This is a genomic window from Pantoea sp. FN0307 (assembly GCF_050113815.1).
In the GTDB taxonomy this organism is placed as follows: Bacteria; Pseudomonadota; Gammaproteobacteria; order Enterobacterales; family Enterobacteriaceae; genus Mixta; species Mixta alhagi.
This window is the reverse complement of record NZ_JBNJSO010000001.1, coordinates 1-55377: the sequence shown is the minus strand read 5'-3', so window position 1 is coordinate 55377 and position 55377 is coordinate 1. Positions and strand designations below refer to the sequence as shown.

57 protein-coding genes, 1 rRNA gene and 1 pseudogene (1 of these 59 only partly in view) are annotated in these 55377 nt (G+C 51.8%); 34 read left to right on the top strand and 25 right to left on the bottom strand.

Features of this window, described 5'->3' with window-relative positions; genetic code table 11:
- The 7 genes in view from arnB to arnF are tightly spaced (at most 19 nt apart) and all read left to right on the top strand, a layout consistent with a single transcriptional unit that may run on beyond the window.
- Positions 1-521: the 3' end of a UDP-4-amino-4-deoxy-L-arabinose aminotransferase gene (gene arnB, locus ACQE3Z_RS00295; protein ID WP_426971564.1), read on the top strand. 616 nt of this gene lie to the left of the window's left edge; 521 of the gene's 1137 nt are visible here — the last part of the coding sequence; the start codon falls outside the window, past its left edge; it ends in the stop codon at positions 519-521.
- Position 522: 1 nt separating this feature from the next.
- On the top strand, positions 523-1509 hold the full coding sequence (gene arnC, locus ACQE3Z_RS00290; RefSeq protein WP_426971563.1) for an undecaprenyl-phosphate 4-deoxy-4-formamido-L-arabinose transferase: 987 nt from the start codon (positions 523-525) through the stop codon (positions 1507-1509).
- Positions 1506-3485 (top strand): bifunctional UDP-4-amino-4-deoxy-L-arabinose formyltransferase/UDP-glucuronic acid oxidase ArnA, encoded by a 1980-nt coding sequence (gene arnA, locus ACQE3Z_RS00285; protein WP_426971561.1) that lies wholly within the window; start codon positions 1506-1508, stop codon positions 3483-3485. Before arnC ends, arnA begins: the two co-directional genes overlap by 4 nt.
- A complete protein-coding gene (gene arnD, locus ACQE3Z_RS00280) occupies positions 3482-4366 on the top strand; it encodes a 4-deoxy-4-formamido-L-arabinose-phosphoundecaprenol deformylase (protein ID WP_426971559.1) in 885 nt (294 codons plus the stop codon). Before arnA ends, arnD begins: the two co-directional genes overlap by 4 nt.
- A gap of 19 nt (positions 4367-4385) precedes the next feature.
- Positions 4386-6056: a lipid IV(A) 4-amino-4-deoxy-L-arabinosyltransferase gene (gene arnT, locus ACQE3Z_RS00275; protein WP_426971557.1), complete on the top strand. Its 1671-nt coding sequence runs from the start codon at positions 4386-4388 to the stop codon at positions 6054-6056.
- Positions 6053-6385, top strand: coding sequence for a 4-amino-4-deoxy-L-arabinose-phosphoundecaprenol flippase subunit ArnE (arnE, locus tag ACQE3Z_RS00270; RefSeq protein ID WP_426971555.1), 333 nt, complete (start codon positions 6053-6055; stop codon positions 6383-6385). Before arnT ends, arnE begins: the two co-directional genes overlap by 4 nt.
- Positions 6382-6762, top strand: coding sequence for a 4-amino-4-deoxy-L-arabinose-phosphoundecaprenol flippase subunit ArnF (gene arnF / locus ACQE3Z_RS00265; RefSeq protein ID WP_426971554.1), 381 nt, complete (start codon positions 6382-6384; stop codon positions 6760-6762). Before arnE ends, arnF begins: the two co-directional genes overlap by 4 nt.
- Before the next feature lie 107 nt (positions 6763-6869).
- Here the strand turns inward: arnF and ACQE3Z_RS00260 are convergent, their stop codons facing one another.
- From ACQE3Z_RS00260 to ACQE3Z_RS00250, 3 genes are all read right to left on the bottom strand, one after another.
- Positions 6870-7448, bottom strand: a complete 579-nt coding sequence (locus ACQE3Z_RS00260; RefSeq protein WP_426971553.1) for a GNAT family N-acetyltransferase — start codon at positions 7446-7448, stop codon at positions 6870-6872.
- A 319-nt stretch (positions 7449-7767) separates the two neighbouring features.
- Positions 7768-8778: an AI-2E family transporter gene (locus ACQE3Z_RS00255; RefSeq protein ID WP_426971552.1), complete on the bottom strand. Its 1011-nt coding sequence runs from the start codon at positions 8776-8778 to the stop codon at positions 7768-7770.
- A gap of 612 nt (positions 8779-9390) precedes the next feature.
- A complete protein-coding gene (locus ACQE3Z_RS00250) occupies positions 9391-10554 on the bottom strand; it encodes an MFS transporter (protein ID WP_426971551.1) in 1164 nt (387 codons plus the stop codon).
- A gap of 147 nt (positions 10555-10701) precedes the next feature.
- Between ACQE3Z_RS00250 and ACQE3Z_RS00245 the strand changes: the two genes are divergently transcribed.
- Entirely contained in the window at positions 10702-11211 is a 510-nt protein-coding gene (locus ACQE3Z_RS00245; RefSeq protein WP_426971550.1) for a MarR family winged helix-turn-helix transcriptional regulator, read from the top strand.
- 168 nt (positions 11212-11379) lie between these two features.
- Positions 11380-11736, top strand: a complete 357-nt coding sequence (locus tag ACQE3Z_RS00240; protein ID WP_426971548.1) for a hypothetical protein — start codon at positions 11380-11382, stop codon at positions 11734-11736.
- A gap of 120 nt (positions 11737-11856) precedes the next feature.
- Here ACQE3Z_RS00240 and ACQE3Z_RS00235 read toward each other — a convergent pair whose 3' ends face one another.
- The 5 genes and pseudogenes from ACQE3Z_RS00235 to ACQE3Z_RS00215 form a co-directional block, all read right to left on the bottom strand.
- Positions 11857-12264 (bottom strand): DUF2000 family protein, encoded by a 408-nt coding sequence (locus ACQE3Z_RS00235; protein ID WP_426971547.1) that lies wholly within the window; start codon positions 12262-12264, stop codon positions 11857-11859.
- A 38-nt stretch (positions 12265-12302) separates the two neighbouring features.
- Positions 12303-12768: pseudogene (locus tag ACQE3Z_RS00230) on the bottom strand (AraC family transcriptional regulator).
- A gap of 185 nt (positions 12769-12953) precedes the next feature.
- Complete coding sequence (locus ACQE3Z_RS00225) at positions 12954-13265, bottom strand: hypothetical protein (RefSeq protein ID WP_426971546.1); 312 nt, start codon at positions 13263-13265, stop codon at positions 12954-12956.
- A gap of 198 nt (positions 13266-13463) precedes the next feature.
- Positions 13464-13712 (bottom strand): regulatory protein YcgZ, encoded by a 249-nt coding sequence (gene ycgZ / locus ACQE3Z_RS00220; RefSeq protein ID WP_426971544.1) that lies wholly within the window; start codon positions 13710-13712, stop codon positions 13464-13466.
- 100 nt (positions 13713-13812) lie between these two features.
- Positions 13813-14052, bottom strand: coding sequence for a hypothetical protein (locus tag ACQE3Z_RS00215; RefSeq protein ID WP_426971542.1), 240 nt, complete (start codon positions 14050-14052; stop codon positions 13813-13815).
- 365 nt (positions 14053-14417) lie between these two features.
- Between ACQE3Z_RS00215 and ACQE3Z_RS00210 the strand changes: the two genes are divergently transcribed.
- Positions 14418-15239: an alpha/beta fold hydrolase gene (locus ACQE3Z_RS00210; RefSeq protein ID WP_426971541.1), complete on the top strand. Its 822-nt coding sequence runs from the start codon at positions 14418-14420 to the stop codon at positions 15237-15239.
- A gap of 168 nt (positions 15240-15407) precedes the next feature.
- Here the strand turns inward: ACQE3Z_RS00210 and ACQE3Z_RS00205 are convergent, their stop codons facing one another.
- Positions 15408-15770 (bottom strand): NUDIX hydrolase, encoded by a 363-nt coding sequence (locus tag ACQE3Z_RS00205; RefSeq protein ID WP_426971540.1) that lies wholly within the window; start codon positions 15768-15770, stop codon positions 15408-15410.
- Between the two features lie 7 nt (positions 15771-15777).
- The gene (locus tag ACQE3Z_RS00200) at positions 15778-16362 is read right to left on the bottom strand and encodes an NUDIX domain-containing protein (protein ID WP_426971539.1); all 585 of its coding nucleotides are present in this window, start codon (positions 16360-16362) and stop codon (positions 15778-15780) included.
- A gap of 87 nt (positions 16363-16449) precedes the next feature.
- Between ACQE3Z_RS00200 and ACQE3Z_RS00195 the strand changes: the two genes are divergently transcribed.
- The 3 genes from ACQE3Z_RS00195 to ACQE3Z_RS00185 all read left to right on the top strand — a co-directional run bounded on the left by ACQE3Z_RS00195 (position 16450) and on the right by ACQE3Z_RS00185 (position 19036).
- A complete protein-coding gene (locus tag ACQE3Z_RS00195; RefSeq protein ID WP_426971538.1) occupies positions 16450-17205 on the top strand; it encodes a DeoR/GlpR family DNA-binding transcription regulator in 756 nt (251 codons plus the stop codon).
- A gap of 114 nt (positions 17206-17319) precedes the next feature.
- Complete coding sequence (locus ACQE3Z_RS00190; protein ID WP_426971537.1) at positions 17320-17925, top strand: TetR/AcrR family transcriptional regulator; 606 nt, start codon at positions 17320-17322, stop codon at positions 17923-17925.
- 373 nt (positions 17926-18298) lie between these two features.
- Positions 18299-19036 (top strand): CDP-diacylglycerol diphosphatase, encoded by a 738-nt coding sequence (locus ACQE3Z_RS00185; RefSeq protein WP_426971536.1) that lies wholly within the window; start codon positions 18299-18301, stop codon positions 19034-19036.
- A gap of 40 nt (positions 19037-19076) precedes the next feature.
- Here the strand turns inward: ACQE3Z_RS00185 and ACQE3Z_RS00180 are convergent, their stop codons facing one another.
- The 6 genes from ACQE3Z_RS00180 to ACQE3Z_RS00155 form a co-directional block, all read right to left on the bottom strand.
- On the bottom strand, positions 19077-19793 hold the full coding sequence (locus ACQE3Z_RS00180; RefSeq protein ID WP_426971535.1) for an ArsR/SmtB family transcription factor: 717 nt from the start codon (positions 19791-19793) through the stop codon (positions 19077-19079).
- A 43-nt stretch (positions 19794-19836) separates the two neighbouring features.
- Positions 19837-20580, bottom strand: a complete 744-nt coding sequence (locus tag ACQE3Z_RS00175; protein ID WP_426971534.1) for a sulfite exporter TauE/SafE family protein — start codon at positions 20578-20580, stop codon at positions 19837-19839.
- Complete coding sequence (locus tag ACQE3Z_RS00170) at positions 20570-20920, bottom strand: antibiotic biosynthesis monooxygenase family protein (protein WP_426971532.1); 351 nt, start codon at positions 20918-20920, stop codon at positions 20570-20572. The genes ACQE3Z_RS00175 and ACQE3Z_RS00170 overlap by 11 nt, the downstream gene beginning before the upstream one ends.
- 204 nt (positions 20921-21124) lie before the next feature.
- Positions 21125-23287 (bottom strand): ferric-rhodotorulic acid/ferric-coprogen receptor FhuE, encoded by a 2163-nt coding sequence (gene fhuE / locus ACQE3Z_RS00165; RefSeq protein ID WP_426973018.1) that lies wholly within the window; start codon positions 23285-23287, stop codon positions 21125-21127.
- A gap of 399 nt (positions 23288-23686) precedes the next feature.
- The gene (locus ACQE3Z_RS00160; RefSeq protein WP_426971531.1) at positions 23687-24163 is read right to left on the bottom strand and encodes a DUF1456 family protein; all 477 of its coding nucleotides are present in this window, start codon (positions 24161-24163) and stop codon (positions 23687-23689) included.
- 177 nt (positions 24164-24340) lie between these two features.
- On the bottom strand, positions 24341-24772 hold the full coding sequence (locus ACQE3Z_RS00155) for an OsmC family protein (RefSeq protein WP_250650686.1): 432 nt from the start codon (positions 24770-24772) through the stop codon (positions 24341-24343).
- Positions 24773-24936: 164 nt separating this feature from the next.
- On the opposite strand from ACQE3Z_RS00155, the gene ACQE3Z_RS00150 reads away from it, so the two are divergent.
- Positions 24937-25116, top strand: coding sequence for a DUF2158 domain-containing protein (locus ACQE3Z_RS00150; protein WP_426971530.1), 180 nt, complete (start codon positions 24937-24939; stop codon positions 25114-25116).
- A gap of 89 nt (positions 25117-25205) precedes the next feature.
- Complete coding sequence (gene speG / locus ACQE3Z_RS00145; RefSeq protein WP_085070574.1) at positions 25206-25754, top strand: spermidine N1-acetyltransferase; 549 nt, start codon at positions 25206-25208, stop codon at positions 25752-25754.
- 52 nt (positions 25755-25806) lie between these two features.
- On the opposite strand, the gene ACQE3Z_RS00140 is transcribed toward speG, so the two are convergent.
- From ACQE3Z_RS00140 to ACQE3Z_RS00125, 4 genes are all read right to left on the bottom strand, one after another.
- Positions 25807-26229, bottom strand: a complete 423-nt coding sequence (locus ACQE3Z_RS00140; RefSeq protein ID WP_426971529.1) for a hypothetical protein — start codon at positions 26227-26229, stop codon at positions 25807-25809.
- A gap of 103 nt (positions 26230-26332) precedes the next feature.
- Positions 26333-27268, bottom strand: a complete 936-nt coding sequence (gene mmuM, locus ACQE3Z_RS00135; RefSeq protein ID WP_426971528.1) for a homocysteine S-methyltransferase — start codon at positions 27266-27268, stop codon at positions 26333-26335.
- On the bottom strand, positions 27258-28667 hold the full coding sequence (mmuP, locus tag ACQE3Z_RS00130) for an S-methylmethionine permease (protein ID WP_085070568.1): 1410 nt from the start codon (positions 28665-28667) through the stop codon (positions 27258-27260). The genes mmuM and mmuP overlap by 11 nt, the downstream gene beginning before the upstream one ends.
- A gap of 114 nt (positions 28668-28781) precedes the next feature.
- Positions 28782-29117: a DUF2002 family protein gene (locus ACQE3Z_RS00125; protein WP_085070567.1), complete on the bottom strand. Its 336-nt coding sequence runs from the start codon at positions 29115-29117 to the stop codon at positions 28782-28784.
- A 164-nt stretch (positions 29118-29281) separates the two neighbouring features.
- Here ACQE3Z_RS00125 and ACQE3Z_RS00120 point away from each other — a divergent pair, with 164 nt between their 5' ends.
- The 12 genes from ACQE3Z_RS00120 to emrB all read left to right on the top strand — a co-directional run bounded on the left by ACQE3Z_RS00120 (position 29282) and on the right by emrB (position 42650).
- Positions 29282-29596: a DUF883 family protein gene (locus ACQE3Z_RS00120; RefSeq protein ID WP_085070566.1), complete on the top strand. Its 315-nt coding sequence runs from the start codon at positions 29282-29284 to the stop codon at positions 29594-29596.
- Positions 29597-29848: 252 nt separating this feature from the next.
- A complete protein-coding gene (gene nrdH, locus ACQE3Z_RS00115) occupies positions 29849-30091 on the top strand; it encodes a glutaredoxin-like protein NrdH (RefSeq protein ID WP_426971527.1) in 243 nt (80 codons plus the stop codon).
- A 4-nt stretch (positions 30092-30095) separates the two neighbouring features.
- Complete coding sequence (gene nrdI, locus ACQE3Z_RS00110; protein WP_426971525.1) at positions 30096-30500, top strand: class Ib ribonucleoside-diphosphate reductase assembly flavoprotein NrdI; 405 nt, start codon at positions 30096-30098, stop codon at positions 30498-30500.
- On the top strand, positions 30473-32608 hold the full coding sequence (nrdE, locus tag ACQE3Z_RS00105) for a class 1b ribonucleoside-diphosphate reductase subunit alpha (RefSeq protein WP_426971524.1): 2136 nt from the start codon (positions 30473-30475) through the stop codon (positions 32606-32608). The genes nrdI and nrdE overlap by 28 nt, the downstream gene beginning before the upstream one ends.
- 21 nt (positions 32609-32629) lie before the next feature.
- On the top strand, positions 32630-33592 hold the full coding sequence (gene nrdF, locus ACQE3Z_RS00100; RefSeq protein ID WP_426971522.1) for a class 1b ribonucleoside-diphosphate reductase subunit beta: 963 nt from the start codon (positions 32630-32632) through the stop codon (positions 33590-33592).
- 382 nt (positions 33593-33974) lie between these two features.
- Positions 33975-35171 (top strand): glycine betaine/L-proline ABC transporter ATP-binding protein ProV, encoded by a 1197-nt coding sequence (gene proV, locus ACQE3Z_RS00095; protein ID WP_250650693.1) that lies wholly within the window; start codon positions 33975-33977, stop codon positions 35169-35171.
- Positions 35168-36301, top strand: a complete 1134-nt coding sequence (gene proW / locus ACQE3Z_RS00090; protein ID WP_426971521.1) for a glycine betaine/L-proline ABC transporter permease ProW — start codon at positions 35168-35170, stop codon at positions 36299-36301. Before proV ends, proW begins: the two co-directional genes overlap by 4 nt.
- Positions 36302-36365: 64 nt before the next feature.
- Positions 36366-37361, top strand: coding sequence for a glycine betaine/L-proline ABC transporter substrate-binding protein ProX (gene proX / locus ACQE3Z_RS00085; RefSeq protein ID WP_426971520.1), 996 nt, complete (start codon positions 36366-36368; stop codon positions 37359-37361).
- Positions 37362-37613: 252 nt separating this feature from the next.
- Positions 37614-38798 carry an MFS transporter gene (locus tag ACQE3Z_RS00080; protein ID WP_426971519.1) on the top strand — a complete coding sequence of 395 codons (1185 nt, stop codon included), beginning with the start codon at positions 37614-37616 and terminating at the stop codon, positions 38796-38798.
- A gap of 439 nt (positions 38799-39237) precedes the next feature.
- On the top strand, positions 39238-39771 hold the full coding sequence (gene mprA, locus ACQE3Z_RS00075) for a transcriptional repressor MprA (RefSeq protein ID WP_249892038.1): 534 nt from the start codon (positions 39238-39240) through the stop codon (positions 39769-39771).
- A 153-nt stretch (positions 39772-39924) separates the two neighbouring features.
- Positions 39925-41100 (top strand): multidrug efflux MFS transporter periplasmic adaptor subunit EmrA, encoded by a 1176-nt coding sequence (gene emrA, locus ACQE3Z_RS00070; protein WP_426971517.1) that lies wholly within the window; start codon positions 39925-39927, stop codon positions 41098-41100.
- A 14-nt stretch (positions 41101-41114) separates the two neighbouring features.
- Positions 41115-42650, top strand: coding sequence for a multidrug efflux MFS transporter permease subunit EmrB (emrB, locus tag ACQE3Z_RS00065; protein ID WP_426971515.1), 1536 nt, complete (start codon positions 41115-41117; stop codon positions 42648-42650).
- Between the two features lie 160 nt (positions 42651-42810).
- Here emrB and ACQE3Z_RS00060 read toward each other — a convergent pair whose 3' ends face one another.
- The gene (locus ACQE3Z_RS00060; RefSeq protein ID WP_426971514.1) at positions 42811-43494 is read right to left on the bottom strand and encodes an O-methyltransferase; all 684 of its coding nucleotides are present in this window, start codon (positions 43492-43494) and stop codon (positions 42811-42813) included.
- 271 nt (positions 43495-43765) lie between these two features.
- Here ACQE3Z_RS00060 and ACQE3Z_RS00055 point away from each other — a divergent pair, with 271 nt between their 5' ends.
- Positions 43766-44095, top strand: a complete 330-nt coding sequence (locus tag ACQE3Z_RS00055; protein ID WP_426971513.1) for a hypothetical protein — start codon at positions 43766-43768, stop codon at positions 44093-44095.
- Positions 44096-44430: 335 nt separating this feature from the next.
- Here the strand turns inward: ACQE3Z_RS00055 and ACQE3Z_RS00050 are convergent, their stop codons facing one another.
- Entirely contained in the window at positions 44431-45384 is a 954-nt protein-coding gene (locus ACQE3Z_RS00050; RefSeq protein ID WP_426971512.1) for an MBL fold metallo-hydrolase, read from the bottom strand.
- Positions 45385-45464: 80 nt separating this feature from the next.
- On the opposite strand from ACQE3Z_RS00050, the gene ACQE3Z_RS00045 reads away from it, so the two are divergent.
- Positions 45465-46403, top strand: a complete 939-nt coding sequence (locus ACQE3Z_RS00045; protein WP_426971511.1) for a LysR family transcriptional regulator — start codon at positions 45465-45467, stop codon at positions 46401-46403.
- Positions 46404-46673: 270 nt separating this feature from the next.
- Here the strand turns inward: ACQE3Z_RS00045 and ACQE3Z_RS00040 are convergent, their stop codons facing one another.
- A complete protein-coding gene (locus ACQE3Z_RS00040; RefSeq protein WP_250650707.1) occupies positions 46674-47747 on the bottom strand; it encodes a tRNA/rRNA methyltransferase in 1074 nt (357 codons plus the stop codon).
- Between the two features lie 202 nt (positions 47748-47949).
- On the opposite strand from ACQE3Z_RS00040, the gene trxC reads away from it, so the two are divergent.
- From trxC to ACQE3Z_RS00015, 5 genes are all read left to right on the top strand, one after another.
- Complete coding sequence (gene trxC, locus ACQE3Z_RS00035) at positions 47950-48369, top strand: thioredoxin TrxC (RefSeq protein WP_426971509.1); 420 nt, start codon at positions 47950-47952, stop codon at positions 48367-48369.
- 80 nt (positions 48370-48449) lie between these two features.
- Positions 48450-49151 (top strand): tRNA-uridine aminocarboxypropyltransferase, encoded by a 702-nt coding sequence (locus ACQE3Z_RS00030; RefSeq protein ID WP_426971507.1) that lies wholly within the window; start codon positions 48450-48452, stop codon positions 49149-49151.
- Positions 49152-49183: 32 nt separating this feature from the next.
- Complete coding sequence (locus ACQE3Z_RS00025) at positions 49184-51847, top strand: bifunctional acetate--CoA ligase family protein/GNAT family N-acetyltransferase (RefSeq protein WP_426971506.1); 2664 nt, start codon at positions 49184-49186, stop codon at positions 51845-51847.
- Positions 51848-51952: 105 nt separating this feature from the next.
- Positions 51953-53308 (top strand): CDP-diacylglycerol--serine O-phosphatidyltransferase, encoded by a 1356-nt coding sequence (gene pssA / locus ACQE3Z_RS00020; protein ID WP_426971505.1) that lies wholly within the window; start codon positions 51953-51955, stop codon positions 53306-53308.
- Between the two features lie 53 nt (positions 53309-53361).
- Complete coding sequence (locus ACQE3Z_RS00015) at positions 53362-53682, top strand: YfiM family lipoprotein (RefSeq protein ID WP_426971504.1); 321 nt, start codon at positions 53362-53364, stop codon at positions 53680-53682.
- Between the two features lies 1 nt (position 53683).
- On the opposite strand, the gene ACQE3Z_RS00010 is transcribed toward ACQE3Z_RS00015, so the two are convergent.
- Together ACQE3Z_RS00010 and rrf are read right to left on the bottom strand one after the other, a co-directional pair.
- The gene (locus ACQE3Z_RS00010) at positions 53684-54988 is read right to left on the bottom strand and encodes an MFS family transporter (RefSeq protein WP_426971503.1); all 1305 of its coding nucleotides are present in this window, start codon (positions 54986-54988) and stop codon (positions 53684-53686) included.
- Between the two features lie 266 nt (positions 54989-55254).
- Positions 55255-55370: ribosomal RNA gene (gene rrf / locus ACQE3Z_RS00005) — 5S ribosomal RNA — on the bottom strand.
- Between the last annotated feature and the right edge of the window lie 7 nt (positions 55371-55377).

Sequence of the window (55377 nt, the reverse complement as noted above, 5' to 3'; positions counted from 1 at the left end):
AGTTTCATGGGTTGGGTGTAGACGCCTATGATCGCCATACTCACGGCCGCAAGCCGCAAGCTGAAGTCGTCATGCCGGGATTTAAATACAATTTGCCGGATATTAGTGCGGCGATCGCGCTGGTCCAACTGCAGAAACTGCCTGCTTTCAACGCACGTCGTGCTGAAATTGCCCAACGCTATCTGACTGAATTGGCCGATACGCCATTCTTACCGCTGGAGCAGCCTGCATGGCCGCATCAGCACGCATGGCATCTTTTCATTATTCGGGTTGACGAAGCACAGTGTGGCCTGAGCCGTGATGCATTGATGGAAGCACTAAAAGCACAGGATATCGGCACAGGCCTGCATTTCCGTGCAGCCCATACACACAAATACTACCGCGAACGCTATCCGCATCTTTCCCTTCCTAATACGGAATGGAATAGCGATCGCATCTGCTCAATCCCCCTTTTCCCGGATATGCACGATGAAGATGTTGAACGCGTTATCCGTGCATTGCGTCTTTTAGCTGGAGCCTGAAATGCTGGAAGAAAAAGCTATTCGTAAAATTTCTGTGGTGATCCCTGTATATAACGAACAGGAAAGCCTACCTGAGCTGGTACGCCGTACGAATGAAGCCTGCGCTGTACTGAAGCTGGATTATGAAATCCTACTGGTTGATGACGGCAGTAGCGATCGCTCAGGCGAAATGATCGCCGATGCCGCTGATATGCCCGGTAGTCATATTCTGGGTGTTCTGTTGAATCGCAACTACGGTCAGCATTCAGCGATCATGGCTGGCTTTAGTCATGCCTCTGGTGATTTGATTATTACCCTGGATGCCGATCTGCAAAATCCCCCGGAAGAGATTCCCAATTTGGTTAAGGCCGCGCAACAGGGCTACGATGTGGTCGGCACTGTTCGTCAGAATCGCCAGGACAAATGGTTCCGCCGCCGCGCCTCACGCACCATCAATCAATTAATTCAGCGCGTCACCGGCAAAGCGATGGGCGACTACGGCTGTATGTTACGCGCCTATCGTCGTCATATCGTTGATGCAATGCTTAATTGCCATGAACGCAGCACCTTTATCCCTATCCTCGCGAATACCTTTGCACGCCGTACCATTGAGCTTCCAGTTGCGCATGCAGAGCGAGAGCATGGTGATTCAAAGTACAGCTTTATGAAGCTGATTAACCTGATGTATGACCTGGTTACTTGCCTGACCACCACACCGTTGCGCCTGTTAAGCATTGTAGGCAGCCTGATTGCCCTGTCCGGTTTTGCTTTCTCGCTGGTGCTGATTGTGTTGCGTTTGTTATTTGGGGCTGACTGGGCCGGCGACGGGGTTTTTATGCTGTTTGCAGTGCTGTTTATTTTTATCGGCGCTCAGTTTATCGGTATGGGCTTACTCGGCGAATACATTGGCCGAATCTATAACGATGTACGCGCCCGTCCACGCTACTTCATTCAACGTGTTGTCCACCCGCACCAAAAAGCTTCTTCTGTACAGGAAATTGAACAATGAAAACGATCGTCTTTGCCTATCATGACATGGGCTGTGTAGGTATTAACGCACTGTTAGCCGCTGGCTTTGAAATCACAGCTATTTACACTCACGCCGATACAGTGGCCGAGAATCATTTTTTTGGTTCAGTGGCGCGTTTAGCTGCCGAGCAAGGCATACCTGTATATGCACCGGAAGATGCAAACCACCCGCTGTGGGTAGATCGCATTAAGCAGATGAATCCAGATTATATTTTCTCATTCTATTATCGCAATCTGCTGAGCGACGAAATTCTTAATAGCGCGCGATTTGGTGCTTTTAATCTGCACGGCTCACTGCTACCGAAATATCGTGGACGCGCACCACTCAACTGGGCGTTGGTGAATGGAGAAACCGAGACCGGCGTGACGCTGCATCGCATGATAAAACGTGCCGACGCAGGCGAGATTGTCTCGCAGATGCGTGTTGCAATTGATCAGCAGGACAATGCATTAACGTTACACCGCAAAATGCTGCGGTGCGCAGAAACGCTGCTTAATGACAGTTTACCTGCAATGAAACGCGGTGAGATTTCCACCACGCCACAGGATGAAAGCCAGGCTTCAGTAGTAGGACGTCGTACGCCTGAAGATGGCCGCATCGAATGGGAGCAATCAGCGCAGTCAATTAATAATCTGGTGCGTGCTGTCACCGACCCATGGCCGGGTGCATTCGCTTTCGTAGGTTCAGTAAAATTTGTTGTTTGGCAGGGGCGCGTGCACAGCAATCCGCAACAGGCCAAACCGGGCACCGTTCTGTCCGTTGATCCTTTTATCATCGCATGCGGTGAAGGAGCCCTCGAAATCGTCACGGGCCAGATCGAAAACGGCGTATATATGAATGGCAGTCAGCTGGCGCAAAGCCTGGGCATGGTACCGGGTGTGCTGCTTTACTCAAAGCCGGTATCAGCTGTGCAACGTCGTACCCGCGTGTTGATTCTTGGTGTGAATGGTTTCATTGGTAATCATCTTACCGAACGTCTGCTTCAGGATGACAATTTTGAAGTCTATGGTCTTGATATCGGTTCTGATGCTATTAGCCGTTTCCTTGATCAACCACGCTTCCACTTCGTTGAGGGCGATATCAGCATTCACTCTGAATGGCTCGAATATCACATCAAGAAATGCGATGTGATATTACCGCTGGTAGCAATTGCAACGCCGATTGAATATACCCGTAATCCATTGCGCGTGTTTGAGCTGGATTTTGAAGAAAACCTCAAAATCATACGTAACTGTGTGAAATATAAAAAACGTATTATTTTTCCATCAACTTCTGAAGTGTACGGCATGTGCACCGACAAACATTTTGATGAAGACCACTCTAATCTCGTGGTCGGCCCGATTAATAAACAGCGCTGGATCTATTCCGTGTCTAAACAGCTTCTGGACCGCGTGATCTGGGCTTACGGTGAAAAAGAAGGCTTACGTTTCACGCTGTTCCGTCCGTTCAACTGGATGGGACCGCGTCTTGATTCCCTGGATGCCGCACGTATCGGTAGCTCGCGCGCCATTACCCAGCTCATTCTCAACCTGGTGGAAGGTACGCCGATCAAGTTGATTGATGGAGGCGCGCAGAAACGTTGCTTTACTGATATCCAGGACGGTATTGAAGCGCTGTTCCGCATTATTGAGAACAAACATAATAACTGCGACGGTCAAATCGTTAATATTGGTAACCCTGAAAACGAAGCCAGTATCAAAGAACTGGCTGAACGCCTGCTTGCGAGCTTTGAGCGCCATCCGTTGCGAGATCGCTTTCCGCCTTTTGCTGGCTTCAGTGAAGTAGAGAGCAGTAGTTATTATGGCAAAGGCTATCAGGACGTAGAACATCGCAAGCCGTCCATTAAAAATGCCTTCCGCCTGCTAAATTGGGTGCCGACAGTGAAGATGGATACCACTATCGATAATACGCTGGATTTTTTCCTGCGCACCGTTGAGCAGCAGGATAAATCATGAAGAAAATTGGGTTGCGCGTAGATGTGGATACGTGGCGTGGAACCAGACATGGAGTAGCGGCGTTACTGGAGCAGTTTAGTCAGCATCAGATACAAGCCAGTTTCTTTTTTAGTGTCGGGCCCGACAACATGGGGCGTCATTTATGGCGTCTCATGAAGCCGCGCTTCTTATGGAAAATGCTGCGCTCACGCGCGGCATCACTCTATGGCTGGGATATTTTACTGGCAGGCACCGCCTGGCCCGGACGAAGAATCGGTAAGGGCCTTAGCGATATCATCAGAGCTACGGCAATAGAGCATGAAGTCGGGCTACACGCCTGGGATCATTTCGCCTGGCAGACCTGGGCGGGCGTCTGGTCAGAAAAAAAAATGTTGGAACAGATTGCACTGGGTAAAGAGGCTCTGGAACATCTTCTTGGGGAAGAGATTACTTGCTCAGCAGTGGCAGGATGGCGAGCAGATGAGCGTGTACTGGCAGCAAAAGAACAATTTAACTTCCGGTATAACAGTGATTGTCGCGGCACTGGACCGTTTTTACCACGGCTACCAGATGGCCGCCAGGGTACGGTACAGATTCCTGTCACGTTGCCGACCTGGGATGAAGTTGTAGGGCAGACTGTGAGCGCGGCCGGATTCAACGACTTTATCCTTGAAAAAATGCAGGCCGCAAACGGCTTACCGGTATACACCATCCATGCCGAAGTTGAAGGAATTATCGGCCTGCCTGCGTTCGCCGATTTATTAACGCGGGCAGAAAAGCTAGGCATTTGCTTCTGTCCATTAAGCGAGTTACTGCCAAACGATTTAAGCACCCTTCCTGAAGGAAACATCGTGCGCGGAAACATTCCGGGACGAGAGGGCTGGTTAGGCTGCCAGAGCTAATTTTAATAAGGAATTTTGGATGCGTATAGGTACCAGAACTACGCTTTTTTTTGCGCTTTTTGCGCTTTTTGCGCTTTATTATCTCATTCCCATTGAACTTCGTGCCTTGTGGCAGCCTGACGAAATTCGCTATGCGGAAATTAGTCGTGAAATGATTAGCAGTGGAAACTGGGCGGTTCCGCATTTTTTCGAGCTGCGTTATTTTGAAAAACCCATTCTGGGCTACTGGGTTAATAACATCGGTCAGTTGCTATTTGGTCATACTAACTTTGGCGTGCGTGCAGGATCGATCTTCTGCACTTTGTTAAGCGCTGCCCTGATCTACTGGCTTGGCAGAGAGATATTTGCCAGTCGGAGAATCGCGCTAACCGGCAGCGTGATTTTCCTGACTTCGTTGCTGGTATATGGCATCGGCACTTATGCGGTCCTTGATCCTATCCTGCTGCTGTGGCTGGTGCTGGCCATGTGCAGCTATTGGTTTGCGGCGCAGGCCATCAGTGTGCAGCAACGTTTATGTGGTTACCTGCTGCTTGGAGCAGCATGTGGCCTGGGTTTTATGACCAAAGGTTTCCTGGCGCTCGTAGTGCCGGTGCTGGCAATTATGCCCTGGGCAATCTGGCAGCGCCGATTTGGCGAACTACTGCGCTGGGGGCCCTTCACAATCGCGGTGGCAATCCTCTTGAGCGCGCCCTGGGCAATGGCGATTAACCGTCAGGAAGGGGATTTCTGGCACTATTTTTTCTGGGTAGAGCATATCCAGCGTTTTGCTGATCAGGATGCGCAGCACAAAGCGCCTTTTTGGTATTATTTCCCTGTATTGCTGGCCGGTTGCTTGCCATGGCTGGCACTGTTGCCAGGCGCACTGAAGTGCGCTTGGGACAAACGTGATCAGCAGGCGGGCGCAGTCTATCTGCTGAGCTGGGTACTGCTGCCATTGCTCTTTTTCAGCATCGCTAAAGGTAAATTACCAACCTATATTTTACCGTGTTTCGCACCGCTGGCCTTGCTGATGTCGCATTATGCACACAGCGGTAGTACAGAGGTAATAAAAGCTTTCAAAGCGAATGGCTGGATTAATATTCTTTTTGGTGTGGTTGCTAGTGTTGTATTGCTGATAGTTATTGCCCCCTGGGGACTGGTGCATCGAAAAATATACGCCAGTGGCGAGACGTTACGCGTAATATGCGGCGTTTTGGCATTTGGCTTCTGGGCCGTATCAGGCTGGCTTAGCCTCAGGCCGGGTAAATATCGTTGGCAATTGGCGGCACTTTGTCCACTCATGTTGGCGCTTTTAATCGGTTTTGCCATTCCCCAAAAAATCCGCGATTCGAAGCAACCACAGTGCTTTATCAGCGCAATACACGATCAACTCGCGCAAAGCCGTTATCTGTTAGCCGATAATCCTGGGATAGGCAGTGCTATAGCATGGGAATTACAACGTAGCGACATCACTTTTTATGATAATAAAGGGGAGATAAGGTATGGCCTTAGCTACCCCGATGCACAACAGCGCTATATCCCCAAAGAGGCACTTACTGACTGGTTGCGTACTCATCGTCGTCACGGGCCGGTTGCTCTGGTAATGATGCTTAATGCAAGTGAAGATGGTCTGAATGTGGATCTACCGACACCAGATAATATCTATCAGCAGGGGCGTCTGGTCTATTATGGATATAACTCGTTACCATGAATTTTATACTTATTTTTCTGGTTAGCTTCCTGAGCTGCGCTGCTCAGTTATGCCAAAAACAGGCAGCGCACATCGATATAAAGCGCGATAAGAAAAGGTTCATGCTGTGGCTGGTATCAAGCATTCTCCTGCTCGGCATAGCAATGTTACTATGGCTGGCGGTACTGCGCGTGGTGCCAGTCAGCATCGCTTATCCGATGCTAAGCCTGAACTTTGTGCTGGTGGCTATTGCCGCGCGGTTAATCTGGCGCGAAACCTATACGTTACTGCAATGGATGGGCACATTTGCTATCGTCGTGGGCGTAGCGATGATGGGAAGTCATTTATGAAAGGGATTGTTCTTGCGCTTTTCAGTGTGCTGCTGGTTTCACTGGCACAACTGCTATTTCGCGCAGCGATGCAGGATATTCCATCTCTGATTGAGCTGCTAAATTTAGATACGCTGTCGCATCTTAAGCCGTTGCTATTGCTGTTCATCGGGCTGAGCGCTTATGCAATGTCAATGCTTTCCTGGATGATGGCGATGCGCTATCTACCACTTAATCGGCTCTATCCGTTACTCAGCCTGAGTTACATTCTGGTCTGGCTGGCAGCAATATTATTGCCATCATTTAACGAGCCCTTTCGGTGGAGCAGCTTTACTGGCGTATTGCTGATAGCTATTGGATTATTATGTGTATCACTACCCACAAAAAAATCAAGATAGCTATTGTGTCAGACATATTAAATAAAGCGATTCACTTCGTGAAATCGTATTAACGATTAACAAAAATAAGGAAAAGGGCATCATTCAGATGCCCAAGAAAATTACACTCAGTTTTTCTTTGCATTACGCATAGAATAAATTTCAGGTTTGAACTCTTCAATATCATATTTAAGTGTAAGCAAACGCATGTGATTCAGTAATGGTACTGCATCATCCAGGTCATAAAGTGGTTTATTAGCAAGTATTTCAAACTCTACATTGGCATAATCAAAGAAAAATCCAGTCAGGGAAAACCCATTATTTAAATAAAACTTTTTCCGGGCAAGCCTTTGATCATAATTAGTAGCCTGAGGATCCTCACGTTCAATATCCAAAATTATTTTTTTATCAGGGTATTGCGACGCAATGAATTGAAGTAATTTGCCACCGTAGCCTTTTGAACGTTGTGACTTCCGTATTGCAATAAAGGCCAGATAAGCGTTCACCTCATTAAAGATTACCATATAAAATCCAATAAAATCACTCCCATCATAAACTGCAGACAAGCTAATGCCCTCTTCCTGAGCCATTAAAATCAACTTATCAAAAGGAACACGCTCATCGACAGGAAATGCCTCTTCATTAATCTCTCTAACAATACTTAAATCAGGGAAGTTATCATCGATTTTAACCGCGTAAATACTCATTTTTCACCTTTTAATATTTAGTTAATAAAAAATTACTCATAACACATTATTTTGTACGAATGCTAATTATAATAGTATGTGGAAGAAACAGATAAAATAACTTATAAGATTTTTTACATTGTGCAGAATGCATGATCATATTTGTAATTTTCGTTAATTACAAACAGAGCACTACTGACATATCTTTACTTGCGCTCAGGTTTTAACAAACTGGCATTTTGTGGTTTACACTGCCATGTAACCTGTATGGCAGTGTACCAAAGCAAAATTTAATTAATGCCATTTTAGCCACATTACATCATTAGCTGTATAAAACACTCTAAACTAATTTTAGTTGGGCAAGTTCTGTTTTGATGTAAGAGTAAAAAACTGGTGCTGCCACAACCCCCGCTATGCCCCATACAGTTTCCAGGACAACCATAGCAAGGATGATTTCCCACACGTTAACTTTTGAAGACTTTCCCAGGAAATTAGCATTAAAAAGGTATTCCAGCTTATGAATAATGATAAGAAAAAGAATACTTAACAGAGCCGCTTTCAATGATATTGATAAAGCAATAAAGGTAATAATGGTATTGGATATCAGGTTGCCAACTACCGGGAGCAGGCCCAAAAAGAATGTAGCCAGAATAATGGTTTTTTTATAGGGGAGAGCAATGTCTACAACAGGTAAAACAAGGAAAAGAAATATGGTTGTAAAAAAAGTATTTAACAGGGAAATCTTGATCTGAGCATGGAAAAAATTCTTAAACGCCAGGTAAAAATTACTTACTCGATTTGATAGCTGTTGAGTTAAAGGTGCCTGGAAATACGGGGGTGAATCATGCTGCAAAAAAATCATTAAAGCGATAATTAAACCTATCACCACTGTTGCAGCAAGATGCAATGCATTTTTCCCTACCAGTGCAAAAGTAGAAATATGATACTTTATTAATTTAATTGCAGCATATTTAAACTCATCAAATGACTCAGGGATATCCATATCAGAGAAAAGATGAAATGTACTCCCGGCGCTTTTCAAAATTTCTGAAAAAGAGTTGATAAGTTCACTGCTGGATGGAAATCCCGATGAAAAAAAGTTTACCCCTTTAGTCAAAAGGTAAAAACAACCAATACCTAACAGACAAAGTACAATTAAAACCGCCAGAAGATTAGCCAGTGATTCAGGCAAAAATTTCTTTAGCTTTTTAGAACTATAGCTAAGCAGGCTGTAGATAAAAAAACTAAAAAAAACGCCAGCGAGCAGATGAAAATGCATTATAAACATCAGAGTTGCTGCTGACATAGCAAAACTTGCCAGTGTACAGGCTTGATTTTGAGGAAGAGACAATATCATTTTCATGTTTTAGGGGTTTTAAAAATTAACCTTATATATTCATATAAATCAGGAACAATACTCAGTAGTTCAATATGTTTGCAATATCTATCAAGGTCAAGCCAGTAAAAAATATTTAACGTAATTTCATATGTCTAATGTGCAGGTTGAGTGCACGGGCGTGCTCTCATACATAAATTAAACAAGCTGGTTTCGCAGGATCCCCCTTATAATCAATGATCTAACCACGGCTAACGTAAAAAACACTCATGATTATCTATCTTAAAAAACAGGCACCAATATTGTACTTGCAATATAGTTTTATGCTGAATTTTATTATGATTAAGCTACCACAAAGTGCCGGTTATTATTGAGTATCCTGAAACACTCACCCAGTGCGTCTCTATTTTATCCAGAATGTTATAGTACCGTGTCGATTTTATTAATGACCGTCTGTAACGCTTCATAAAACACTCGCTTTTTCCTGAAACATTAGCCGTCGGTTTAATAGCCTTGATAAATCAGCTAATCGCAGAGCTGCCTGCTCGTCGCCTCTCGAGCACAATGACTATATATTTGGCCTGCCGGCAGACGGAGGCAGCTCTGCTTTATCTCCTGACAAGGTTGTTATTTCCTCACTGGACGAAGAACTGGACGAAGATGAGATACGATAAAGATCAACAGGATAACGCCGACACTCATAATGACCCAGGCGGTAGCCAAAGAATCAGTATGATCCTGCACCACTCCCGCGATCAAAGGCATCAGAGCGGCCAGCAGATAGCCGCCGCCCTGCACGAAGGCCAGTAGACGTCCCGCTTCCGACGGAGTAGCGGCGTGGTCCAGCGTAACTGTTAACGAAAGTGGAAACAGTGCGCCAATACCTGCGCCAAGAAGTAACGTTGAAAGAATCGGCGTAGTGCCAGGCGCAACGATCAAACTGACCAGCCCGGCTAACAGTAACAGCAGAACCATAATTAGCAGCCCGCGCCGATCCGGGAAACGGTGGACAACCGCCGTTACCATAAAACCTGCCACAACTTCCGTCAGCGTTAATCCTGCCAGGATATAACCGCTGCTGCGGGCGCTCCAGCCAGCCTGAATATAAAGAGGCGGCAGCCAGGCCAGCACCAGCGTATAGGCACCGGTTCCGATGCCAAAAAAGAACATTAACAGCCATGCGCGTCCTGTCAGACGAACGTGATAGCCTTGCATCATCGGTAGCGCGGCGGAACGTCTGGTCTGCAGCGTCCAAACGCCCAGCGCCAGCAGCACCGGCAAGCCGGCAGCGGCAAAAGTGTTTGCCGTACCGATCGCGCTGGACATTGGCGCTGCGGTGGCTGCGGCGACGGCGGCACCGGCCATAATGCCGGTTGAAAATAACGACATTAACGTAGCGGAATACCTGGCATAATTCTGCTTAATCAGCGCAGGCAGTAATGACTGGACGATGCCGATGCCGCTGCCAGCCAGTAAGGCGGTGGCGATTAGCCATGATGAGGAGAGACTGAACTTTCTCAACAGGCAGGCCAATGCCAGCAGTGCCAGCCCGGCGGCGACGCCGCGCACGCTACCGGTTCGTCGTAACAGCTCGGGGCCGCCAAGCGCAGCCAGCCCCATCATGATAACGGGCAAAGTGGTGAGTAAACTAAACTGGATGCCCGATAGCCCGGATGCGCTATTTAGCTGGGAAAAAAGCGGCCCAACGGCGGAGAGGACAGGTCGCAGATTCAGCCCGACAAGAAAAGCGGTCAGAGCAAATATAACGGGAAGTGATAATGATTTTTTCATAGCGGGCCTCTCTACAGGGCTTAAGGGAAGGTGCCAACCCGGCAGAAAGCGCACCGGATATTTATCTTAACGTTAAGATAGATACCCAGATAATAAAAGCCGCGCCGCATTCATCGACAAATACTCTTTACTATCAGCAGGTGAGAAATGCAGGACCATATTGATTTTGTAATCAGGCAGTGGGAAGAAACAATGCCGGAGCTGGATACCTCTTCGATGAAGATTTTTGGCCGTATGCTCCGTCTGTTAAAGCATCTCAGCAAGGCTCGGGCCAACGCGCTGGAATCGTTCGGCTTCCGTGAAGGCGAATTTGACGTGCTGGCCACGCTCAGGCGAGCCGGGGAACCTTACCGCCTTACACCAACGCAGCTGTATAAATCATTGCTGGTGACCTCTGGTGCCATGACTAACCGGCTGAGCAGGCTGGAACAGGAGGGATTAATCGAGCGCATCGCCGATCCAGCCGATGGCAGAAGCATGCTGGTGGGCCTTACCCGGCATGGCGCAGACCAGATTGAGCAGGCGCTTTATGTACATACCGCCACGCAGCAGACGCTGCTTGCAACGCTAAACCCTGAGCAGCAAAAAGCGCTGGAAACGCTGCTGCGGAAACTGCTGGTGGCATGTCCGGATGAGCAAAGCGATGTCGGACGGTAAAGAAGACGTCAGCAGCAAGCGATGATCAGCGTAAACAGTGCCTGTTTTTATGACCGTCGAGGAAACAGCGATCTGTTTTTTACAGGTTATTCTGAAGGCGAAAACCGCTTTATCGTGCCATTGTTAACTATACTTTTAGATTGATAACCTTTATTTGGTGAGGGAAAGATGAAAAAAACAATCATGGCACTATCTGCACTGCTGCTGGCTTCTCCGGTTTTTGCGGCAACCACCCACGCTACGGATGACACCGTTGCTACCGCGCATGAAGGCGCGCATACCGCAAAAGAAAAGCTGCATCAGACGCAGCATCAGGGCGAAGAGATGAAGCTGAAGTCAGAGCATGCGGCAGAAGGGAAAAGCGATAACCTGAGCAGCAAAGCCAGCGAAGGTACGCAGAAAGCATGGGATAAAACCAAAGAAGGCACCGAAAAAGGCTGGAACGCTACCAAAGAAGGCACCGAGAAAGGCTGGAATAAGACCAAAGAAGGCGCCAGCGATCTGAAAAACAAAGTCAGCGAATAACGCCCTAATCCCTGTTAATAAAAGGCCGCCTTTGCGGCCTTTTGATTTTTAGGCTGCTGTCGATAAGTGTTTGCCAACAGCGATAACGCCGCGATGCTTTAACCCGTCTGCGCGTCAGGCTTACTTATGCAGCGCCAGCCCTTTTATCGCTTTATCTACCGCCTTTTTAGGGCCGCGTAGCGCCAGGCCAACCAGATCCAGGTTATCCGCATCCTCCGCCAGAAAAACCTCGCGGTTAGCATGATCATGCCCGGTGGAAAACATCGCATGTACATAGGGGATCAGCGTTAGCTCTTTTTCCAGCCCTTTACGATGGGCACTCTGCAGGCCGTTAAGATCGGCTTCAAAAATCAGCATCGGCTGGCCCAGCATATTGCCGTAGCGATTGCCGTGCGCATCAATATAGGGTTCACCCATCATCTCCGGCGCCGCAGACGCCACGCCGCTGGCAAGGAATGCCACCACGTTCAGGCGCTGCCATATCGCCAGATCGTGACGAACAATAAGTGCGACTTTGGTATCAAACATCAATCAGGCTCTCCGGTGATTAACAACAGAAGCCATCATCAGAGAAGTGGTGCCCGCGCGTATAGAACGTTTGTGCACTGATGCTGATACTGGGCTGGGGTGATGCGGTAGGCGCGCCGGAACCAGCGGCCAAAGTGGCGTTGATCGGCAAAGCCTACCTGAGCTGCCGCCTCTGCCGGATTGAATCCCTGCGTTAACAGCATGCGGGCGGTACGTAGCCGCACCAGATAAGCATGGGGTGACTGACCAAATGCCTTCTGAAACTGGCGCGTGGCCGTCATGCACCGCGCCCGGCTCAATCAGGATCACCCGACCGGGACGGCTGGTATGCAGCGTACGATGACAGTTAAAGCGCTGCAGCCCCGTTTGCGTCACGCCCACCAGCATCTCATCATGATCGTGCGGATCATAAGCATGACCATAGAAATGCGCATGTACGCTTTCGATGCTGGTTTCAGGCTCCCGCTGCAAATTTATCCAGTCGCTGTTTACGGATTTTGGCATTTTTCATTCCGCCAGGAGGATTAAATCGTCTGGCTGAGTGCCAGATCCGATATCCACCTTATCCATTTTTTCGCCAGCAGGAAATCTTTGTCAGAAAATTCAGCGGTGCCGCTGGCAGCAGGGAAAAAGCCAATCGGTTAATAAAAAATACCGGCAGGCTACTATGCAGCCTGCCGGTATTTTATTTAGTCTCTATCCTCGCGATTCTCGCTACGCGCTCTTCGGAGCACCAGGCGGTTCTGCGGAATTTTAACCATTTTTGCGTCAGTGTTGCCGGCGTCTTTTCGACGGAGCCCCGTCACTGACCGCGGGATGTGTCTGAATACTTTTCTTGCCTCCCGGTAAGACATGACTTTTTCTTCATCAGTCTCGCTTTTGGCAAGCTGCTGTAATTTATCCATGATGGCGTGATTACTTAAAGCACTCTGGCTGTCCAGAATCGACATCACCGCTTCGCCAAGGGCTACATGCACATTCTTAAAATCGTCTTTATCCAAACTCTCTCCTGTGCTGATGTTAAAGGAAACCGGTTATTCAGGCGATACGGAATAACCGGGTGCGCTTTTCAGACGCCAGCTGTTCCTTACGGCGACAACTACGTCAGAATCAGGAGAGTTTTACTGCAGCTATACATAGCGTGAAAACAGATTATTGATACAAAAAAACAGACTGGAGAGCGCACTTAAGTCGGAACATTACTCTCGCCCCAGCACCAGAGCCAACAGCCCATGATAGTGCATTTCCATTTCCTTGCTGGATACGCCATCCAGTTTCGTTAGCAGCCTGGCGCAAATCGCTTTGCGATTAACACTCTGTCCCGCTCTTAAAATATCAGCGACGATCTGTCCCAGCGTTTCCTGCTGAGTAGGGATATCCATATCTGCCATTTCAAAACGCGGAGCAAGTGCCTTGTTGATTTCAGGTGTCCATCGTTGCTGCGGCATCATTGGCGCCTCATGGTCAGATTATAAAATAAGCTAGCGTTGATGCAGGCTAAACTATACAAAAAAACAAAAGCTGTACAGGTATTTTTTGCTGAATGTATTACGGATCGTTCTTGATCCGAAACAGAAGAAGAGATACATGCGCATCTGCCCGGGAGGAAGGAATAGCAAAACGGCCTGTTTGCGCAGGCCATTGTTGCCTTAGTACTGGAACAGACTGAAGGTGCTGCTGTAATAACTGACCATCCAACCTACGTAGACCAACCACACCAGCAACAATCCAGCTAAGCCCATTTTCATTGTCATAATATTTCCTCACGCTTGCTAAGGTTTTTAACATCCTCTGCGCCATAATTTGGCAGAGTAAGAAAAGACTGAACTTGCGGCAGATCAATTAAACCTGTTTCATGATGAAAATGGATAAGCTGCGGCGATCAATTTTGCGTTACTCCCACTGTTTATCACGCATTTTCCTGAAAATTCACGGCCAGCCCGGTAAAGTAAACACTTAAAATCAATTGGTTATCCATTCCGGACTGATGATTATTACATCAATTCTGTTGACGCCCATGCCTTTACCGTTTCTATTCAGAAGGTAAGCCAGCTGCCTTGTCGCGGCGAAAGCTGCCCGTCGTTCGTTACCTGGTCGCGCCTGGCAAACGATCATGAGTCCGTTTTTGTTAAATAACCAAAATGAGGATTGCTATGAGCACTTTCAGAACCCAGGATGGCACCCGGATCTATTACAAAGACTGGGGTACAGGTAAGCCGGTACTGTTCAGTCACGGTTGGCCGCTGGATGCGGATATGTGGGATAGCCAGCTCAATTTTCTTGCCGAACGCGGCTATCGCGTTATTGCCTTTGACCGTCGGGGCTTTGGCCGCTCGGATCAACCGTGGCAGGGCTACGATTACGATACCTTTGCCTCTGATATTAACGATTTAATTACCAGCCTCGATCTGCAAGAGGTAACGCTGGTTGGTTTCTCAATGGGCGGCGGCGATGTGGCGCGTTATATCAGCCGTTACGGCACTTCACGCGTAGCGGGACTGGTGCTTCTGGGCGCGGTTACGCCAATTTTTGGGAAAGCGGAGGATTATCCGCAGGGCGTTGATCTAAGTCTTTTCAGCGAAATTCGTGGCGCATTGCTTAAAGATCGTGCCCAGTTCATTAGCGAGTTCTCCCCAACTTTCTATGGTATTAATGCCGGACAAACGGTTTCAGACGGCGTGCTAACACAGACATTGAATATTGCGCTGCTGGCATCGCTGAAAGGCACGCTGGACTGCGTAACCGCCTTCTCAGAAACGGATTTCCGGCCAGATATGGCGAAAATTGATGTGCCAACACTGGTGATCCACGGCAGCAACGATCAGGTGGTGCCGTTTGAAACCACCGGTAAAGTAGCGGCAGGAATGATCGCGAATGCCGAACTGAAAGTCTATGAGAATGGGCCGCATGGCTTTGCTGTGACGCATCAGGATCAGCTGAACAACGATCTGCTGGCGTTCCTGCAGGCGCACTAAGCGGAAAAAGAGGATGCGTGGCATCCTCTTTAAATAAAAAACCTGTTTGTATCCGAAATAGAGGCTGATGGTAGCCGGGTAAAAAAGTCTTTCCTGACAGACCGGCTTTTTTAAAAACGTACCTTCCCGGCGCAGGGCTGAGAGATCTGTTGGTAACAGCGCACGTTTTTATACCGGTTCTATTTCTGCAAGGGAGCGATAGATCTTTAAGCCCCGTTGTTCTGCTACTTCAATATCTTTATCCGCCCCCTTTGACTCTCCTTCAATACGATATATCGCATCGCATTGTGCAATTAAGCGGTGAGCTACCGGATAAAGCATTGATTCACTAATTTCATCACCCAGATATTCTGAACCCGCCGCTTTGGCTAAAGGAAGCGCAAGCCACTCGCCAATAACAGGAACATGCCCACGTTGATAAACCTGCAACGCTGCCGCTTCCAGCCGATGAAGATTCCTGGCGATCAGGGTTTCATCGCCCTGCGTGCCGCTACGGTACGGTCCGGCAATAAGGATTAATTCTGCAGCCATATTCACCTCACATGATGCCCTTCAGGGCAAGATACTGGAGTAACATAATGGTTTTGGCATCTGTTATTTCACCGTTATCAATTGCTTTCATTGCCTGCTGAAAATTCATTTCGATCACTTCAATATCTTCGCCCTCCTCTTTAATGCCGCCGCCTGCGCCGGAAAGCTGCCCGGCGTTATACTCGGCGATAAAGAAATAAAGTTTTTCCGTGACCGACCCTGGACTCATAAAGGCTTCAAATACCTTTTGCACCTGTTCAACTTTATAACCGGTCTCTTCTTCCGCTTCGGCTTTAATACGCTTTTCAGGATCGAGGTTATCCAGTAATCCTGCTGGCGCTTCCAGCAACAGGCCGGGATGATCGTTAACGTAAACGGGAAAACGAAACTGACGCGTCAAAATAACGGTTTGCCTGCTGCGGTTATAAAGCAGGATCACCGCTCCGTTGCCCCGGTCGTAAACCTCACGGTTTTGCCGCTGCCACTCGCCGTCACGGCGCTGTAGCTCAAAGGTATATTTTTTCAGTAAATACCAGTCATCCGATAAGATTTTGCTGTCAAGAATGCGCACTTCTGCATGTTTAGCTGGCATAATTGCTCCTCCGTCGGTAAGATCGGCATATTAGCGTGCACAAACATGCATGTTCAAGTTAATTCGTGCAACCAGGAAAAAGGCCAGATGCTCACGTCGCAACGTAAACAACTTATCCTGCAAAAACTCGCCGCTGAGGGACAGGTGCTCTCTAAAGATCTTAGCGAAGCCTTCAATGTGTCAGAGGACACCATCCGCCGTGATTTACGCGAGCTTTCTGCCGAAGGCCTGCTACAGCGGGTTCACGGCGGGGCACTGCCCGCCTCCGCCGCAACCGTAACCTTTGCCGAACGTAAAAATCTGCGGCTGGATGCGAAGCGTGTTATTGCGAAAAGGGGAGCGGAGCTGATTGAGCCGGGGCAGGTCGTGATGATTGACGGCGGTACCACCACCGCCGAGCTGATTACTTTTTTACCGCACAGCCTGCAAATTACCGTGGTTACCCATAGCCCCAGCATTGCGCTTGGCCTGGCGGATCATCCGCTCATTGATGTCATTATGATCGGCGGGCGGCTGTTTAAACATTCGCTGGTTGCCGTAGGCGCGGCAGCCATTGAAAATGTCGCTAACGTGCGCGCGGATATTTTCTTTATGGGCGTAACCGGCATTCATGCCGATGCCGGACTGAGTACCGGCGACTATGAAGAGTCATGCATCAAGCGCGCGTTTTCACAGAAGGCGGCGGAAACCATCGTGCTGGCCTCGCCGGAAAAATTGAACAGTGCTTCCGCCTGGGTTATCGGCGATATTTCACTGATTAATACCATGGTGGTGGAAGAGAATACCGCAGAGCATTTGCTGTCGCCCTTTATCGCGAAAGGCGTTACGGTAATCAAAGCCTGACCGAACGCGCCGGAATGCCTGATACTCATGCTGGCGTGCCAGCTTTTCGCCTGCTAAAAATAAAAAAGTAAAATTTATTTAGACGACCGGTCTAATTAGGTCTAAGGTTAATTCATGAACAAAACCACAGCACAAAAAAATGCAGGAACCCGACAGAATATTCTTGATGCCGGCTACCGTATTATGGCCGCAAAAGGTTTTTCTGCCGTAGGATTGAATGAAATCCTGACGGCGGCTTCTGTCCCGAAAGGCTCTTTCTATAACTATTTCAGTTCAAAAGAAGCTTTTGGTGAAGCGTTGCTTGACTACTATTTTGAAGACTACTTGTCGGAGATGAGCGTGCTTTTTTCCCGACAGGACCTTACGGCAGCGCAACGGTTAATGGAATATTTTCATCAGTGGCGCAATAACCAGTCATTTGAAGATTGTCAGGGAAAGTGTCTGGCGGTCAAGCTTGGTGCCGAGGTTGCCGATTTATCGGAAGCGATGCGCGAATCGCTCAGGCGCGGTACTGCTGCCATTACGCAGCATCTGGCGGGAGCGATAAAAGCAGGTCTTGCTGACGGTTCGCTTGATACAAAAGGCGATCCTGCAGAGCTGGCCCAAAGCCTCTATCAACTCTGGCTCGGGAGCAGCGTCATGGTAAAAATTATGCGTGATGTACAGCCGTTTGATGCAGCCCTGTCAGCCACGCAGAAATTGCTTCACCCTGCCCTTTAACCCGGGCAGGCAGATAAAAAGCGCCTTCGTGGCGTTTTTTCAGGTCAGTTTTTAAGACGACCAGTCTACTTAAAGTACAGATGCGGTTCTGGCATTAAGTGTTGTTCTCTCTGTCTCCGCACAAAACGCTTTGACTGAGCAGGTAAAAAATGTGGTTCTGGTACATGGCGCTTTTGCTGATGGCTCTGGCTGGGGGCCGGTGGCCACACCGGTAAAATACCGCCAGCCAGCGAATCCATCACGCTAATGAGCCGCCCTGCCCTATCAAAAAATAGTTGCCATATCGTACTGTTAATTTATTAAATGTGGGTTATTCCAGGCGAGTAGTTCCGCCTGACCACCTTAACGTCAGTAAATACAGGGTGAATAATCAATGAAACGTTTAATATCTTTATCGATTTCGCTGATGACGTTACTGCTCACTGCCCATGCCGCCTACGCTGACAGAAATGCTTTATGGAATAAGGTGAATGAGCATTGCGTACCGGGCTATCTTAATAACGATACTTACCAGCCATGTAGCCTGGTGGACATGAATGAAAAAATTGTCATCTACAAGGTGGATAGTGATAAATATCAATACCTTCTGTTGCCAACTGATAAGATTAGTGGCATTGAGGATGTTAAATTACAACAGGATAACCAGCAAAATTACCTTTATGACGCATGGCAGGCCAGAACCTTCTTAACAGAGCGTCTTGGTCAACCTGTTCAGGAACGTTTTATTTCTTTAGCCATAAACCCCAGCAACGCCCGCAGCCAGGACCAGCTTCACATTCATATATCTTGTTTATCCAACGCGGCAAATGAGATCCTTTCAAATATAGCGCCGGGTAAAATAAACAGCGACTGGTCTGATAAAAAGTTAACTATCCCGCCTTATTCTTACTATTACAGAAAAGTAACCCTGAATGAGCTGAGCAGTAAAAATCTTTTTAAATCGATAGCAGACAAAGTGGCGCAGGAAAAAGGAAGCCTGGCGTATACGGGAGCGGCGCTGGTAAACCGGGGACCGGGGGATTTCATCCTGTTAGCTGGCGCAGGAACCCAGACGACTGGGGTCTCAGCGGAAGAGATTCAGGATCATGGATGCCAGCTTGCAGGCAAGTAACCGTGGGGCGAGGTTAGCATAACGCTCAGCAGTTGCGGCGCTAAACAGCATTAACGCCGAAATGCCGCTTTAAGCCCGCTGCGCCTTTGGCAGTGATATGTACGCAGCGGCTGCCAACATCCTTTTCTATCCAGCGCTGCTGTTCAAACCAGCTGAGCAAGGCAGCGCCCAGCGCCCCGCCGAGATGGTAACGGCGTTCGCTCCAGTCCAGGCAGGCACAGCTGAATTTTCGGCGCAAACCAGAGGGCGGCATCGCCACTCCCAATGTTGTCAGCTCTCTATTCCCTGTCCCGGTGAGTCTGTTGCCATCTACCGTGAGCCAGCCGCGCTCGGTTAGCCCCTGGTACAGGTTAACCGCCACCTCACCGGCCAGATGGTCATAACAGGTTCGGGCACGGCGCAGATAATCGGGCGTGGTAATACGCGGCGCGGCCTGGCCGCTCCAGGAGATTTCCATCAACCTTTCTAACAGATCGGCCACGGCCACGCTGCTTAAACGGTAATAGCGATGCCTTCCCTGTGCCAGGCAAACCACAAACCGTTGCGCGGTGAGTTTCGCCAGATGAGCGCTGGCCGTTGAGGGGGAGATATCCGCCGCGGCGCTCAGTTCCGTTGCCGTCCAGGCGCGTCCATCCATCAATACGCATAGCATACGGGCGCGCGACTTATCTGCCATAATGGCCGCCGTTGCTGCCAACAGATCTTCCGGCTGACAGAGATCCTGCGTGTCCGCACTCTTTTCGCTGCGTAATGCCATATTGTTTTCACCTTTTACCGTGACGCGAGCTGATACATTAATTTCAGAGGATCCGAACCACCATCTCAAGCCCCAACGCCAGCAGGCAAATCAAAAAATAGCGTTTAAACACTGCCGGAGAAATAAAGCGACGCAAACGCTGCCCGGCAAACAACCCGATCAGCGCCGGGATCACCGCTAATCCTGATATGCCCAAAGAGGCAGAGGGCAATGCCCCATGCCACCATAGCCCGGCGGCCAGAGCCAGCGTCGAACTGGTGAAAGAGATCCCCAGCGCCTGCACCAGCTCATCTTTTTCCAGCCCCAGCGCCTGTAGCCAGGGCACGGCGGGCATAACAAAAACGCCGGTAGCACCGGTCAACAGACCGGTCATGATGCCCACCGGCAGCGAAAAAAGAGATTCACCGCGCGGCGAAACGGTAAGGCTGCGCCCGGTCAGCGTCCAGAGCGCATAAACCATCAGCGCCACGCCTAATGCCAGTTGCGTATAATCACTCTGCCCTTTAGCCAGCCATCCGCAACTCAACAGTGTGGCGCTAACGATCGCTAACTGCATTGGCCACAGTCGCCGGATAAGCGCGCCGCAATGACCGCCGCCGCTTAGCTGGAAAATATTGGTGACAAATGAAGGTAACAGCAGCATCGCGGCGGCAGTGGCCGGAGAAAGCAACGATCCCAGCACGCCCATCGCTACCGTCGGCAGGCCCATACCGGTTACGCCCTTAACCAGACCAGCTAACAGAAAGGTTGTACCAGCCAGCAGCAGCGTGGCGAAATCAAGCTCCATTATGTGGTTCCTTCTCCGGCTGTGGCGCCTGCCCGCGCTCGTTTTTACCATAATCACGCATTACAGCCGCAACCCGCAGTCGGTAATGGCTGAAAATATCAACGCGCCCCGCCTGCTGCGCCGCCCGGTGTTCTTCCTGACGCCGCCAGGCGAGAATCGCCTCTTCATCCCGCCACCAGGAGAGAGATAAGATCCTCTCTGGCCGGGTCAGGCTTTGAAAACGTTCGATAGCGATGAATCCATCGATATGCATGAGCAGCGGCTTAAGATCGGCTGCCAGATCAAGATAGCGCTGTCTTTGGGATGGATAAGGTTCGGCTTCAAAAATCACGGCAAACATGGTCGGCTCCTTCTGATTGAAAACGCCAGCTTGCCGCAGGCGCGGAGCGAATGCTTCGCCGGATGACGAAGTATGCACGTTGAGCTGCCGCCAGCGTAGAGAGATGCAACACAGAAGGGATAAATAGCCGCTCCTGAGCCAGAATCGGCCTGGCTCAGGAGCGGCAGAAAAGCGATAGCTCCTGTACGGAGCCATCAGTCTGGGTTAGAAGTTATAGTTGGCGGTAACGGAGAAGTTACGCGGCGCGCCGTAAACCTGATACTGGCTTACGCTGGTATCGTAGGATTTATCAAACAGGTTATTCAGGTTCGCCTGCACCGAGAACTGTTTGGTGAACTGGTAGCGACCAAACAGATCCACCAGCGCATAGCTGCCCTGCTCTGCCCGCCAGTTACCGTTGCCCTGCGGCGCGGCAACATCCTGCCAGACATGCGTCTGCCAGTTAACGCCGCCGCCCAGCGTTAACTCTCTTAAGGCTGGCACATTGTAAGCGGCAAACAGCTTCAGGCTGGTACGCGGCAGCATCGGATTCACGGCTTTGCCGTCGCCATCTTCCGCCACGTAGCGCGTTGCGCCGAAAGTCATTTGCAGGTTATCGGTGACCGCGCCGTTAATCTCAAACTCAATGCCTTTGCTGACCGTGCCCTGCGCGGCGTAATAAGCCTGCTCGTTGGCGGTGTTCGGGATTATCTGATTGGTAGTCTGCGCGACGTTATCCTGCTCAATGCGGAACAGCGCCAGCGAGGTGGTCAGACGGCTGTTCAGCCAGTCCGCTTTGATCCCGGTTTCATAGTTTTTGCCGGTGACCGGATTCAGATAGCTGCCGTTAATATCGCGATTGGTCTGCGGATTAAAGATCGAGGTATAGCTGGCGTAAGCGGACCAGGTATCATTGATGTCATACACCAGGCCTGCATATGGCGTAACGCGATTCTTCGCCAGCTCCTGGGTCAGCGTGCTGGTGCTCCACTTGGTATAGCGCGCGCCCACAATCAGGTTCAGCGGATCGGCCAGCGAAATGCGCGTCGCCAGATAGGCTGACTTCTGATGCACCGTATCAGCCTGCGCCAGGCTTAGCGCACCCCAGTTAGTTTCAGAGAAACCGCTGTTCCAGTTGTTGTAATCGCCGACTTCCTCCGGTGAGAGGTTATCGTAGGCATTGTAATAGCGGTTGTTTTGACGGCTGTAGCTTATGCCCGTCATCAGCTCATGCTGACGGCCAAACAGCTGATAAGGGCCGCTGGTAAAAGCGTCAAGCGCATGCACTTTGCGCGTACCGGTGTTATAGCCGGTGCCGCCGACAAGATCGTCATAGCCAGGAGAACTCGCGTAAGGGCTGACCAAACGTCCGCTGTTTTTATCAACGAAGCCATCAAGATAGAGCATCTTGCTGTCGAGTTTGGTTTCCGCATGGGTGCCGTTCAGGGTGAACTGCCAGCCGTTGTCGAAGCGCTGTTTCAGCGTGGCGAATACGCGTCGGGATTCGGTATTACGATAGGCCCAGTCAGGCGCGGTATTGTCGCTGCGATCGTAGCTGACCAGGCTGCCATCGCTATACCAGCGCGGTAAGCCACCCCAGGTTGGGCGGTCGGCATTATCTTCCTGGTAATCGTAACCCACCGATAAGGTGGTGGAATCGGTAAGATCCGCATCCACCACGCCATAAATGAATTTTCTGTTGTTGCTGTAGTTATCGATATAACTGTTTCTGTCCTGATAACCGGCCACCACGCGTCCACGTACGTTGCCTGATTCGGTTAACGGCGCAGAGAGATCAACCACGTAGCGCTGTTTGTCCCAGCTGCCGTAGCTGGCGGAGACATTGCCGACAAACTCGCGGCTGTCGGCATGCTTACGGATCATATTCACCGACGCTGACGGGTTGCCGGTGCCGCTCATCAGGCCGGTCGCGCCGCGTACTACTTCGATACGGTCATACATAGCGGTATCGGAAGAGGCGTCGTTCAGGTTCCAGCGCTCTTCAAACACGGTTGGAATGTCATCAACCAGGTAGTTATCAATCATAAACCCGCGTGAATAGAAAGTTTTGCGATCGAGATCGGCTACTTTCTCCGATACGCCGGTGGTGCTTTTTAATACGTCGCCCAGCGACTGCATCTGCTGATCCTGCATGCGCTGTTTGCTGACAATGCTAACCGATTGCGGAATATCACGCGCGGTTAAGGTCATTTTGGTGCCCGCCTGGGTGACCGGCACGCTGTAATCGTTTTGCGTTGGGTTATCTTCGCTTTCGGCAGCGGCATCCACCACCAGCGTCTCTTCCTGCACAGCCGCATACGCCGCGTGGCCGTGCAGCGCGATAGCGATCAACGCGGCCAGAGAAGTGATAGTCCGTTTGGCTTTCATGTTTCCGCTAAGGCGGATTTCCCCGGTATTAACTGAAATCAGACGCATTTTTTACCTTCGAGAGTTTTTATTTTTCCGTTTGCCCGACCGTATGCGCTTTCTCAATCTGAATAAGGCCTACGCTAAGGCAGTTTTCCCTGAGCCAGTAAATGTCTGGCGCAATATCAATCCCTGTCGGCTTAGCGGATCCAATGGATACGTAAAAAATCATTTCACCGCCAACAATGAGAATGAGAAATTTAATCATTTTCATTACGGATGTAAATGCGTATTACAGAATTGTCTGGAGAGAAGCGGATGAGTGACAGTAAAAGGTAAAGAGGCGGATTTAGTGAGGGGAAAACGTTGTTCCCCGATCATCACCGGGGAAACCTTAAGAAACTGGGCTGGAGCCGCTTTTTACCGGGCGTCTGAAGCCGGACGCTGGCGTGCGGTTAAGCCGCGCAGGAAATAACGCAGAAACTGATCGCCGCATTCGCGGTAGTTTTTGTGATCCGGCGCCCGCATCATGGCGGTAATTTCCGGCATAGAGATACGGAATTGCTGAGAAGTGAGAATGTCCAGAATATCGTCAGTTTTCAACGCGAAGGCGATGCGCAGCTTTTTAAGAATAATGTTGTTATTTATGCGGCGATCAACTTTCAGCGGCGTCATACTCTCATCTTTGCCGCGCTTATGATAAATCAGGCCGTTCAGGAAGCCGCTCATCAGCACGTCGGGACACACAACAAAGCCCTCTTCTTCCTCTTTCAGCATATAGCTGGCCATCTGCTCAACGGGAATCGCCATATCGGCCAGCGCCAGGATCGCGACCATGTCATTATTGTTGAGCTTTAGCATGTAGCGCAGGCTACGCAGTACGTCATTATTTATCATCGCGATGATTCCTTACCCTTGCGGCATTTAAAGCGGGCAGTATAGCGATCTCTGCGCTGATGACGAGTAAAACTACACGCTTTTGCTCTCAAAGAACGTGGGTAACAGCAGGGATTGGTGCAGGCTGGCAGGGTAAAACAGCCGCCCTGCGGATACAGGCGCGGCCAGGGAAAAGGATTAGTTTTCCAGCTTGTAGTTCAGGGTGATTTCGGCGTTCAGCACCTGTGAAACCGGGCAGCCCGCTTTGGCCTTATTGATGATTTCATCAAAGGCGGCGTTATCAATTCCTGGTAGCTTAATATGGCTGTCGAGAGCAATTTTGGTGATAGCAAAGCCTTCGCCCTGCTTATCCAGCGAAACATCCGCCGTGGTATCAATACTCTGCGGCGTATGGCCTGCCTGACCCAGCATCATAGAGAGCGCCATTGAGAAGCACGCGGCATGCGCTGCGCCAATCAGCTCTTCCGGGTTAGTGCCCGGTTGATCTTCAAAGCGGGTATTAAAACCGTACGGTTGCTGGCTCAGCGCGCCGCTTTCAGTAGAGACTGTGCCTTTACCGCGTTTTAGATCGCCTTCCCAGTGTGCCTGACCCTTCTTATGAATCGTCATTTTTCCTCCGGTTTTACTGAAATGTACTATCAGTATAGTTAACCCGCTGCGTATCGCCTGTTGGCGGCGGCGCTATTGCCTTGTCATGCAGGGCTAACCCACGTGCAGCGGGCCTGACGGGCGGCAGAAAAAATGTAACTAACAAAGAATGAGGGAGGGACAACATGTTTCAGAAAGATGATTTCGTCCAGGCCAAAACCGGCGGCCCCAAAATGCAGGTAATGCGCGTCGAAGGCGAAATGCTCTGGTGCGCCCGCCTTGACGATGCGGATAAAAAAGAGATCGAGATCCCAGCCAGTTCAGTTAATCCTTATCATGAAGATGGCGACTTTGGCGTGTGCTGACTATCCGGCAGCCTGAATGATAACGGGCTGCCTTCTTAGCGCCGTGCCGCGACGTTAAAATAAAAAAACTTTTTTACCAGGATGTGGGTATGAGCGTGAAATTACGTCCGCTTGAGCGGGAGGATCTGCACTTTGTACATCAGCTGGATAACAACGCCAGCGTGATGCGTTACTGGTTCGAGGAGCCGTACGAGGCGTTTGTTGAGCTGTCCGATCTCTATAACAAACATATTCACGATCAGAGCGAGCGCCGCTTTGTGGTGGAAAACGGCGGCGAAAAAGTGGGACTGGTTGAGCTGGTAGAGATCAATCATGTGCATCGGCGCGCCGAGTTCCAGATCATTATCGATCCCCTGCACCAGGGCAAAGGGCTGGCGAGTCAGGCGGCGAAGCTGGCAATGGACTACGGCTTTTCTGTGCTGAACCTGTATAAACTCTACCTGATTGTTGATCAGGAGAATGAAAAGGCGATCCATATTTACAGCAAGCTGGGCTTTGAGATCGAAGGCGTACTGCGGCACGAATTTTTTATTAATGGTGAATACCGTAACACTATTCGCATGTGTATTTTCCAGCATCAGTATCTGGAGAGGCATAAAACCCATCCCGGTGCGATGGTAAAACCCACCGCCCAGTAAAAGATAAGCAGCGTGCGGGTTAAACCTGCACGCTGCAACCGTTAGCGATTTATCAGCCGGCGCGTGCGCCGACCGGGTTGATCACCGGCTGGATCTGGTCGGGGACGATGTTATACATGCCGCCGTAAAACGGATCCACCAGCAGCCAGCCAGGGAAGCCACCCAACGGAATATTACCCAGGATATACCACAGGTTCGCCTTCTCTCTTAACGGCAGCGTTAGCGGAACGTAACCGGGACGCTCCATCATCACCAGATAGCTCTTCTTACCGAAATAGCGGCCGTTAGACTTCTCCAGCACCACGGTTTTTGGGGTCACCCCCTCCGCCACCGCACGTCCGGTTTCATCCTGTACGACAAAGGTTGCACCCTGCGGAATCGAATCGATTCGCACACTTTGCGTTTCCGAGCCGACAATAGTGGCGCAGCCGCTGAGCAGCGTTGCCGCCGCCAGCGCCAGTAACAGGCGTTTCATACGCTTTCCTGAATTTTACGGTTTGGTACTAGTTTAATCGGCAACGCGTCACTTTTCCTTAGTGCCCGAATTCCTTTCCAGGCACCAGAAGGGGAAAAAAGCGTTATTGATGGAGGCAGCCACGCGCCAGCGCGGCGATATCCTGCGGCGTGGTACGGCAGCAGCCGCCGATAATCTGCGCGCCTGCGTGCAGCCATTCACTCATCTTATCCTGCAACGAACAGCCCGCAGGGGCGCTGTGCCAGCTTTTGCTGACCGCATCGTACTGCTCGCCGGAATTGGGATAAACCAGTAGCGGCTTCGACGTTAAACGGCGCAGCGTAACGAGCGCTGGCGTCACCTTTTCCAGTGCGATGCAGTTAATGCCCAGCGCCACCGCCTGCGGACAATCATTGAGTAATGCTGACACCGCCGTTAACGGCGTACCGTCGGACAGATGTTCACTGTCGCGCAGGGTAAACGAGAACCAGGCAGGCATGGTGGGGAATTCCGCCAGCAGCGTCACCAGCGCCTCAAGCTCGGCATAAGAAGGCAGCGTTTCACAGGCCAGCAGGTCGATGCCGGAACCGGCCAACGCCTCGACGCGCGGGCGATGAAACGCCATCATCTCTTCTTGCGGCAACGCATAGTCGCCGCGATATTCCGCGCCGTTGGCGAGAAAAGCGCCGTAAGGCCCTACCGATCCCGCCACCAGCAGCGGTGCCGCCTGCGGTTGCTGCGCCAGGTAGTCGTTGCGCGCACGCAACGCCAGCTCAGCGCTGCGGATAATCAGCTCGCGTGACTGTAGCTCGCTCAGGCCGCGGGCGGCAAAGCCCTGCGGCGTCGCCTGATAGCTGGCGGTGATGGCGCACTGCGCCCCGGCGGCAAAATAGTCGTAGTGCACCTGATAAATCAACTGTGGATCTTCCATTAGCACTTTGGCTGACCACAGCGCATCGGCCAGCTGGCATCCACGCGCCTCCAGCTCCGTTGCCAGCGCGCCATCCAGAATCAGCGTATCGCGACGCTGGAGAAGATCGGCAATGGGATCAAATAGCATGTTCCGTTTCCTTAGCGCTTTCCCGCTTGTTACGTTTTGTTAGCCAGTAAGCACCATAGCAGATCGCCACAAAAGGCAAACCACACCATAGCGCGATGCGCTGTTCCGGATCGAAAGCCAGCCCGACACAGGCCAGCAGACAGAGCGCAAAACCCAGAATCGGCGTCAGCGGAAACCAGGGCGCGCGAAATTGCAGCCCGGAGAGCGGTCGCCCTTCGCGCAGGTATTGACGCCGGAAAGCGTAATGGGATGCGCAGATGCTGAGCCAGACCGCTACCACGGCAAAGCCGGAGATAGCGGAAAGCGCCACATAAACGGTATCGGCCGCCACCACGCTGGAGAACAGCGCCAGCAGACCGCCCAGCATACTGGCGCTAATCGCTACCAGCGGAATACCCCGCCGCGTCAGGCGCGAAAAACAGCGCGGCAGCGTGCCTTCATTAGACAATGACCACAGCATGCGCCCTGAGGCATAGAGGCCGGAATTAGCCGCCGAGAGGATGGCCGTCAGGATAACAAAGTTAAAAATATCCGCCGCCCAGGGGAGACCAATCTTTTCAAACACCAGAACAAACGGGCTTTTCACGATGCCCGCCTGCTCCATCGGGATCAGCGCCGCCAGAATCAGTACGGTACCGATAAAGAAAATAATCAGCCGCGCAACGGTAGTGCGAATCGCCAGCGGCAGCACTTTTTGCGGATTTTCCGTTTCACCGGCGGCAATGCCAATCAGCTCGGTGCCGGAGAAGGCGAAGTTAACCGCCACCATGGTCATCAGGATCGGCAACGCGCCGTGCGGCAGCCAGCCGGAGGCGGTGAGATTATGGAAAAACGGCGCGGGCGTGCCATCTTTTAGCGGGATCAGGCCAAATACCGCGCCGCCGCCAAGAACAATAAATGCCAGAATGGTGATCACTTTGATCAGCGAGAACCAGAACTCCCCTTCAGCGAAGAAGCGGGTAGAAATGACATTCAGCAGAAAGATCGCCAGACAAAAAACCAGGCACCAGAGCCAGACCGGCGTTTGTGGAAACCAGTACTGCATACAGAAGCCGGCCGCCGTCAGGCTGGAACCCAGCGCGACGGTCCAGGTCAGCCAGTAGAGCCAGGCGACGGTATAACCGGTAGCAGGACTCAGGTAGCGGGAAGCATACACGTGGAAAGCACCGGTTTCCGGCATCGCCACCGACAACTCGCCCAGCGACTGCATCACCAGCCAGACCACCAGCGCACCGATCAGGTACGCCAGTAGCGTTCCTGCCGCACCGGTAGTGGAAATGATATAGCCGGTATTGAAAAACAGACCGGTGCCAATCACACCGCCCAGGGAAAGCATCACCAAATGGCGCGCTTTCATACTGCGTTTAAATTGTCCGCCTTGCGGCTGTTCTGACTGCATGGTTTCTTATCCGTATGGACGTCTAAACTTCTAAATGTGGCAAAGTTTATACCTGTCCATGCAGCAGAATGCAACGTAGCAAACGCGATAGCTTAACGCCCTGTGGGAAAGACGTTAATCGAACATACTCTGTAAATAGCGTTCCAGCGCGGCGCGCGAGCTAAAACCGTGCGGAATGCCGTAGTGATCCTGAGTATCACCCACAAGGTACATCGGGAAGCGCGTGTAGTGATCGCAGGTCTTGATATCTGACGCCGGGTCCGCATAATTCAGGCTTTTTTCTTTCAGCGTCGGATGAATGACCAGTGCGGTTCGCCCCAGGCGCGCTTCGCGGTTGACGTAAACATAGTTTTCGCCACGGCGGTAGCCATAGGTTTTCGGCGTCACGGTATCCATTTCAAAGCCAGCTTTTTCCAGAACGCGTGCCACCTCATCTGGTCGTAAATACATGCTTGATCCTCTCAATCTTATAAAGCTTCGCAACCTTACATCAGCGCAGCAGCCAGGGACATTCAGAATTATCCAGAAAGTCCGCTGCCGGAGACCTTTAGCGCTGCGCTTACAGGGAATGGTCTACACTAAGTATTACGTTATTCAGCAAAGGGAGAGGAAAAATGTCTAAACAAACGGTAAAAAATGACGAATTAGACGTGCATCAGGACGTTTCTGTACTGGCGGATGCGCTGGACGATTTACTCAAATCCTACGGCAGCAAAACCAAAGAGGATATTGAGGAAGCGCGCAGCAAAGCAGAAGCGCTGCTGAAAGAGACCCGCGCTAAAATTCATGGGCGTAGCCGCGTACGTCAGGCTGCGCGCGACGCAGGCCAGCAGGTTGATACCTGGATTCATGATAAACCCTGGCACGGCGCAGGCGTTGGTGCTGCTATCGGTATCTTTATCGGCGCGCTGCTGGCTTCTCGTCGCTAATCACCCCGCTCTGCATTCTCTCCCCGCCACGTGCGGGGATTTTTTTGTCTGAAAATTTTTTCCAGCGCTGGCGCGCCCTGCGCCATGATTTGCCGTTAGGCCTGAAATCTCCATGGTTGAAAATCAAAAACGCTACATCTAGTATTAAAATCATCAAGAACACACAACACCTTGTAATCACCACGTGGCAGGCGTGTCGTGTGGCGCATAATGTAGCACAGGGTTTCAGGACGCCTAAAGGAAATACGAATCATGCTCATTACTATTTACACTAAAAACAACTGTATGCAGTGCACCGCCACCAAAAACATGATGGATAAACTGGGATTGACCTGGCAGTTGATTAATCTGGACGACGAGCCTGACGCTATCGAGAACCTGAAGGCGTTGGGCTACCGTCAGCTACCGGTTGTGATGGTCGATGGTGAACACTGGAGCGGTTTCCGCCCCGATAAGTTGATGCGTCTGGCGCAGCCGCAGCGGGCGCTGGGGTGATCGCATGCTGGTCTACTTCTCCAGCCAGTCGGAAAACACCCACCGGTTCGTTACCCGGCTCGGCCTGCCGTCGCGCCGCATTCCGTTAGATAAAGCGCAACGCCTGCAGGTAGATCGGCCTTTTATTCTGGTGGTACCCAGCTACGGCGGTGGTAGCGTGCGCGGCGCGGTACCCGCTCAGGTTATTCAGTTTCTTAATGATGCAGCCAATCGTCGGCTGTTGCGCGGCGTGATTGCCGCAGGCAACCGCAACTTCGGCGCAGGCTTTTGCCTGGCTGGCGACATCATTGCGCAAAAATGTCAGGTTCCCTACCTTTACCGCTTCGAGCTAATGGGAACCCCTGACGATATCGCCAACGTTAAAGCGGGAGTGACCCAATTTTGGCAACAACAGACAGCCCACAGCTAGCGCCCGATTATCATGCGCTGAACGCCATGCTCAATCTTTATGATGAGCAGGGGAATATCCAGTTTGATAAAGATCGTGAGGCGGCGCGCCAGTTCTGGCTGCAGCAGGTGATCCCCAACAGCGTGTCTTTCGACTCGCTCACGGCGCGGCTGCAGTATCTGGTAGCGGAAGGCTACTACGAAGCGGACGTGTTGAACGCTTATCCCTTTGAATTTGTCTGCCAGCTGTTTGAGCGGGCGGCGGGTTGGGGTTTTCGCTTTGACACCTTTTTAGGCGCCTGGAAATTTTTTACCAGCTATGCGCTCAAGACGTTCGACGGCAAACGCTACCTCGAAGATTTTCCCGACCGCGTCTGTATGGTGGCGCTGACGCTGGCGCAGGGCGACAGCAAATTAGCCACGGCGCTGATGGAAGAGATGCTTTCCGGCCGCTTCCAGCCGGCAACGCCAACGTTTCTTAACTGCGGCAAGCAGCAGCGCGGCGAGCTGGTCTCCTGCTTTTTATTGCGTATCGAAGACAATATGGAGTCGATTGGTCGCGCGGTAAATTCCGCGCTGCAGCTGTCAAAACGCGGCGGCGGTGTGGCCTTCCTGCTCTCTAACCTGCGTGAAGCGGGCGCACCGATTAAGCGTATTGAAAATCAGTCTTCCGGCGTGATCCCGGTAATGAAAATGCTGGAAGACGCCTTTTCCTACGCCAATCAGCTTGGGGCGCGCCAGGGTGCAGGCGCAGTTTATCTGCATGCCCATCATCCCGATATTTTGCGCTTTCTTGATACCAAACGGGAAAATGCGGATGAGAAAATCCGTATCAAAACGTTGTCGCTCGGCGTGGTGATCCCGGATGTTACTTTCCGTCTGGCGAAAGAGAATCAGCCCATGGCCCTTTTCTCGCCGTATGACGTAGAGCGCCTGTATGGCCAGGCGTTTGCCGACATCAGCGTCAGCGAAAAATATGATGAGATGCTGGCGGACGAGCGTATCCGTAAAACCTTTATCGATGCGCGCGAGTTCTTCCAGACGCTGGCGGAGATCCAGTTCGAATCGGGTTATCCCTATCTGATGTTCGAGGATACGGTTAACCGCGCCAACCCGGTGCAGGGCCGCATCAATATGAGCAATCTCTGCTCGGAGATCCTGCAGGTGAATAGCTCTTCCAGCTACCATGACGATCTCAGCTATCGCCATATCGGGAAGGATATCTCCTGTAATCTCGGCTCATTGAATATTGCCCACGCGATGGATTCCGGCAATCTGGCGCGTACCGTTGAGATCGCGGTGCGCGGCCTGAGCGCCGTATCCGATATGAGCCATATTCACTCGGTGCCTTCAATAGAGCATGGCAACGCGCAATCACATGCCATTGGCCTTGGACAGATGAACCTGCACGGTTATCTGGCGCGGGAAGGGATCGCTTACGGTTCGCCGGAGGCGCTGGATTTTACCAACCTCTATTTTTACTGCATCACTTACCATGCGCTGCGCACGTCAAACCAGCTGGCGCGAGAGAGAAAGCAGCGCTTTGCCGGTTTTGAACAGTCGCGCTACGCCAGCGGCGACTATTTTACCCGCTACATTGAGCTGGCCTGGCTACCACGTACCGGGCGCATTGCCCAACTGTTTGCCGGGGCAGGCATCGCCCTGCCGACCCAGGCGGACTGGATAGCATTGCGGGAAGCGGTGATGCGCGACGGCCTCTACAACCAAAATCTGCAGGCGATCCCGCCAACCGGATCGATCTCTTATATCAATCACGCCACGTCGAGCATTCATCCTATCGTCTCGCGCATCGAAATCCGTAAGGAGGGCAAGACCGGACGCGTTTACTATCCGGCTCCCTTCCTGACCAATGAGAATTTCGCGCAATGGCAGGATGCGTATGAGATTGGCCCGGAGGCGATTATCGATACCTATGCGGAAGCGACCCGCCATGTCGATCAGGGGCTGTCGCTGACGCTGTTCTTCCGCGATAACGTCACCACGCGCGATATTAACCGCGCTCAGATCTACGCATGGAAGAAAGGGATCAAAACCCTTTATTACATTCGCCTGCGGCAGATGGCGCTGGAAGGCACTGAGGTGCAGGGTTGCGTTTCCTGCTCGCTATAAACTGAATTGATGGATCGAGTTATGCAAAACCTTAAGCGCATCCAGGCGATAAACTGGAACCGCATCGACGATGAGAAAGATTTGGAGGTCTGGAACCGCCTGACCACCAATTTCTGGCTGCCGGAGAAGGTGCCGCTTTCTAACGACTTACCGGCATGGAATAGCCTGAGCAAAACAGAGCAGCAGCTGACGATCCGCGTTTTTACCGGCCTGACGCTACTGGACACCTTGCAAAACAGCGTCGGCGCACCTGCGCTGATGGTTGATGCGCTAACGCCGCACGAAGAGGCGGTGATGTCCAATATCAGCTTTATGGAAGCGGTACATGCGCGCTCTTACAGCTCGATTTTCTCTACGCTTTGTCCGGTTAACGAAGTGGATGCTGCCTATAGCTGGAGCGAAAGCTGCGGCCCGTTGCAGAATAAAGCCGATCTGATCCACCAGCACTACTGCGCCGACGATCCGCTGAAAAAGAAGATCGCCAGCGTCTTTCTTGAGTCGTTTCTTTTCTATTCCGGTTTCTGGCTGCCGATGTACTGGTCAAGCCGTGGCAAGCTTACGAATACCGCCGACCTTATCCGCCTGATTATTCGTGATGAAGCGGTGCATGGCTACTATATAGGCTATAAATATCAGAAAGCACTGGAAAAAGCCGATCCGGTGCGTCGTGATGCGCTGCAGCAGTTTGCCGTTGAGCTGCTGATGGCGCTGTATGACAACGAGATGGCGTACACCGAGGCGTTATATGGCGAAACGCCGTGGCTGGAGGAGGTCAAAGCCTTCCTGCACTATAACGCCAATAAGGCGCTAATGAATTTGGGTTATGAGGCGCTGTTCCCGGCAGAAATGACCCAGGTTAACCCGGCGATTTTAAGCGCGCTGTCACCAAATGCTGATGAGAATCACGATTTCTTTTCCGGCTCCGGCTCCTCATATGTAATGGGCAAAGCGGTGGATACCGAAGATGAAGACTGGGACTTTTAAATAACGTTTGGGCGCACCTCCGCGCCCTTTTCCTCTCTAACGCGTCAGCCATTAAAATAACGGTTATTTCTCTGCGAACTTTCGCTATAAATAATGGCTATTTTCCATTTCTTCGCCTGTAATTTATCACCGGCATCCAGCAGAAAATAATGGCAAAACCGCGCGCCCCTGCTCACTTATTTCATCTTTTTTTAGCCTGCAATTATTTCCCCGTAGCCCCTGACCCTTCTGACCTGACGCGAGATCCGCATCTCAAAGCATGACACTCAGCGCCGCGCAAAGGGTTGCCTGAGATTCTAAGTATGTTAGGGTATAGGCCGCTTTAATTTCACCAGGACAAGTATTAGCGAAAATAATTAACCAACCAGGATATTCAAATTGCATGGCAGTTAAATTAGAAGCAAAGAATCTTTATAAAGTATTCGGCGAGAATCCCGAGCGTGCTTTTAAATATATTGATAAGGGCATCAGTAAAGAAGCGTTACTGGAAAAAACCGGACTCTCTTTAGGCGTTAAGAATGCCAGTCTGGCCATTGAAGAAGGCGAGATATTTGTCATCATGGGGCTTTCCGGTTCAGGAAAATCCACTATGGTTCGCCTTCTCAATCGTCTGATAGAGCCGACACGCGGCCAGGTAATCATTGACGGAGTCGATATTGCCAAAATATCTGACAGTGAGCTGCGTGAAGTACGACGGAATAAAATCAGTATGGTATTTCAGTCATTCGCCCTGATGCCGCATATGAATGTGCTGAATAACACCGCCTTTGGTATGGAATTAGCGGGCGTTCCACAGCAGGAGCGTCAGGAAAAAGCGCTGGAAGCGCTGCGTCAGGTCGGTCTGGAAAATTATGCGCATGCCTGGCCCGATGAATTATCTGGCGGTATGCGACAGCGCGTTGGATTAGCACGCGCGCTGGCGATTAATCCTGATATTTTATTAATGGACGAGGCTTTTTCCGCGCTCGATCCCTTAATTCGTACGGAAATGCAGGATGAGCTGGTAAAACTGCAGGCGAAACATCAGCGCACCATTATTTTTATTTCCCATGATCTTGATGAAGCGATGCGCATTGGCGATCGCATTGCCATTATGCAGGGCGGTGAAGTGGTGCAGGTCGGAACGCCGGATGAAATTTTAAATAATCCCGCTAATGACTATGTGCGCACCTTTTTCCGTGGCGTTGATATTAGCCATGTATTTAGCGCCAAAGATATTGCCCGTCGCGGCGCCAGCGCGCTGATCCGCAAATCTCCCGGCTTTGGTCCACGCTCGGCAATCAAGCTGCTGCAGGATGAAGATCGGGAATATGGCTACGTGCTGGAAAAACAAAAGTTTGTTGGCGTGGTTTCCACCGATTCGCTGAAGGCGGCGCTGGCGGCTGGAGCAGGCATTGACGCCGCGCTCCTTGCTGCGCCCGCCGCTGTGCCTGGCGATATGTCCCTGAATGAGCTGCTGTCGCATGTGGCGCAGGCGCCGTGCGCCGTGCCGATTATCGGCGACGAAGATCAGTATATCGGGGTTATTTCCAAAGGCACGCTGTTACAGGCATTAGATCGCGAGGGGAGCCAGCAATGAGTCAGCCAAACAACAATCCGTGGGAAAATGCATCATCACAGCCAGCGGCAACCGATACGGCCAGCGATCCCTGGGGCGGCACGCCTGCTGACAACGGCGCAGCCCAGCCCAGTAGCGGCGACGCCTGGGGTTCGCCTTCCGGAGCGGCTGAAGGCCACGACGCCGTTGTCAGCAACAGCGACTGGCTGAACAGCGCGCCCGCGCCGCAGGCGGAACACTTCAATATACTGGATCCTTTTCATCACACGCTGATCCCGCTTGATAGCTGGGTTACGCATGGGATCGACTGGATCGTCAGCCATTTCCGACCGCTGTTTCAGGGGATCCGCATTCCGGTAGATTATATCCTGAGCGCTTTTCAGCAACTGCTGCTGGGCATGCCTGCGCCGGTTGCAATCGTGCTGTTTGCGCTTATCGCCTGGCAGCTTTCCAGCGTCAGCATGGGCATCGCAACCCTGATTTCCCTGGTGTTGATTGGTGCTATCGGTGCCTGGTCGCAGGCGATGGTTACGCTGGCGTTGGTCTTAACCGCCCTGCTGTTCTGTATTGTTATTGGCCTGCCGCTGGGGATCTGGCTGGCGCGCAGCGAACGCGCCGGACGTATTATTCGCCCGCTGCTGGATGCCATGCAAACTACGCCCGCCTTCGTCTATCTGGTACCGATTGTGATGCTGTTTGGTATCGGCAATGTGCCGGGCGTGGTGGTGACCATTATCTTTGCCCTGCCGCCGATTGTACGTCTGACCGTTCTTGGCATTAAACAGGTACCGGCGGATCTGATCGAGGCGGCGGAGTCGTTTGGCGCGAACCCACGGCAAATGCTGTTTAAGGTTCAGCTGCCGCTGGCGATGCCAACCATCATGGCTGGCGTGAATCAGACGCTGATGCTGGCGCTGTCGATGGTGGTTATCGCTTCGATGATAGCGGTCGGCGGCCTGGGGCAGATGGTGTTACGCGGTATTGGCCGTCTTGATATGGGGCTGGCCACCGTAGGCGGCGTCGGTATTGTTATTCTCGCTATTATCCTCGATCGCCTGACGCAGTCCTTTGGCCGCAACAGCCGAAGCCGTGGCAACCAACGCTGGTACGCCACCGGTCCGCTGGGTTTACTGACCCGCCTGATCAAGTAACGCGCTGACGGCGTCGCTGTACGCCGTCACGTTACTGCCTGATAACAATTAATAAGGAATCACTATGCGCAAAATAGCCCTTCTGGCCACCGCTTTGACCTCGCTGGCTACCCTGCCGACTTTCGCTGCCGATTTACCGGGTAAAGGGATCACCGTTAAACCGATCCAAAGCACTATTTCTGAAGAGAGCTTTCAAACGCTGCTGGTTAGCCGCGCGCTGGAAAAGCTGGGTTACCGCGTTGAGAAGCCGAGCGAAGTAGATTACAACGTGGGTTATACCTCGATCGCATCCGGCGACGCCACCTTTACCGCCGTCAACTGGCAACCGCTGCATGATGATATGTATCGCGCCGCTGGCGGCGATAAGGTGTTTTATCGTCAGGGAACCTACGTTACCGGTGCCGCACAGGGCTACCTGATCGATAAGAAAACCGCCGAGAAGTATCATATTACCCGCATCGATCAGCTAAAAGATGAGAAGCTGGCGCGGCTGTTTGATACCAACGGTGACGGCAAAGCGGATATGACCGGCTGTGCGCCTGGCTGGGGTTGCGAGGCGGTGATCCTGCATCAGAACCAGGCCTTTGACCTGAGCAAGACCGTTGAGCCCAATATGGGAAATTATGCTGCGATGATGGCTGATACCCTCGCCCGCTATAAGCAAGGCAAACCGATCCTTTATTATACCTGGACCCCTTACTGGATCAGCGATGTTCTGGTACCGGGACGCGACGTAGTTTGGCTGCAGGTGCCCTTCTCTTCCATGCCGGGCGCGCAGAAAGAGGTGAACACCCAATTGCCGAACGGCGCTAACTACGGTTTCCCGGTTAACACCATGCATATTGTCGCCAATAAAGCCTGGGCCGTGAAAAACCCGGCGGCGGCGCGACTGTTTGCTGAGATGAAACTGCCGATTGCCGATATCAACGCACAAAACTCGCGTATGCATCAGGGGCAGTCTTCTGAACAGGCGATTAACGCGCATGTTGATGGCTGGATTAAAGCGCATCAGGCGCAGTTCGATCGCTGGATAGACAGTGCAAAAGCTGCAGCAAAATAAGAGCACATCAGGATACCGGTGCGATCCGCGAGCGTGATTGTTTCGGCTTCCGGCACTGGCCACTAGTCAGCGGTCTGACGGGCAACAAATGTTGCCCGTTTTTTATTTATCCTTTCATTTCATCGGTTAAAGGTTACGATAGCGCTGTTTAACGTAAACAAAACTGGTATGTCCTGTTAAACACAACCAACAATGAAATAGTTTTTTGGGTTACTATTAGCGACGACGATTTATCAACCATGCTTATTGCTTATGAATTCAACATCCCAGGGGCTTAGTCCAACGCTGGTGGCCCTGATGTCTATCGCCACGGGGCTGGCGGTGGCCAGTAACTATTACGCGCAGCCTCTGCTGGATACTATTGCCCGCAGCTTTAGTCTGTCGGTTAATCAGGCCGGTTTCATTATCACCACTGCTCAGCTCGGCTATGCCGCCGGTCTGTTGCTACTGGTGCCGCTTGGCGATCGACTGGAACGACGCGGACTGATTGTTGGCATGAGCCTGTTGGCGGCGGGCGGCATGGTGATTACCGCGCTCTCTGATAATCTCGGCATGATGCTGCTTGGTACTGCGCTGACCGGCCTGTTTTCGGTTGTTGCTCAGTTGCTGGTGCCACTGGCCGCCACGCTCGCCGCGCCGGAAAAGCGAGGCAAAGTGGTGGGTACCGTCATGAGCGGCCTGCTGCTGGGGATTCTGCTGGCACGTACCGTTGCCGGTGCGCTGGCACAACTGGGCGGCTGGCGCGCCGTATTCTGGGTCGCCAGCCTGCTCATGGTATTGATGGCGCTGGCGCTGTGGCGCGGGTTGCCACGCTATCGTCAAACGGTAGAGCTTAGCTATCCCCAGCTGCTTGGTTCTATTTTCCGTCTCTATGCTCAGTCACGCGTTATCCGCACGCGCGCCGTTATTGGTTGTCTCTCCTTCGCCAACTTCAGCGTGCTCTGGACCTCGATGGCCTTTTTACTTGCTGCTCCGCCCTATGGCTATTCGGAAGGCGAAATCGGCCTGCTGGGCCTGGCAGGCGCGGCGGGGGCGCTGGCTGCGCGTCAGGCTGGTTCACTGGCGGATCAGGGCAAAGCGCGCCTGACCACCACGCTGGGGCTGCTGATAATGCTGGGATCATGGGGCCTGACCGCCCTGGGCGCGCATTCACTGCTGGCCCTGATTGCCGGCATTATCCTGCTGGATCAGGCGGTACAGGGCGTTCATATCACTAACCAGAGCGTCATCTATCGGCGCATGCCCGAAGCGCGCAACCGGCTCACGGCTGGCTACATGACCAGTTATTTTATCGGCGGTGCCGCCGGTTCGCTTATCTCTGCCAGCGCTTATCATTTTGCTGGCTGGTACGGTGTCTGTATCGCCGGGTTGTTATTAACTTTGCTTAATCTGTTGAGCTGGTGGCAAGGCTACCGCTACGAAGATCACAATAATTAACCATTAAAGTGTAAAGAGCCATTTTTTTCAGTGCCGGCAGGCTATAAAGCCGTAACCCACTCTGGTATGGTTAGCGGTAAATTTATTCATGTTAGTTATTTTTTCGTAAGAAATTATTCAGCCCAGGGAAAGAATATCGCTGTCAGATGGCATTAAGCCTACGCAAAACTGGCGACTGACATGCGCTTGTTACATTAGCAACAAGCATGTTTAGTCGTTAAAAGCGGTGCGTTTAAGGTTTATTTTGCCCGGCTGGTTCGACAGATTCTGTACGATCTGCTGAACCAGCTATGCTGCCTAACCTTCGGCTTATGGAGTGAGCCGAAACTTTAGATGATGACGTTGCGATCGTATGAGCCATCGCTACTGGTAAAGATGTTCATGTCTGTTTCGTCATCACCACTACTCTACCAGTTGCAACTAATGAGGTTCCTTTAAGATGGAAAGTTCGTTTACTCCCATTGAACAGATGCTGAATATTCGTGCTACACGTCATAAAGATTTTCCGCTCCAGGAAATCGTACTGACGCGTCTGTGTATGCACATGCAGAGCAAGTTGCTGGATAATCGCAACAAGATGCTGAAAGCTCAGGGGATTAACGAGACACTGTTTATGGCATTGATTACGCTGGATGCGCAGGAAAACCAGAGCATTCAGCCTTCTGAACTGAGCGCCGCGCTGGGTTCTTCCCGTACCAATGCCACGCGCATCGCCGATGAGCTGGAAAAACGCGGCTGGATTGAACGCCGTGAAAGCGATAACGATCGCCGCTGCCTGCACCTGCATCTCACAGAAAAAGGCAACGCTTTCCTGCGTCAGGTTCTTCCTCCGCAGCATCAGAGCCTGCAATATCTGTGGTCCTCACTGAGCAGCAGTGAAAAAGCGCAGCTGGAAAGCCTGACGCGTAAGTTATTGAACCGTCTTGACCAGATGGATGAAGAGGAAGTTATTTCTTCCCTCTCCCACCAATAGCAATTCCTGCGACACAATCACTCTCAGAAACCGTTATTTTGATCCCCTTTTATCCATGCCAGCGCTAACGCTGGCATTTTAGGCTCGGGTCCCTGCACACATGGAAAGGCGCACCCCGAAATACGTGTATACGTGGAAAATGTGGAGAGAAGCATGAGTGCGAATGCGGAAACGCAACAACCGCAACAGCCAGCCAATAAAAAGAAAAAGCGTAAAGGCGCGTTGATTTTTCTGGCTGTTTTGTTTGTTCTGGTTGGCGTTGCTTATTTGATTTACTGGGCCCTGGTACTGCGCCATTTTGAAGAGACCGATGATGCCTATGTGGCAGGCAATCAGGTGCAGATCATGGCTCAGGTCGCTGGCAGCGTGAACAAAATTGGCTTTGATAACACCGACTTTGTAAAGAAAGGCGATGTGCTGGTAACGCTGGATAAAACCGATGCCGAACAGGCGTTTGAAAAAGCACAGACCGCTCTGGCCACCAGCGTGCGCCAAACGCATCAGCAGATGATCAACAGTAAACAGTATCAGGCAACTATCGAGCTGCAAAAAACCGCGCTGGCGCAGGCCGAAGCGGATCTAAAACGCCGCGAGCCGCTGGGTGCCTCTAACCTGATTGGTCGCGAAGAGCTGCAACATGCGCGCGATGCGGTCGCTACCGCAAAAGCGCAACTGGATGTGGCGGTACAGCAATATAATGCAAACCAGGCCGCGATTCTTAATACCTCGCTGGAAAACCAGCCGGCGGTGAAGCAGAACGCCGCTGCGCTGCGTGATGCCTGGCTGGCCTTACAACGCACCGAAATCCGAAGCCCTATCGATGGTTATGTCTCTCGCCGCAGCGTGCAGGTTGGCGCACAAATCTCCACCTCTACACCACTGATGGCCGTTGTGCCGGCTACCGGGATTTGGGTTGATGCCAACTTCAAAGAAACGCAGCTGGCAGGCGTGCGCATTGGTCAGCCTGCTACGGTGGTCAGCGATATTTATGGCGACGACGTGGTCTATCACGGCAAAGTGGTGGGCCTGGATATGGGCACCGGCAGCGCCTTCTCGCTGCTGCCTGCGCAGAACGCCACCGGTAACTGGATTAAAGTGGTTCAGCGTTTACCGGTACGCATTGAACTGGATGCCAAAGAAGTGGCCGAGCATCCGCTGCGCATTGGTCTTTCCACGCTGGTGAAAGTGGATACCTCCAGTAAAGAAGGCAGCATGCTGGCTTCCCAGGTGCGTCAGACGCCCGCTTATCAGAGCGATGCGCTGGCGATCGATCTGGCGCCGGTGAATCAGTTAATCAGCGAGATTATTCGCGCCAATGCGGGCGAATAATCCGGGAGGCAGTTATGGCGCAAAAGCCGCTTGAAGGCGCTCCGCTGGTTCTGATGACCATCGCGCTGTCGCTGGCGACCTTTATGCAGGTGCTGGATTCCACCATCGCCAACGTTGCCATTCCAACCATCGCCGGTAACCTCGGCGCGTCGAACTCCCAGGGAACCTGGGTTATTACTTCGTTTGGCGTGGCGAATGCGATCTCCATTCCGATTACCGGCTGGCTGGCGAAACGCATCGGCGAGGTAAAACTGTTTCTCTGGTCAACCGTGGCCTTTGCCGCCGCCTCCTTTCTGTGCGGAGTGGCGGATAGCCTGACGATGCTGATCCTGTTCCGCGTGCTTCAGGGGCTGGTTGCCGGCCCGCTGATCCCACTGTCGCAGAGTTTGCTGCTAAGCAACTATCCGCCCGCTAAGCGCAGTATCGCCCTGTCGTTGTGGGCAATGACAGTGGTGGTGGCGCCGATCTGCGGTCCCATCCTTGGCGGCTGGATCAGCGATAACTACCACTGGGGATGGATCTTCTTTATTAACGTGCCCATCGGCATTGTGGTCACGATCCTGACGCTGCAAACCCTGCGCCACCGTGAAACCAAAACTGAAATTCGGCCAATCGATACGGTGGGCCTGGTTTTGCTGGTGGTGGGTATCGGTGCGCTGCAAATCATGCTGGATCGCGGACGTGAACTGGACTGGTTTAGCTCTACTGAAATTATCGTGCTTACGGTAGTGGCGGTGGTGGCGCTGGCGGTACTGTTTGTCTGGGAGATGACTGACGATCATCCTGTGGTGGATCTGACGCTGTTTAAATCGCGTAACTTCACCATTGGCTGTTTGTCGATAAGCCTGGCCTATATGCTCTATTTTGGCTCTATCGTGCTGCTGCCGCAGCTGCTGCAGGAAGTGTATGGCTATACGGCAACCTGGGCCGGACTGGCGTCTGCGCCGGTGGGCATCTTCCCGGTGCTTCTGTCGCCGATTATCGGCCGCTTTGCCCATAAGATCGATATGCGCCGCCTGGTTGCCTTCAGCTTTATTATGTATGCCGTCTGTTTTTACTGGCGCGCCTACACTTTCGAGCCGGGAATGGATTTCGGCGCAGCTGCCTGGCCGCAGTTTATCCAGGGGCTGGCGGTAGCCTGCTTCTTTATGCCGCTGACCACCATTACGCTATCGGGACTGCCGCCGGAACGTCTGGCTGCCGCATCCAGCCTGTCGAACTTTTTGCGTACCCTGGCCGGTTCGATTGGTACGTCGATTACCACCACTATGTGGACCAATCGCGAATCGATGCATCACAGCTATCTCGCCGAGTCGGTTAATCCTTATAACCCTAATGCGCAGGAAACCTATCGCCAGCTGGAACAGCTGGGCATGACGCAGCAGCAGGCCTCTGGCTATATCGCTCAGCAGATCACTAATCAGGGGCTGATTATCTCTGCTAACGAGATATTCTGGGCCTCTGCCGGGATCTTCCTGATTCTGCTGGCGCTGATTTGGTTTGCCCGTCCGCCTTTCACCTCTGGCGGCGGTGGTGGCGGCGCGCACTGATATTCAGCCATAAAAAATGGGCTTAATGCTGGTGAGTTAAGATTAACAATGGTTCAAGGCTGCTATCTCACCTGAGATAGCAGCCTTTTTTATTGGAACGTGGAATGCGTTCGTCTGCTGCTTTGAGCGAGGAGCGAACCTGTTTTGGTCAGTTGGATAATTATCTGTCTTTAACTATCGCCATGACGAAACCATCCCATCCCTTTTCACCGACGGTCTGGATTGCTGTAGCTTCAAGTCGCTCGTCTTCTGAAATCATCTGAACAAATTCTCTCAGCCCCCGTACATTAGGATCCTCACTATCGGATTCAATCACACTACCGCCGCGTACTGAATTATCCCCGACGATAACCGTATTTTGTTGGGACAGTTTTATTGCCCATTCCAGATAGCGTGGATTATTCACTTTATCAGCATCGATAAAAATAAGGTCAAAGGGGGCTTTAAGCGTGGGTAAGACATCAAGTGCAGCACCGGTATAAAGCTCAACGCGCTCAGTTAATCCTGCATTGTTTATATTCTGGCGGGCAACCTCTGCATGATGCTTATTGAATTCAATGGTCGTTAGGCTTCCATGTTGGGGTAAAGCTTTGGCCATCCAAATCGTGCTGTAACCTCCAAGGGTTCCTATTTCAAGAACGCGGACAGCGCGTATCATTTGAATGAAGAGCGCCAGCATTTTTCCCTGTAAAGCAGACACATCGTGCGAAGGTAATCCTTGCTCTGCGTTATTAATAAGAGTGTATTTTAAATCTGCTCCTTCAGGGGCGAGCTTTTCAGCAAACCAGGTATCAACCTGTGCCCATTTATCAGAGTCCCGGGAAGGATAATCAGGGGTTCGCATACGAAATTTTTTCTCCTTTGGTGGCCTTATAAGGAGTATGGATGCTGTTTGTTACAGCCCATGGTACGTTAACTTTCATATGAGCGAAAAGCGGGCCTGGTCTGTCTGTTCAGGGCCGTAATGCGGCCCTCGGTTGTTTGTGTGGTTTGTTACATAACGTATTAAAGTGGAGGGTAAAGCTCCACCTGCCGCGAGTCAGTTTGTCGGCAAGTTTCATATATACTCGCCATGTGCTTTTTGTAAAATTTTAAGGATGAAGGGTGAGAACGTTATGAAAGTAAGCGAGGCAGATCTATTGAAGTCGGGTTTTAGCAACGCTGATCTTCTAAAAATTAAAACCAATACCCAGAGTTATGGTGGCTCACTAGCTGAAGCCATACAAGATCTGGCTAACCGCTTCATTCTAGCCAGTAGCGTTGTATTGTGCTGTTTAGCCATTTGGGGTTTGCTTATTATTTTCGGCTCAGATGAAAGCGTATTTGCAGGCTCAATAGGTCTACTTTGTGGTATTGCGGTTGTCGTATTCATACAACCGCCTATACTCGCCTACAAATCATGGCGCTATCGCAGATTAATAACTAATTCTGAACTGAGTCAGTAACTGACATAAGGTCAAATATGACCTTAGCGTTAACATCGTAACCCACAATTTTCATTGTGAGCTTTGGATGGCTCATAGTACTTATTTTCCGGTAATAATCGGCGTGCAGGTATCGAAGTAAACGCCAGTGTGTAAATCTTCTTCGCCGGCACAGGGCTGCTGTTACAGCCCTAATACATTCAGAGCTCAATTGACTCAAATATTCACGCAGGCATAACTACGGCCATTGATAATTCTCATAACAGCCGCACCGCTGCAAATTCTGACGCCGTGGTTGAGGCCCGGCTTGATACAGGTATTCAGAATGCGTAAGTATTCGAAACGGAACTGAAACGCTATTGTCCTAACTGGGTCGTATAGTTACTTTCCACCCAGCGATAACCGCTACCCTCACGTTTTACGTGACCAAGTCCCGGAAACGAAATATGTGCGGCAGCTACCCAATAACCCTGTTCCGCAGCCTGTTTGAGTATCCGTTCCCGCGTTTTAATTGCCTGCTGGCGGTTTACGTCAAAATGGATTGCAACGTGCGGATCTGACATCTGTACCGCCCTGGCGTGGATAATATCTCCCCATAACACCAGTGTCTGACCTTCACTTTCCACACGATACAGCACACTTCCTGGTGTATGACCAGCAGCGGGCTCAGCACGTATTCCGTTTACCAGTGTTGCAGGTGCCAGAAATGTTTTTAACCGGCCGGCATTGATAACCGGGCGAAGGGTTCGTTCACTTTCAGCAAAAGTGTGTGCCTCCCCCGCCTCTACCTGATTTACGTTAGAGGGGTTAAGCCAGAAGTCTACATCTCGTTTATCCACATACACGTCAGCATTTGGAAACGCGAGCTTGCCCGAGCGTGACACGCCAGCGGAGTGATCTGCGTGAATATGAGTAAGCAAGACGGCATCTATTGATTCAGATGGATAACCTGCTGCTGCAAGGTTTGCCAACAGATGCCCTCCCCTGTTTCCGAACAGCTCTCCTGCACCTGTATCCACTAAAATGCGCTTTTTGCCATCGTCTATTACATAGGCATTAATCGACGTCTCTGCTTGCGGCGTCATTGCATCTCTGGCCATCGCCTGACGTAATTTTTCTGGTGAAATGTTAGTCAGCAATGTATTCAACGGTATCGTCACCGTGCCGTCAGATACGGCGGTAATGCGCAGTTTTCCCAGTTTCATGCGATAGTAACCGGGAGCCTGTTCATTCAGTGCACTGGTCTGTTCGGCAGCCAGGAGCTGGCTGGAAAAGATAAGTGTCGCGATCAGTGTCAGTATAATTTTCATTAAAGTCCCCACTAAAATGTCATTTGAAGGTGATCGGCAGTATCCTCAGCAAACCACTATCATTCAAATTGATTAATATAATGTTCACTATCAGAGAAAATGATTTTCATCGTATCGATCTAAATTTGCTGACGGTGCTGTTCGTACTGCAGCGGGAAGGCAGCGTGTCACGTACAGCTGAAAAACTGCATCTCGGGCAGCCAGCGGTCAGTAATGCGCTGGCCAGATTGCGTGAAATGTTTGACGATCCTCTGTTTGTTCGCACCGCAGGAGGGATGATCCCCACGCCGCGTGCCGAAGCGCTTATTGCTGCACTCGGACCATTAATGGAACAGATGCAGCATATTCTGTTTCAACCCCCCTCATTTACGCCTGCGAATGCAACCCATGTTTTTCGTCTTGGTATGAGCGACTGGGTTGAGCGTTGGCTGATGCCAGAATTGCAGGCATGTGTAATACGTGAGGCGCCGGGAATAACTCTGCAGGTGAAGGCCAGCGATCCTTTCCGTGACAGTGAGCACGTTCTCCAAAGGGAGATAGATCTGGCTATTTCGGTTGGTCAGAGCGCTGCCGCCACGTTAAGGCGTGAAAATATCCGCTCACTCAACTTTTGTACGCTCTGGCACCCTGAACAGCTTTCGCTGGAAGCGCCGCTGACAGTGGGAAATTATGTAGAACATGATCACGTACTGGTTTCGTATCGCGGATCAACGTGGAGCGCTGTGGATGAGCAATTAGCATTGCAGGGAAAATCACGCAGGGTTCGTTACGTTACGCCGCACTTTTCCTCTTTACCCCCTCTTTTGAAACGCATACCCGCGTTGGCGACCGTGCCCTCTGGGCTGGCTGCCGATTGGGTTTCTCATTACGGATTACGTTGTAGCCCCGTTCCGGTAGAGACGCCGGAGATTACGCTCTCGCTGCTGTGGCATAAATGTTCCGATAACGATATGCCACTGAAGTGGCTGCGGACTGTATTAGAGCGAGTAATAAAAGCGCTACCTTTCGGGCCTGAGTGACGGCACAGGCAACGGTTTTAAGCATCACGGTGCCAGGCCTGGCAAGAAAGCGGTTGATGATTTAGGGTAAAAGCCGCTTAGAGAAACGGGAAGATTACGAAACAGAGCGTACCAGTGAACAACGTCTATCCTAAAAAAATGTATAAAAAAAATCCGGAAACAGAAATGTCTCCGGATTCATATACAGCCCCGGGATCGTTCAACCGATCCTTAACTGCCTGGCATTACGGGCCTAATGTCCGTTTTTTTGATTACCTGCCCGCGTGCGGCTTAGTGGTTCTGACGCCACCACTCCGCCAGCAGAATGCCGGTCGCAACCGACACGTTCAGGCTTTCTACTTTGCCGGTACCGTCAATCGACACGCTCAGATCACCCTGCTGCAGCGCAGACTCAGTCAGGCCATCGCTCTCCTGCCCCAGCACCAGCACCATTTTCGCCGGCAGTTTTGCCTGCGTTAACGGCGTGCTGCCTTTGTGGCTGGAGGTGGTGACAATGGTGTAACCCGCATTGCGGAATGCTTCCAGACCCGCAACAAAGCTCTTCGCGCTCAATGCCTGTACATGCTCGGCGCCGCCTTCAGCGGTACGTACCGCCGCGCCCGACTCCAGCACTGCCGCATCATCCACCAGCAAACCCTTCACGCCAAAATGCGCGCTGCTGCGCATAATGCCGCCGATATTGTGCGGGTTGCCGACATTTTCCAGCGCCAGAACGCAATCCTGCTCACGATCCGTTGCCAGCCAGTCGCTGACCGGTGTGCCAACGCGTTTTTTAATCAGGAAGCAGACGCCACCATGATGCTCAGTCCCGGAGGCTTTCTCCAGTTCGGCTTCATCCACTACATGATAGGCTTTGCGGTTAGCTGCCAGCCAACGCAGCGCCTCGCGGAAACGCGGCGTAACGCTCTGAACGAACCAGGCACGCACGATGCATTCCGGACGGCTCAGAAACAGCGCCTGACAGGCGTTTTCACCGTAGACGCGGGTCTCTTCCAGACGCTGACGACGCAGCTGACCCGGATCGATAAAACTTTTGCCGCTGATGCCGCCATGATCGGGTTTAGCCTCTTCATTCGGCGCGCGAGAAACGGTGCGCCACGGCGACTCGCCACGCGGCAGCTCATCACGATCGCGCTCGCGGTCGCCACGGAACTTACCGTCGCGTCCGCCGCGTGCCGGGCTTTCAGACTGACGCGATGGACGACGGCTTCCTTCCTGACGGTCAGCGCCGGGCCTGCTGCCTTTGCCCGTACGGGGATTTTGTCCGCGTTTATCATTGTTATCATCACCGCGAACATACATCACTTTGACTTTGCCGCTTTTACCTTTGAATTCGTCGTTCATCTGTTCCTCCACCTGCTGAGCGCGAAGCGCGAAGATTACCTGAAGCACAGGTTGTATGCCATCAACTTCCGCTAAAAGTCGCCAACTATTATATTCATTGACTATTCCATGTTGTTGCCCGATAGCAGCCGACTGATAATTAAGCTTACGCATAAAATTAGCAGTTTAATGCGTTGTTAACGATTAAACCCTGAGGTGATAAATGAATACGGTATGTGCATCCTGTCAGGCAACGAACCGCGTTCCGGAAGAGCGCATTGCCGATGGGGCCAGGTGTGGTCGCTGCGGTAACGAGCTGTTTGATGGTGAAGTCATCAATGCCACCGCCAACACGCTGGATAAATATCTGCAGGACGACCTGCCGGTAGTGGTTGATTTCTGGGCGCCGTGGTGCGGTCCCTGCGTTAACTTCGCCCCCATTTATGAAGATGTGGCCAGCGAACGCAGCGGTAAGGTGCGCTTTTTAAAAGTAAATACCGAAGCTGAGCCCGCGCTCAGCGCTCGTTTCCGCATTCGCAGCATTCCTACCATTATGCTGTTCAAGCAGGGCGAACTGGCCGACACGCTGAACGGCGCGATGCCGAAAGCGCCATTTAATGAGTGGCTGGACGAAGCGCTGTAATAATAGCGGCTGGCCCTGTCAGCCGCGCTACGCTTCCTGCCCACTTCCCGCTACAATGGCGTTTTTGCCAGTTCAATGTAATGACCCATAACGCCGTTTTACGCCTGCGCGCCGAGCGCCTGGCGCGCGCTACCCGTCCTTTTCTCGCTCGTGGCAATCGTGTTCAACGCTGCCAGGGCTGCCTGTTGCCGCAAAAGCTCTGTCTGTGCAGTGAAATTGTCGTGCAGTCCGCACGCAGCCGTTTCTGCCTGGTCATGTTTGATACCGAACCCATGAAGCCAAGCAATACCGGACGTCTGATTGCCGATATTCTTCCTGATACACAGGCTTTCGGCTGGTCACGCACTGAACCTGATCCGGCATTGCTGGCTGCTGTAGCAAATAGTGACTATCAGCCGATGGTGGTGTTTCCCGAATCCTATGCCGATAGCGATCGCCTGGTGTTAAATAGTCCGCCGTTAAGCGGCAAGCCGCCGCTGTTTATTATGCTGGACGGCACCTGGACCGAGGCGCGGAAAATGTTTCGCAAAAGCCCCTGGCTGGATGCCTTGCCGGTGATGTCGTTACGCCTGACTACGCCTTCCGGCTATACGCTGCGTGAGGCCCACGGTGCGGGACAACACTGTACCGCCGAGGTGGCAGCTGAACTGCTGCGCCAGGCAGGCGATGAAGCTGCCGCTCAGGCGCTCAGTGCCCACTTTACGCTGTTTCGCCAGCGCTATCTGGCAGGAAAACCTCATCATCCGGTTCATCTCACGGCAGATGAAACAGAAAGCGTTTAGACTCAGCTTAACTATCGCCTGAGGGACAGGAAATGAGTCAACGTGGACTGGAAGCGCTGTTACGCCCTAAATCTATTGCCGTTATTGGTGCCTCAATAAAACCCGGGCGGGCAGGTTATCTGATGATGCGTAACCTGCTGGCCGGCGGTTTTAGCGGCCCGGTTCTGCCCGTTACGCCGAAATATAAGGCAGTATCGGGTGTGCTCGCCTGGCCAGATGTTGCCAGTTTGCCCTTTGCGCCTGAGCTGGCGGTGATCTGTACCAATGCCAGCCGTAATCTTGCCCTGCTACAGCAGCTGGGTGAAAAAGGCTGCAAAGCCTGTATTATTCTTTCCGCCCCGGAAAGCCAGCAGCCGGAACTGAAAGCCTGCGCCAGCCGCTGGCAAATTCGTCTGCTTGGCCCCAACAGTCTTGGCCTGCTTGCCCCGTGGCAGGGACTGAATGCCAGTTTCTCCCCGGTTCCCATCTTAAAAGGCAAGCTGGCCTTTGTTTCCCAGTCGGCGGCCGTTTCCAATACCATTCTTGACTGGGCGCAGCAGCGTCAGCTCGGCTTCTCCTGGTTTATCGCCCTGGGGGATAGCCTGGATACTGATATTGACGATCTGCTCGACTTCCTGGCGCGTGACGGCAAAACCAGCGCAATTCTGCTTTATCTGGAGCATCTCAGCGATGCGCGCCGGTTTGTTTCCGCCGCCCGTAGCGCCTCGCGCAATAAACCCATTCTGGTGATTAAAAGTGGTCGTAGCCCGCAGGCGCAGGCGTTACTGAAAACGCATGCCGGGCTGGATGCCGCCTGGGACGCGGCTATTCAGCGAGCGGGTCTGCTACGGGTGCAGGATACGCATGAGCTGTTCTCAGCGGTGGAAACCTTAAGTCATATGCGTCCGCTACGCGGCGAGCGGTTAATGATCGTGAGCAATGGTGCGGCACCCGCTGCGCTGGCGTTGGATGCGTTACAGCTGCGTAGCGGCAAACTGGCCCAGCTTGATAACGCGACGCAGGCAACGCTACGCGCTCAGCTTCCTGTGGAAATCGTCCCGGATAATCCGCTCGATTTGAAAGATGATGCCACGCCGGAACGCTATCTGCAGGCGGTTGCCGCCCTGCTTGACTGTCATGAGCTGGATGCGCTGATGATTATTCATGCTCCCAGCGCTGTCGCGCCCGCTACCGAAACCGCACTTCGGCTGATAGAGCTGATTAAACAGCACCCGCGCGGCAAAAGCCTGACGCTGTTGACCAACTGGTGCGGCGAATACTCTTCACTGGAAGCGCGTCGGGCGTTCAGCGATGCGGCAATCCCCACCTATCGTACGCCCGAGGGTACGGTAACCGCCTTTATGCATATGGTGGAGTACCGTCGTAACCAAAAGCAGCTGCGGGAAACGCCCGCCCTGCCGGCAACGTTGAAACAGGATACGGCTTACGCTCACCAGCTGATTCAGCAGGCGTTAGACGAAGGGGCCACGCAGCTGGATACCCATGAGGTGCAGGCTATTATGCAGGCTTATGGCCTGACTACGCTGCCGACCTGGATCGCTGGCGACAGCGCTGAAGCCGTGCATATTGCCGGTCAAATCGGTTATCCCGTCGCGCTGAAGCTGCGGTCGCCGGATATCCCCCATAAATCTGATGTTCAGGGCGTTATGCTTTATCTGCGCACTCCAGGTGAGGTTCAGCAGGCGGCCAATGCCATTATCGATCGGGTGAAGCTGGCCTGGCCGCAGGCAAGGATCCATGGGTTGCTGGTACAGAGCATGGCAAATCGCGCCGGAGCTCAGGAGCTGCGGATCGTGGTTGAACAGGATCCGCTGTTCGGCCCGGTGATTATGCTGGGCGAAGGGGGCGTAGAGTGGCAGGCGGATCGGCACGCCTCTGTGGCGCTGCCGCCGCTTAATATGACCCTGGCGCGTTATCTGGTTATTCAGGCGATTAAGAGGGGTAAGATTCGCGGTCGCAGCGCACTGCGACCGCTGGATATCGCGGCGTTAAGCCAGGTACTGGTACAGGTTTCTAACCTGATCGTAGATTGCCCGGAGATCCAGCGGCTTGATATACATCCTCTCCTGGCCGCTGGTGATGAGTTTACCCTGCTGGATGTCACCCTGACGCTGGCCAGATTTAATGGCGTCAATGAATCGCGGCTCGCTATTCGCCCTTATCCGCATACCCTGGAGGAGTGGATCACTATGAAAAACGGTGAACGTTGTCTGCTCCGCCCCATCCTGCCGGAAGATGAGCCGTTATTGCAGCGCTTTATTGCTCAGGTAACCAAAGAAGATCTCTACTATCGCTACTTTAGCGAGATCAATGAGTTTACCCATGAGGATTTAGCCAATATGACGCAAATCGACTACGATCGAGAAATGGCTTTTGTTGCCGTGCGTGAACAGCAGGGTGAGAAGGCAATTATCGGCGTTACCCGGGCCATTTCTGATGCGGACAATATCGATGCGGAGTTTTCTATCCTGGTACGCTCGGATTTAAAAGGCTTGGGGCTTGGCAGACGCCTGCTGGAAAAAATGCTGGCTTATACCCGTAGTCATGGCCTGTTGCAGTTAAATGGTATTACCATGCCCAATAACCAGGGCATGATTACCCTGGCGAAAAAGCTGGGATTCAGCGTAGATGTGCAGCTGGAGGATGGTATCGTTAGTCTGCATCTGCCTCTTACTCACGCTGGCGAGCAACATTAACTCGTGAAGATCGCCCTTTGCGCCGTGTTAATGTTAATATTGTCGGTTAGAACCATGATGTTATGGCAGAAGACCACTCAATGAATAGAGAAGAAGCGCACTGTGATGTTGTCCAAATTTAAGCGCAATAAACACCAACAACACCTTGCACAGCTGCCCAAACTGTCTCAGTCAGTTGCTGATGTAACCACGCTTTACTCGCCATCCGAGTTCCGCGCTACGCTGCTGGAAAAAATCGCCAGTGCAACGAAACGCATCTGCATTGTCGCGCTCTATCTGGAAAACGATGATGCCGGACGCGCCGTTCTGTCCGCGCTTTACGCTGCCAGACGCGCGCGCCCGGAACTGGATATCAGTGTCCTGGTTGACTGGCATCGGGCACAGCGTGGCCGTATCGGTGATGCTAAAGGCGTGACGAACGCCGACTGGTATTGCGATATGGCCAGCCAGCATCCGGATATTGCTATTCCGGTATACGGGATCCCGGTTAATACCCGGGAAGCGTTGGGCGTGCTGCATCTGAAAGGCTTTATCATTGACGATACGCTGCTCTACAGCGGTGCCAGTATCAATGACGTCTATCTGCACCAACATGACAAATATCGCTACGATCGCTATCAGCTGATTCGTAATCCGCAGTTAGCCAATACTATGTTTGAATGGATCGATCGCAACCTGAAAAATGCGGTCGCGGTCCATCGGCTCGATCGTCATGAGCGGCCCAAAAGCCCGGAAATCAAAAATGAAACCCGCCAGTTCCGCCAGGATCTGCGCGGTTTTGATTACATTTTTACCCCGAATGCCGGTAACGAAGAGCTGGCGGTAACGCCGCTGGTTGGGCTGGGAAAGCGTAGCCTGCTGAATAAAACCATCTATCATTTGATGCCCTGTACGGAACATAAGCTGACGCTCTGTACGCCTTATTTCAATCTGCCGGCGATTCTGGTGCGCAATATTATCTGGCTGTTGCGTCAGGGGAAAGAAGTGGAAATTATCGTTGGCGATAAAACGGCAAATGATTTTTATATTCCCGAAGATCAACCGTTTAAAATTATCGGCGCGCTGCCCTATTTGTATGAGATTAATCTGCGACGTTTCCTGAGCAGGCTGCAATACTACGTGAGTAATGGTCAGCTGACCGTGCGCCTGTGGAAAGATGGTGAAAACAGCTATCACCTCAAGGGAATGTGGGTGGACGAGGAGTGGATGCTGATTACCGGCAACAACCTTAACCCGCGCGCCTGGCGCCTGGATCTGGAAAATGCGGTGTTGATCCATGATCCTCTACAGCAGCTGGCGGAGCAGCGCGAGCGTGAGCTGTCGCTAATTCGCCAGCATACCAGCGTGGTCAAACATTTTCGCGATCTCGACAGTATTGCCGACTATCCGGTAAAGGTACGCAAGCTAATCAGACGGCTGCGCCGAATCAGAATTGACCGACTGATAAGCCGCATTCTGTAAACCACAGGATGTGATATCCCGCCTTAATGTCTCTTTCTGATTCAGGAGCGGCGATGAGAATAGCAATGATCTTAATATGCTTATGCTGTACGGGATGTAGCCACATGGCGCAGGATCGCTGGACCGGTCAGGATAAAGTCCAGCATTTTATTGGTTCTGCGCTGCTCTCTGCCGCTGGCAACGAATATGGGCAGCAGCAAAACTGGTCGCAGCATCACAGCAACAGTTTCGGATTGATGTTTGCCTTTAGTCTTGGCGCAGCCAAAGAATTTTATGACAGCCGCCCGGAAGGAAGCGGCTGGAGCTGGAAGGACCTGAGCTGGGATATTGCCGGCGCAGCGGCCGGCTTTGCGCTGTGGAATACGGGTCAGTAATTTAGAATTTCATGCCCTGCCCTTTACGGTGTAGCATCAGCGATACCAGCAACGCCAGCGCGCCCATCACCGAAACATACCAAAAAAACCAGGTCTCGTTTCCCGCAGCCTTGAGCGACAGCGCGACATATTCCGCCGAGCCGCCAAAAATAGCATTCGCCACCGCATATGAAAGACCAACGCCCAGCGCGCGTACTTCCGGTGGAAACATCTCGGCTTTAACTATGCCACTGATAGAGGTATAAAAGCTGGTAATCAGAAGCGCCAGCATAACCAATATAAATATCAGCCAGCTGCTTTTGCTATTCTGAAGCAGCGTCAGGATCGGCACCGTGCACAGCGTCGCACCGGCACCAAACATCAACATGGAGTTACGACGCCCGATTCGGTCGGATAACGCGCCCATCAGCGGCTGAATAAGCATAAAAATAAACAGCGCAAGGGTCATCAATGCACTGGCGCTTTTGGCATCCATACCGGCGGTATTGACCAAATATTTTTGCATATAGGTGGTGAAGGTATAGAAACTCAGGGATCCGCCAGCGGTAAAACCCAGCACCATTAAAAAAGCGCGCCGATGTTTCCATAAACCTCGTAGCCGACCGGCATCCTGATGCTGTCGTGTTTTATCGCTGGTTGTTTCGTTTAGCGAACGCCGCAGAAAGAGCGCAACGATCGCCAGCACCGCCCCCAGCGCAAAAGGAATACGCCATCCCCAGCTACGCAGCGCTTCCGGTTCCAGCACATGCTGTAATACCACCACGGTAAGCAGTGCCAGCAGTTGGCCACCGATCAGGGTAACATACTGAAAGGATGCGTAATAACCTTTGCGCCCTTCTATCGCGACCTCGCTCATATAGGTCGCGCTGGTGCCATATTCTCCGCCTACCGATAATCCCTGAAACAGACGTGCCAGCAGCAGCAGTATCGGCGCCCAGACTCCTAAGGTGGCGTAGCCAGGTAAACAGGCGATAACCAGGGAGCCGAAACACATCATGCAGACAGAGATCAGCATGGAGGTTTTACGTCCATGACGATCGCCAATCCAGCCAAAAAGCCATCCACCAATCGGACGCATTAAAAAACCCGCAGCGAAAACGCCGGCAGTTTGTACCAGTTGCGTGGTAGGGTTTCCCGTTGGGAAAAAAATATGCGCGAAATAGAGGGAGCAAAAAGAGTAAACGTAGAAATCAAACCATTCGACAAGATTGCCTGACGATGCACCGATGATTGCGCGAATACGGGCTTTGTGGGATCCCGCTGCCAGCTCTTCGGTTTGCTTACTGGTGGTTATAACATCAGCCATATTGTGCCTCACTGTGATTCCTTGCTGCCTAAAAGGCTAAAAAAACAGTAAAGCATTAAAAGGCGATGTTAATAAAATGTTTTGTTTTCAAGGATCGGTTTTGTGAAGTAGCAGATATTATTGCTTCCCGGCAGGCTGAAATAGTAAAGGAAACGGATAGTTTTCGGAACTATAGTGATGAAAAGCAGCGTAAAGTCGCAGAGTGGCGGTAAACTGCAGATACGAAAAAGCCTCAGCTTTCGCTGAGGCTCTGTCGCTGTTTTGATGCCTGGCAGTTCCCTACTCTCGCATGGGGAGGCCCCACACTACCATCGGCGCTGCGGCGTTTCACTTCTGAGTTCGGCATGGGGTCAGGTGGGACCACCGCGCTCTCGCCGCCAGGCAAATTC

What these genes read in the sequence shown, in the direction of transcription:
- arnC (WP_426971563.1), top strand. Translation starts at nt 523, where the DNA reads ATGCTGGAAGAAAAAGCTATTCGTAAAATTTCTGTGGTGATCCCTGTA.
- arnA (WP_426971561.1), top strand. Translation starts at nt 1,506, where the DNA reads ATGAAAACGATCGTCTTTGCCTATCATGACATGGGCTGTGTAGGTATT.
- arnD (WP_426971559.1), top strand. Translation starts at nt 3,482, where the DNA reads ATGAAGAAAATTGGGTTGCGCGTAGATGTGGATACGTGGCGTGGAACC.
- arnT (WP_426971557.1), top strand. Translation starts at nt 4,386, where the DNA reads ATGCGTATAGGTACCAGAACTACGCTTTTTTTTGCGCTTTTTGCGCTT.
- arnE (WP_426971555.1), top strand. Translation starts at nt 6,053, where the DNA reads ATGAATTTTATACTTATTTTTCTGGTTAGCTTCCTGAGCTGCGCTGCT.
- arnF (WP_426971554.1), top strand. Translation starts at nt 6,382, where the DNA reads ATGAAAGGGATTGTTCTTGCGCTTTTCAGTGTGCTGCTGGTTTCACTG.
- ACQE3Z_RS00260 (WP_426971553.1), bottom strand. Translation starts at nt 7,448, where the DNA reads ATGAGTATTTACGCGGTTAAAATCGATGATAACTTCCCTGATTTAAGT.
- ACQE3Z_RS00250 (WP_426971551.1), bottom strand. Translation starts at nt 10,554, where the DNA reads ATGAAAAAATCATTATCACTTCCCGTTATATTTGCTCTGACCGCTTTT.
- ACQE3Z_RS00245 (WP_426971550.1), top strand. Translation starts at nt 10,702, where the DNA reads ATGCAGGACCATATTGATTTTGTAATCAGGCAGTGGGAAGAAACAATG.
- ACQE3Z_RS00240 (WP_426971548.1), top strand. Translation starts at nt 11,380, where the DNA reads ATGAAAAAAACAATCATGGCACTATCTGCACTGCTGCTGGCTTCTCCG.
- ACQE3Z_RS00235 (WP_426971547.1), bottom strand. Translation starts at nt 12,264, where the DNA reads ATGTTTGATACCAAAGTCGCACTTATTGTTCGTCACGATCTGGCGATA.
- ycgZ (WP_426971544.1), bottom strand. Translation starts at nt 13,712, where the DNA reads ATGCCGCAGCAACGATGGACACCTGAAATCAACAAGGCACTTGCTCCG.
- ACQE3Z_RS00215 (WP_426971542.1), bottom strand. Translation starts at nt 14,052, where the DNA reads ATGTTAAAAACCTTAGCAAGCGTGAGGAAATATTATGACAATGAAAAT.
- ACQE3Z_RS00210 (WP_426971541.1), top strand. Translation starts at nt 14,418, where the DNA reads ATGAGCACTTTCAGAACCCAGGATGGCACCCGGATCTATTACAAAGAC.
- ACQE3Z_RS00205 (WP_426971540.1), bottom strand. Translation starts at nt 15,770, where the DNA reads ATGGCTGCAGAATTAATCCTTATTGCCGGACCGTACCGTAGCGGCACG.
- ACQE3Z_RS00200 (WP_426971539.1), bottom strand. Translation starts at nt 16,362, where the DNA reads ATGCCAGCTAAACATGCAGAAGTGCGCATTCTTGACAGCAAAATCTTA.
- ACQE3Z_RS00195 (WP_426971538.1), top strand. Translation starts at nt 16,450, where the DNA reads ATGCTCACGTCGCAACGTAAACAACTTATCCTGCAAAAACTCGCCGCT.
- ACQE3Z_RS00190 (WP_426971537.1), top strand. Translation starts at nt 17,320, where the DNA reads ATGAACAAAACCACAGCACAAAAAAATGCAGGAACCCGACAGAATATT.
- ACQE3Z_RS00185 (WP_426971536.1), top strand. Translation starts at nt 18,299, where the DNA reads ATGAAACGTTTAATATCTTTATCGATTTCGCTGATGACGTTACTGCTC.
- ACQE3Z_RS00180 (WP_426971535.1), bottom strand. Translation starts at nt 19,793, where the DNA reads ATGGCATTACGCAGCGAAAAGAGTGCGGACACGCAGGATCTCTGTCAG.
- ACQE3Z_RS00175 (WP_426971534.1), bottom strand. Translation starts at nt 20,580, where the DNA reads ATGGAGCTTGATTTCGCCACGCTGCTGCTGGCTGGTACAACCTTTCTG.
- ACQE3Z_RS00170 (WP_426971532.1), bottom strand. Translation starts at nt 20,920, where the DNA reads ATGTTTGCCGTGATTTTTGAAGCCGAACCTTATCCATCCCAAAGACAG.
- fhuE (WP_426973018.1), bottom strand. Translation starts at nt 23,287, where the DNA reads ATGAAAGCCAAACGGACTATCACTTCTCTGGCCGCGTTGATCGCTATC.
- ACQE3Z_RS00160 (WP_426971531.1), bottom strand. Translation starts at nt 24,163, where the DNA reads ATGATAAATAATGACGTACTGCGTAGCCTGCGCTACATGCTAAAGCTC.
- ACQE3Z_RS00155 (WP_250650686.1), bottom strand. Translation starts at nt 24,772, where the DNA reads ATGACGATTCATAAGAAGGGTCAGGCACACTGGGAAGGCGATCTAAAA.
- ACQE3Z_RS00150 (WP_426971530.1), top strand. Translation starts at nt 24,937, where the DNA reads ATGTTTCAGAAAGATGATTTCGTCCAGGCCAAAACCGGCGGCCCCAAA.
- speG (WP_085070574.1), top strand. Translation starts at nt 25,206, where the DNA reads ATGAGCGTGAAATTACGTCCGCTTGAGCGGGAGGATCTGCACTTTGTA.
- ACQE3Z_RS00140 (WP_426971529.1), bottom strand. Translation starts at nt 26,229, where the DNA reads ATGAAACGCCTGTTACTGGCGCTGGCGGCGGCAACGCTGCTCAGCGGC.
- mmuM (WP_426971528.1), bottom strand. Translation starts at nt 27,268, where the DNA reads ATGCTATTTGATCCCATTGCCGATCTTCTCCAGCGTCGCGATACGCTG.
- mmuP (WP_085070568.1), bottom strand. Translation starts at nt 28,667, where the DNA reads ATGCAGTCAGAACAGCCGCAAGGCGGACAATTTAAACGCAGTATGAAA.
- ACQE3Z_RS00125 (WP_085070567.1), bottom strand. Translation starts at nt 29,117, where the DNA reads ATGTATTTACGACCAGATGAGGTGGCACGCGTTCTGGAAAAAGCTGGC.
- ACQE3Z_RS00120 (WP_085070566.1), top strand. Translation starts at nt 29,282, where the DNA reads ATGTCTAAACAAACGGTAAAAAATGACGAATTAGACGTGCATCAGGAC.
- nrdH (WP_426971527.1), top strand. Translation starts at nt 29,849, where the DNA reads ATGCTCATTACTATTTACACTAAAAACAACTGTATGCAGTGCACCGCC.
- nrdI (WP_426971525.1), top strand. Translation starts at nt 30,096, where the DNA reads ATGCTGGTCTACTTCTCCAGCCAGTCGGAAAACACCCACCGGTTCGTT.
- nrdF (WP_426971522.1), top strand. Translation starts at nt 32,630, where the DNA reads ATGCAAAACCTTAAGCGCATCCAGGCGATAAACTGGAACCGCATCGAC.
- proV (WP_250650693.1), top strand. Translation starts at nt 33,975, where the DNA reads ATGGCAGTTAAATTAGAAGCAAAGAATCTTTATAAAGTATTCGGCGAG.
- proW (WP_426971521.1), top strand. Translation starts at nt 35,168, where the DNA reads ATGAGTCAGCCAAACAACAATCCGTGGGAAAATGCATCATCACAGCCA.
- proX (WP_426971520.1), top strand. Translation starts at nt 36,366, where the DNA reads ATGCGCAAAATAGCCCTTCTGGCCACCGCTTTGACCTCGCTGGCTACC.
- ACQE3Z_RS00080 (WP_426971519.1), top strand. Translation starts at nt 37,614, where the DNA reads ATGAATTCAACATCCCAGGGGCTTAGTCCAACGCTGGTGGCCCTGATG.
- mprA (WP_249892038.1), top strand. Translation starts at nt 39,238, where the DNA reads ATGGAAAGTTCGTTTACTCCCATTGAACAGATGCTGAATATTCGTGCT.
- emrA (WP_426971517.1), top strand. Translation starts at nt 39,925, where the DNA reads ATGAGTGCGAATGCGGAAACGCAACAACCGCAACAGCCAGCCAATAAA.
- emrB (WP_426971515.1), top strand. Translation starts at nt 41,115, where the DNA reads ATGGCGCAAAAGCCGCTTGAAGGCGCTCCGCTGGTTCTGATGACCATC.
- ACQE3Z_RS00060 (WP_426971514.1), bottom strand. Translation starts at nt 43,494, where the DNA reads ATGCGAACCCCTGATTATCCTTCCCGGGACTCTGATAAATGGGCACAG.
- ACQE3Z_RS00055 (WP_426971513.1), top strand. Translation starts at nt 43,766, where the DNA reads ATGAAAGTAAGCGAGGCAGATCTATTGAAGTCGGGTTTTAGCAACGCT.
- ACQE3Z_RS00050 (WP_426971512.1), bottom strand. Translation starts at nt 45,384, where the DNA reads ATGAAAATTATACTGACACTGATCGCGACACTTATCTTTTCCAGCCAG.
- ACQE3Z_RS00045 (WP_426971511.1), top strand. Translation starts at nt 45,465, where the DNA reads ATGTTCACTATCAGAGAAAATGATTTTCATCGTATCGATCTAAATTTG.
- ACQE3Z_RS00040 (WP_250650707.1), bottom strand. Translation starts at nt 47,747, where the DNA reads ATGAACGACGAATTCAAAGGTAAAAGCGGCAAAGTCAAAGTGATGTAT.
- trxC (WP_426971509.1), top strand. Translation starts at nt 47,950, where the DNA reads ATGAATACGGTATGTGCATCCTGTCAGGCAACGAACCGCGTTCCGGAA.
- ACQE3Z_RS00030 (WP_426971507.1), top strand. Translation starts at nt 48,450, where the DNA reads ATGACCCATAACGCCGTTTTACGCCTGCGCGCCGAGCGCCTGGCGCGC.
- ACQE3Z_RS00025 (WP_426971506.1), top strand. Translation starts at nt 49,184, where the DNA reads ATGAGTCAACGTGGACTGGAAGCGCTGTTACGCCCTAAATCTATTGCC.
- pssA (WP_426971505.1), top strand. Translation starts at nt 51,953, where the DNA reads ATGTTGTCCAAATTTAAGCGCAATAAACACCAACAACACCTTGCACAG.
- ACQE3Z_RS00015 (WP_426971504.1), top strand. Translation starts at nt 53,362, where the DNA reads ATGAGAATAGCAATGATCTTAATATGCTTATGCTGTACGGGATGTAGC.
- ACQE3Z_RS00010 (WP_426971503.1), bottom strand. Translation starts at nt 54,988, where the DNA reads ATGGCTGATGTTATAACCACCAGTAAGCAAACCGAAGAGCTGGCAGCG.